At 64.3% G+C, this 46591-nt stretch carries 35 protein-coding genes and 3 pseudogenes; 21 read left to right on the forward strand and 17 right to left on the reverse strand.

The features are described from left to right. Positions 1 to 221 precede the first annotated feature (221 nt). Together AC629_RS04855 and AC629_RS04860 are read right to left on the reverse strand one after the other, a co-directional pair. Positions 222 to 1571, reverse strand: coding sequence for a malonyl-CoA decarboxylase (locus AC629_RS04855; protein ID WP_084803646.1), 1350 nt, complete (start codon positions 1569 to 1571; stop codon positions 222 to 224). Between the two features lie 119 nt (positions 1572 to 1690). Continuing rightward, positions 1691 to 2488, reverse strand: a complete 798-nt coding sequence (locus AC629_RS04860) for an AraC family transcriptional regulator (protein WP_084803647.1) — start codon at positions 2486 to 2488, stop codon at positions 1691 to 1693. Positions 2489 to 2547: 59 nt separating this feature from the next. Between AC629_RS04860 and AC629_RS04865 the strand changes: the two genes are divergently transcribed. Together AC629_RS04865 and AC629_RS04870 are read left to right on the forward strand one after the other, a co-directional pair. Next, on the forward strand, positions 2548 to 3720 hold the full coding sequence (locus tag AC629_RS04865) for an MFS transporter (RefSeq protein ID WP_084803648.1): 1173 nt from the start codon (positions 2548 to 2550) through the stop codon (positions 3718 to 3720). A gap of 566 nt (positions 3721 to 4286) precedes the next feature. Then, positions 4287 to 6552: pseudogene (locus AC629_RS04870) on the forward strand (cation:proton antiporter domain-containing protein). On the opposite strand, the gene AC629_RS04875 reads toward AC629_RS04870, so the two are convergent. Further along, complete coding sequence (locus tag AC629_RS04875) at positions 6549 to 9707, reverse strand: efflux RND transporter permease subunit (protein ID WP_084803649.1); 3159 nt, start codon at positions 9705 to 9707, stop codon at positions 6549 to 6551. The pseudogene AC629_RS04870 and the gene AC629_RS04875 sit on opposite strands and share 4 nt — an antisense overlap. A 13-nt stretch (positions 9708 to 9720) precedes the next feature. Then, positions 9721 to 10914: an efflux RND transporter periplasmic adaptor subunit gene (locus AC629_RS04880; protein WP_084803674.1), complete on the reverse strand. Its 1194-nt coding sequence runs from the start codon at positions 10912 to 10914 to the stop codon at positions 9721 to 9723. Positions 10915 to 11149: 235 nt separating this feature from the next. Between AC629_RS04880 and AC629_RS04885 the strand changes: the two genes are divergently transcribed. Continuing rightward, positions 11150 to 11941, forward strand: coding sequence for an ABC transporter substrate-binding protein (locus AC629_RS04885; RefSeq protein ID WP_084803650.1), 792 nt, complete (start codon positions 11150 to 11152; stop codon positions 11939 to 11941). Between the two features lie 210 nt (positions 11942 to 12151). Here the strand turns inward: AC629_RS04885 and AC629_RS48310 are convergent, their stop codons facing one another. The 4 genes from AC629_RS48310 to AC629_RS04905 form a co-directional block, all read right to left on the reverse strand. After that, entirely contained in the window at positions 12152 to 12352 is a 201-nt protein-coding gene (locus AC629_RS48310; RefSeq protein ID WP_245331719.1) for a hypothetical protein, read from the reverse strand. 49 nt (positions 12353 to 12401) lie between these two features. Continuing rightward, complete coding sequence (locus AC629_RS04895; protein ID WP_084803651.1) at positions 12402 to 13508, reverse strand: alpha/beta fold hydrolase; 1107 nt, start codon at positions 13506 to 13508, stop codon at positions 12402 to 12404. 43 nt (positions 13509 to 13551) lie between these two features. Next, positions 13552 to 14625, reverse strand: a complete 1074-nt coding sequence (locus AC629_RS04900; RefSeq protein WP_084803652.1) for an alpha/beta hydrolase — start codon at positions 14623 to 14625, stop codon at positions 13552 to 13554. A gap of 494 nt (positions 14626 to 15119) precedes the next feature. Next, positions 15120 to 16190 carry a hypothetical protein gene (locus tag AC629_RS04905; RefSeq protein WP_084803653.1) on the reverse strand — a complete coding sequence of 357 codons (1071 nt, stop codon included), beginning with the start codon at positions 16188 to 16190 and terminating at the stop codon, positions 15120 to 15122. 377 nt (positions 16191 to 16567) lie between these two features. On the opposite strand from AC629_RS04905, the gene AC629_RS04910 reads away from it, so the two are divergent. Beyond that, positions 16568 to 18130: a TadE/TadG family type IV pilus assembly protein gene (locus AC629_RS04910; RefSeq protein WP_084803654.1), complete on the forward strand. Its 1563-nt coding sequence runs from the start codon at positions 16568 to 16570 to the stop codon at positions 18128 to 18130. Between the two features lie 51 nt (positions 18131 to 18181). Here AC629_RS04910 and AC629_RS04915 read toward each other — a convergent pair whose 3' ends face one another. From AC629_RS04915 to AC629_RS04925, 3 genes are all read right to left on the reverse strand, one after another. Then, positions 18182 to 18631, reverse strand: coding sequence for a cupin domain-containing protein (locus AC629_RS04915; RefSeq protein WP_074120383.1), 450 nt, complete (start codon positions 18629 to 18631; stop codon positions 18182 to 18184). A 78-nt stretch (positions 18632 to 18709) separates the two neighbouring features. After that, positions 18710 to 20563 (reverse strand): ATP-binding protein, encoded by a 1854-nt coding sequence (locus AC629_RS04920; protein WP_084803655.1) that lies wholly within the window; start codon positions 20561 to 20563, stop codon positions 18710 to 18712. Positions 20564 to 20703: 140 nt separating this feature from the next. Further along, positions 20704 to 21336, reverse strand: a complete 633-nt coding sequence (locus AC629_RS04925) for a cupin domain-containing protein (protein WP_084803656.1) — start codon at positions 21334 to 21336, stop codon at positions 20704 to 20706. Positions 21337 to 21553: 217 nt separating this feature from the next. Between AC629_RS04925 and AC629_RS04930 the strand changes: the two genes are divergently transcribed. Genes AC629_RS04930 through AC629_RS04955 form a run of 6 tightly spaced genes read left to right on the forward strand, consistent with a single transcriptional unit; the run spans position 21554 to position 29286 of the window. Beyond that, complete coding sequence (locus tag AC629_RS04930; RefSeq protein WP_084803657.1) at positions 21554 to 23242, forward strand: peptide ABC transporter substrate-binding protein; 1689 nt, start codon at positions 21554 to 21556, stop codon at positions 23240 to 23242. Positions 23243 to 23269: 27 nt separating this feature from the next. After that, the gene (locus AC629_RS04935; RefSeq protein ID WP_084803658.1) at positions 23270 to 24220 is read left to right on the forward strand and encodes an ABC transporter permease; all 951 of its coding nucleotides are present in this window, start codon (positions 23270 to 23272) and stop codon (positions 24218 to 24220) included. A gap of 3 nt (positions 24221 to 24223) precedes the next feature. After that, on the forward strand, positions 24224 to 25099 hold the full coding sequence (locus AC629_RS04940) for an ABC transporter permease (protein WP_084803659.1): 876 nt from the start codon (positions 24224 to 24226) through the stop codon (positions 25097 to 25099). Between the two features lie 40 nt (positions 25100 to 25139). Beyond that, entirely contained in the window at positions 25140 to 26468 is a 1329-nt protein-coding gene (locus AC629_RS04945) for an NAD(P)/FAD-dependent oxidoreductase (RefSeq protein WP_084803660.1), read from the forward strand. 13 nt (positions 26469 to 26481) lie between these two features. After that, positions 26482 to 27408, forward strand: a complete 927-nt coding sequence (locus tag AC629_RS04950; RefSeq protein WP_084803675.1) for a 2-hydroxyacid dehydrogenase — start codon at positions 26482 to 26484, stop codon at positions 27406 to 27408. A 9-nt stretch (positions 27409 to 27417) separates the two neighbouring features. Beyond that, positions 27418 to 29286 (forward strand): ABC transporter ATP-binding protein, encoded by a 1869-nt coding sequence (locus tag AC629_RS04955; RefSeq protein ID WP_143198915.1) that lies wholly within the window; start codon positions 27418 to 27420, stop codon positions 29284 to 29286. A gap of 21 nt (positions 29287 to 29307) precedes the next feature. Here AC629_RS04955 and AC629_RS04960 read toward each other — a convergent pair. Further along, positions 29308 to 30532 (reverse strand): annotated as a pseudogene (locus tag AC629_RS04960) (polyhydroxyalkanoate depolymerase). Between the two features lie 169 nt (positions 30533 to 30701). On the opposite strand from AC629_RS04960, the gene AC629_RS04965 reads away from it, so the two are divergent. Further along, complete coding sequence (locus AC629_RS04965; protein WP_084803661.1) at positions 30702 to 31358, forward strand: glutathione S-transferase family protein; 657 nt, start codon at positions 30702 to 30704, stop codon at positions 31356 to 31358. A 291-nt stretch (positions 31359 to 31649) separates the two neighbouring features. On the opposite strand, the gene AC629_RS04970 is transcribed toward AC629_RS04965, so the two are convergent. Next, positions 31650 to 31874, reverse strand: a complete 225-nt coding sequence (locus AC629_RS04970; RefSeq protein ID WP_084803662.1) for a hypothetical protein — start codon at positions 31872 to 31874, stop codon at positions 31650 to 31652. A gap of 185 nt (positions 31875 to 32059) precedes the next feature. Here AC629_RS04970 and AC629_RS04975 point away from each other — a divergent pair, with 185 nt between their 5' ends. Continuing rightward, positions 32060 to 32428 (forward strand): hypothetical protein, encoded by a 369-nt coding sequence (locus AC629_RS04975; protein ID WP_084803677.1) that lies wholly within the window; start codon positions 32060 to 32062, stop codon positions 32426 to 32428. A gap of 29 nt (positions 32429 to 32457) precedes the next feature. On the opposite strand, the gene AC629_RS04980 is transcribed toward AC629_RS04975, so the two are convergent. Then, a complete protein-coding gene (locus tag AC629_RS04980; protein ID WP_084803663.1) occupies positions 32458 to 33561 on the reverse strand; it encodes a mandelate racemase/muconate lactonizing enzyme family protein in 1104 nt (367 codons plus the stop codon). Positions 33562 to 33743: 182 nt separating this feature from the next. Between AC629_RS04980 and AC629_RS04985 the strand changes: the two genes are divergently transcribed. From AC629_RS04985 to AC629_RS05005, 5 genes and pseudogenes are all read left to right on the forward strand, one after another. Then, positions 33744 to 34589, forward strand: coding sequence for an AraC family transcriptional regulator (locus AC629_RS04985; RefSeq protein WP_084803664.1), 846 nt, complete (start codon positions 33744 to 33746; stop codon positions 34587 to 34589). Positions 34590 to 34859: 270 nt separating this feature from the next. After that, on the forward strand, positions 34860 to 35786 hold the full coding sequence (locus AC629_RS04990) for an SMP-30/gluconolactonase/LRE family protein (protein WP_084803665.1): 927 nt from the start codon (positions 34860 to 34862) through the stop codon (positions 35784 to 35786). A 165-nt stretch (positions 35787 to 35951) separates the two neighbouring features. After that, complete coding sequence (locus AC629_RS04995) at positions 35952 to 36545, forward strand: GNAT family N-acetyltransferase (protein ID WP_084803666.1); 594 nt, start codon at positions 35952 to 35954, stop codon at positions 36543 to 36545. 19 nt (positions 36546 to 36564) lie between these two features. Further along, a complete protein-coding gene (locus AC629_RS05000) occupies positions 36565 to 38211 on the forward strand; it encodes a GMC family oxidoreductase (protein WP_084803667.1) in 1647 nt (548 codons plus the stop codon). 159 nt (positions 38212 to 38370) lie between these two features. Further along, positions 38371 to 38912 (forward strand): annotated as a pseudogene (locus tag AC629_RS05005) (REP-associated tyrosine transposase). 932 nt (positions 38913 to 39844) lie between these two features. Here the strand turns inward: AC629_RS05005 and AC629_RS05010 are convergent. Further along, entirely contained in the window at positions 39845 to 40687 is an 843-nt protein-coding gene (locus AC629_RS05010; protein ID WP_084803668.1) for an AAA family ATPase, read from the reverse strand. A 96-nt stretch (positions 40688 to 40783) separates the two neighbouring features. Then, positions 40784 to 41029 (reverse strand): GlsB/YeaQ/YmgE family stress response membrane protein, encoded by a 246-nt coding sequence (locus AC629_RS05015; RefSeq protein WP_084803669.1) that lies wholly within the window; start codon positions 41027 to 41029, stop codon positions 40784 to 40786. A 124-nt stretch (positions 41030 to 41153) separates the two neighbouring features. Here AC629_RS05015 and AC629_RS05020 point away from each other — a divergent pair, with 124 nt between their 5' ends. From AC629_RS05020 to sseA, 3 genes are all read left to right on the forward strand, one after another. Further along, positions 41154 to 42329 carry a vWA domain-containing protein gene (locus AC629_RS05020; RefSeq protein WP_084803670.1) on the forward strand — a complete coding sequence of 392 codons (1176 nt, stop codon included), beginning with the start codon at positions 41154 to 41156 and terminating at the stop codon, positions 42327 to 42329. Positions 42330 to 42459: 130 nt separating this feature from the next. After that, positions 42460 to 42873 (forward strand): rhodanese-like domain-containing protein, encoded by a 414-nt coding sequence (locus AC629_RS05025; RefSeq protein ID WP_084803671.1) that lies wholly within the window; start codon positions 42460 to 42462, stop codon positions 42871 to 42873. Between the two features lie 145 nt (positions 42874 to 43018). Then, on the forward strand, positions 43019 to 43879 hold the full coding sequence (gene sseA / locus AC629_RS05030; RefSeq protein ID WP_084803672.1) for a 3-mercaptopyruvate sulfurtransferase: 861 nt from the start codon (positions 43019 to 43021) through the stop codon (positions 43877 to 43879). 178 nt (positions 43880 to 44057) lie between these two features. Here the strand turns inward: sseA and AC629_RS05035 are convergent, their stop codons facing one another. Next, positions 44058 to 44852 carry a hypothetical protein gene (locus tag AC629_RS05035; RefSeq protein ID WP_210418996.1) on the reverse strand — a complete coding sequence of 265 codons (795 nt, stop codon included), beginning with the start codon at positions 44850 to 44852 and terminating at the stop codon, positions 44058 to 44060. 363 nt (positions 44853 to 45215) lie between these two features. Between AC629_RS05035 and AC629_RS05040 the strand changes: the two genes are divergently transcribed. After that, the gene (locus tag AC629_RS05040; RefSeq protein ID WP_084803673.1) at positions 45216 to 46430 is read left to right on the forward strand and encodes a L,D-transpeptidase family protein; all 1215 of its coding nucleotides are present in this window, start codon (positions 45216 to 45218) and stop codon (positions 46428 to 46430) included. Positions 46431 to 46591 lie beyond the last annotated feature (161 nt).

The following is a 46591-nucleotide window of genomic DNA, read 5'->3' on the forward strand; positions in this document are numbered from 1 at the left end:
CATCCCAATGCGGATAATCTGGCTCACGGACGGCTCCTGTGAATGAGTTTCTGACAACCTCATTCTGGCACATTGATGCCGTAGGGGGCCGTCCACCCCATCAACCCCAGGGAGGAGTTATGGAGCGAGCTGGTAACTCCGAGTCTTCGCCAAAGCCGATCCTGTGGCTATGGGTCCCGGATCTGCGCTGCGCTTGTCCGGGACGACAGTTGAGTGCGCGGCTACGACAACCGCATATCCAGCAGCCGCCGCTCGCCCTTCAGCAGCTTCTTCACCGCGCTTGACGCCACGACCTCGCCGTCATTGGCGTAGGCCTCGTGGTTCTTCTCGATGTCGTCGAGGCGGTAGAGGTAGTTGACCATGACGCCGGCGGACTCGCGCAGGCCCTTCGGCGAGAGGTCGCCGAGCCAGTTGATGCGTTCGAGCCTCGCGCCGTTGCCGAGATGGAAGCGGGCGACGGAATCGATCAGCCGGCCCTTCGGCGTGCGGGCCTTCAAGAAATAGTACGCCGCGAGCGGCTCGATCACGCTGCGCAGCTGCGCGGTCGCCTCCGCATTCTCGAACCATTTCGGCTCGTCGAGGCGCTTCAGCACCTCGCGATCCTCGTCCGACAGCGGCAGCTCCCTGTCCTGCCTCACCCACTGCGTGAACCCCGGCACCGGCGACAGCGTCACGAAATTGTCCAGCCTGGGCAGTTCGCGGCGCAGCTCTTCCACCACCTGCTTGATCAGGAAGCTGCCGAAGGAGATGCCGCCAAGGCCGCGCTGGGTGTTGGAGATCGAATAGAACACGGCGGTGCGCGCCTTCTCTATCGGAAGGTACTGGCGATCGACGGCAAGCAGCGGCGCGATCGCGCCGGGGATCGTCTCGGTCAGCGCCACCTCGACGAAAATCAGGGGCTCGTCCACCATCGCGGGATGGAAGAAGGCGTAGCAGCGGCGGTCGACCGGATCGATGCGGCGGCGCAGATCGTCCCAGTCGCTGATCTCATGCACGGCTTCGTAACGGATGATCTTTTCGAGGATGTTGGCCGGGGTCGACCAGTCAATCCTGCGCAGCACGAGAAACCCCCTGTTGAACCACGAAGAGAGAAGATGCGACACGTCGCGGTCGAGCGCGGCGAGATCGGTGTGTCCGTTCATCATGCTGAGCAGATCGGCGCGCATGCTGACGAGGTCGCCGGTGCCGCCGGGCGCGCGGTTGAGACGGCGGATCAGTTCCTGCCGCCGCGGCTCCGAAGCGAAGTGCAGAGAGCTGGCATCCTCGTCACTGGGTTTGGCGCGCCATTTTTCAATGGCCTCCGCCAGGCGTTCCCGATCCGGGCCGAAATCGCGGAGCAGGCCTTCGAAAAAGGCGCGACGTCCTGCCGCATCCAATTTCCGGTAGATGTCGAGCACCTCGCGCGCCATCGCGGTGCCGGAGGCTTCGCCCCGGCCCGACAGCAGCGCGCCGCAGAGCGCGATCAATCCGTCGGCGTCCTGTTTGGTGTCCAGGCCGTCGCCGCGGCGAAGCAGCGTGCGGCCGCGCTCGGAGATGGTGGCGAGCAGGTCGGAGAAGAAGGCGTTGGCCATCTGGGCTTTTCGATTCCGGTTTGTGCGCTGCGGCAGCTTACACGGGATTTAGGCGGAAGCCGATCACAATCAAGCGCAAGAGTTTGGCATCTTTAGTTGGGCGCCCTTTTTAGGTGGGATTACGCCTTCCCCGCAAACTCCGTCGGCGTCCGCCCCGTCACTTGACGGAACGCCGCGGAGAACGCCGGCACGCTGGCATAGCCGAGCTGGGTGGCGAGCTGTTTCACCGACACATTCGCATCCGTGGACAGCCGCTGGATCGCTGCCGCGATGCGGGCGCGCTGGCACCAGCTCTTGAAGCTCAGTTGCGTCTCGGTCGAGAACAACCGCGACAGCGTGCGCGCCGAGGTTCCGACCTCGCGCGCCAGCGTATCGATGTCGTGCTGGCCGGTGGGATCGTCGAGCACGATCATGGCGGCGCGCCGGCAGCGCGGCTCACGCGGCAGCGGCACGAAGGTCGCGGAATCCTCGGCCTGGTGCAATTCCAGCATCACCAGGCGAACCAGCAGCTCGGTGCGCTCCTCGGTATTGCGGATGTCGAACAGTGCGAGGATCGACTGGTGCAGCAGCGGCGGCACCCGCACCACGAATTCCTTGGTCAGGCCCTCGTCGCGCTGCTCGCGTTTCAGCCACGGCAGGTCGAAATAGAGCGTGCGCATCTCGATGTCGGCGAGCACATCGATGGCGTGCTCGAGCCCGGCGGGCACCCAGACGGCGCGGTCCGGAGGCACCAGCCAGCGCCCCTTGGGCGTCGTCACCTGCATGGTGCCGCGGGCCGCATAGACGAGCTGCGCCTCGCGGTGCATGTGCGGATCGAGCCGCAGGCCCTTGGGGTAGTCGCGCGCGACCAGGTGCACGCCTGCGGTCGAGCGGTGGTTGCCCCGGACCTCCCGGATTGGCGTTTCGACGACAGTCATTGGCGGCATCCCGTCATGGCCAGGACATATAACTCATTTCGGAGCAGAAGAGGATTCGTATGAACAGCCCCGGTCGGGTGATCAGTTTCGTCAACGCAGGCCACTTCGTCGATCATTATTCGATGCTGATCTTCGCCGCCGCCGTGATCATCATGGGGCCGGCGCTCGGCATGGCGTATTCGGAGCTCCTGCCCTATGCGACGCCGGGCTTCGTCGCCTTCGGCGCCGGCTCGCTGCTCACGGGCTGGCTCGGAGACCGCTGGAGCCGCCGCCACATGATGCTGATCTTCTTTATCGGCATCGGCCTGTCCATGATCTCGGTCGGCTTCGTGCAGACCCCGGCGCAGCTCGGCGCCGCGCTGCTCGCGATCGGCATCTTCGCCTCGATCTATCACCCGGTCGGCACCGCGATGATCGTGTCCTATGCCGACAGGCTCGGCCGCGAGATGGGGCTGAACGGCGTCTGGGGCAATCTCGGCGTCGCCTCGTCCGCGCTGGTCACCGGCGTGATCGGCCAGTATCTCGGCTGGCGCTTCGCCTTCATCATTCCCGGCATCGTCACCATCCTGATCGGCATCGCGTTTGCGATGACCGTCGTGCACGAGGATCGCAAGGGCTCGAAGCAGGCGGCGGCGCAGGCGCGCGTTGCAAAGCAGGACATGTGGCGCGTGATCCTGTCGCTCCTGATCGTCGTGATCGCGATCTCGACGACGTTCAACGCCGTCACCGTGGCGCTGCCAAAACTGTTCGCTGAGCGGCTCGCCGATCTCACCAAGAGCCCGGCGCTGCTCGGTGTCATCGCGGCCTGCGTCTATGTGTTCGGCGCGATGACCCAGTACACCATCGGCCGGCTGCTCGACCGCTACTCCCTGAAGACGGTGGCGCTGCCGCTGTCCTTCATGCTGGCGCCATTCCTGTATCTCGCCGCGAGCCTGTCCAATCTGCCGCTGATCGTGGTCTCGATCGGCATCGTCATGGGGGCGTTCGGGCAGGTCACGGTGAACGACGCCATGGTCGGCAAATACACCACCGAAGAGTGGCGCTCGCGCGCCTATGCGGTGCGCTATTTCGTCGGCTTCACCGCGGCGGGCGCGTCGGTCGGTCTGGTCGCCTGGCTCTACGAGCAGGGTGGCTTCGTCACCATGCTCCACGCCTTTGCCGGTCTCTGCCTGCTCGCGATCGCAGCCGCGATCATCCTGCCGCGCGAGATCAGAACGCCGCAGCCGGCCTGAGGGGGAATCGCTGGCTGTCTCTTGTCGGCTCGTCATTGCTTTGCCCCCGTCGTCATTCCGGGGCGCGCCGATAGGCGCGAGCCCGGAATCCATCGGGCGGCAGAGATTGCGGAAAAATGGATTCCGGGCTCGTCGCTACGCGACGCCCCGGAATGACGGAAGAGATACGCGCGCCTGCGCCCAACCCCGTCATTGCGAGGAGCGTAGCGACGAAGCAATCCAGACTCTTCCCGCGGAAAGACTCTGGATTGCTTCGCGGAGCCTGTCATCGGGCCGCGCTGTGCGCGGACCCGTTGGCTCGCAATGACGGAGAATGGGGCGCGCGTCGCGCATGCAACCCATGATGCCATTGTGCCGGTGTTTCGCCCGACGAGTCAAACGTCGGTGCGGCCGAAACCTCAACGCCGCCAGCGCCGTTCTACTGTGCATGGGGTTGTTTTCGACTTTTTTGTTTTCGCCACCTTAGCCCCGCCGCGGAGGTCGGGAACTCCCTCCGCCGCCCGCGGGTTCTACCCTCTGTGGCCTCGGCACTTCGCCGGGGCAGATGAAGGGGGAAAGACACCTGCATGCAGTGGAGCCTGCTCCGACCGGTCGGTCTTGTCCCCGCGGCGCTTGTCCTCACCACCATTGCGGCCGGCGCCGAGGGCGGCAAACCGGCAGCGCCATCCGAGTTCCTTCTGCTGGCGCAGATCGTGCTGCTGATCGCCTTCGGCCGCGGCCTCGGCGAGATCATGCAGCGCTTCGGCCAGCCCTCGGTGATGGGTGAATTGCTCGCCGGCATCCTGCTCGGCCCGTCGCTGTTCGGCTGGATCTGGCCCGAAGCGCAGCAGGCGATCTTCCCCCCGGACGCCCGAGCAGAAGGCGATGATCGACGGCATCGCCCAGCTCGGCATCCTTCTGCTGTTGCTGCTTACCGGCATGGAGACCGATCTCAAGCTGGTCAGGAAGGTCGGCAAGCCGGCGATCGCGATCTCGATCGCCGGTATCGTCGTTCCGTTCGCCTGCGGTTTCACTCTCGGCGAGTTCCTTCCCGATGCGCTCCTGCCCAATCCGCAACAGCGCCTGGTGGCCTCGCTGTTCATGGGGACGGCGCTGTCAATCTCCTCAGTGAAGATCGTCGCGGTGGTCGTGCGCGAGATGAATTTCATGCGCCGCAATGTCGGGCAGATCATCGTCGCCTCGGCTATCATCGACGACACCATCGGCTGGATGATCATCGCGGTGATCTTCAGCCTCGCCTCGCAAGGCACGGTGGATATCGCCTCGGTGGCGAAAGCCGTGCTGGGCACGCTCGCCTTCCTCGCCATCAGCTTCACCATCGGCCGCCGGCTGGTGTTCCTGCTCATCCGCTGGGCCAACGATTATCTCGTCAGCACCGCGCCTGTGATCACGGTGATCCTGCTGCTGATGGGCACGATGGCGCTGCTCACGCATCTGATCGGCGTGCACACCGTGCTGGGTGCCTTCGTCGCCGGCATTCTGGTCGGGCAGTCCCCGATCCTGACAAGACAGATCGACGAACGCCTGCGCGGGCTGATCTCGAGCTTCTTTATGCCGGTGTTCTTCGGTCTCGCGGGGTTGAGCGCCGATCTGTCGGTGCTTCGTGATCCCAATCTCCTGATGCTCACCGGCCTGCTCGTCGTGATCGCCTGCGTCGGCAAGTTCGGCGGCGCCTTTGTCGGCGGCACAGTGGGCGGCTTGAGTTATCGGGAGTCGCTGGCGCTCGCGAGCGGGATGAACGCCCGCGGCTCGACCGAGGTCGTCATTGCGACCATCGGTCTGTCCATCGGCGTGCTCAGCCAGAACCTGTTCACGATGATCGTGACCATGGCGATCGTGACCACGATGGCGATGCCGCCGACGCTGCGCGCGGCCCTCGCAAAGCTGCCGATGAACAGGGAGGAGGAGGAACGTCTGGAGCGGGAAGAATTCGAGAGGCGCGGCTTTGTCGCCAATCTCGAACGCCCGCTGCTGGCGGTCGACGAGAGCGTCAACGCTACCTTTGCTTCGCACATTGCGGGCCTGATCGCCGGCATGCGCGGCCTGCCGATCACGGTGCTGCACATCGGCAAGCGCGCCAAGGAGCAGGAGAAGGGACGTGACGAGGAGGGGAGCCACGAGACCGTGGTGAAGAAGGCAGCCGAAACGGTGACCGCCAACGGCGACGACGCTGGCGGCGTCGACGTGGTCACCCGGGCGAGGCGAGCGGAGCTCGGCGAAGCGATCGCTGATGAGGCGCGCAAGGGCTTCGATCTCCTCGTCGTCGGCGTCGACAAGGTCGCCGCGACCAGGGATCGTTTCGACCGGAAGATCGAAGACATCGCCGCAAAATTCGAAGGACCGCTTGCGATCGTGGCGGCCAAGGGAAAACATCTGAAGCAGCCGGTGCCCGACGCCCTCAACATTCTCGTCCCGGTCTCGGGCAGCGGCGTCTCCAAGCGCGGCGCCGAGGTCGCGGTCGCGCTGACGCAGGCCGGATCAGGCTCGCTCCGTGTGATCTATGTGGCGACGACGCGCGACAAGGGCGCGCGGCGCGGCGCCTCCCGCGGGCTGAGCCAGGAGGCAGGCATTCTCAAGGATGCCAGCGATCTCGCCGCCCGCTATGAAGTCGACATCACCACGACGCTGCGCGTGAACCGGGCGCCGGAGGCGGCGATCCTGCGCGAGATCGACACCACCGATGTCGATCTAGTGGTCATGGGCGTCGACCGCATCCAGGCCGATCACCTCTCCTTCGGTGGCGTCGCAGATGCCGTGCTGCGGCAGTCGAAGGTCTCGGTGCTCCTGGTGTCGAGCGGAGAAGCGCGGCAGGCATCCGCGCAGAAGGCTTAAGGTTTCATCTCCGCGGCCGGCTTCGCCGCCGGCGCCGTCTTCTTCGATGCGCGCCAGTTCTCGAAGCGCTGCACCACCACGAAGAAGGCAGGCACGAACAGCACGGCGAGGCAGGTCGAGGCCAGCATGCCCGAGAACACGGTGATGCCGATCGACTTGCGCGCGCTGGCGCCGGCGCCGGTCGCGATCACCAGCGGGACCACGCCGAGGATGAAGGCGAACGACGTCATCAGGATCGGGCGGAAGCGGGCGCGCGCGGCCTCGATCGCGGATTCCATGATCGGCTTGCCGTCGCGAACGTGCAGCTCGAGCCCGACCTCGACGATCAGGATGGCGTTCTTGGCCGACAGCGCGATCAGCAGGATCAGGCCGATCTGAACATAGAGATTGTTGTCGATCTTGAGCCCGTTGAGGACCAGCATTGGTCCGATCAGCGACAGCGGCACGGCGAGGATCACCGAGATCGGCGCGTACCAGCTCTCATACTGTCCGGCGAGCACCAGATAGACCAGTAGCATCGCAAGGCCGAACACCCAGTAGATCTGGTTGGTGACGGCCTTCTCCTGATAGGACATCGCGGTCCATTCAAAGCCGGTGCCCGGCGGCAGCGTCTTGTCCGCGACCTCCTCCATCAGTCTCAGCGACTGGCCGGACGAATAGCCCTGCGCGGGCAGGCCGACGATTGTCGAGGATGGATAGAGGTTGTAGAGGCTGATCAGCGACGGGCCGGTGGCCGGCGTGATCGTGGCGACGGTGCCGATCGGGATCATGTCGCCGTTCTGGTTGCGCACCATCATGTTGGCGATGTCGCGCTCGGTGACGCGGAATGACGGATCGGCCTGGGTATAGACCTGGAACACGCGTCCGAACTTGTTGAACTGGTTGACGTAGGACGAGCCGAGATAGGTCGACAGCGCCGCGAACACCTGGTCCGTCGTCACGTGCAGGGTCTGGGTCTTGATACGGTCGATCTCGACGTTGAATTGCGGCACCGATGAGCGGAACGACGACTGGACGCGCTGCAGCGCGCTCTGGCTCACTGCATTGGAGACCATCGCGCCCGTGATTGCCTGCAGCTTGGCGAAATCGCTGTTGCCGTCGCGCAGCTCGACCTGCATCGAGAAGCCGGCCGCGTTGCCGATGCCCTGGATCGGCGGCGGTGGCAGCACCACGGTGCGCGCTTCCATGATAGTTGCGACCCTGTCGTTGAGCCCATACACCAGCGAGCGCAGGTCTTCGCCTTTGCCGCGCGAGCCCCAGTCATTCAGGATGATGTAGGCAACGCCGGCATTGGCCAGGCTGGCGTTGTTGTCGAGCGCGGAGATGCCGGCAATGGTGATGACCTGCTGGACACCCGGCGTGGCCTTGATGAGATCGGCGGCCTTGTCGAGTACATTCTGGGTCCGCTCGAGCGAGGCACCGTCGGGCAACTGCACGGCGGCGATCAGGTAGCCCTGGTCCTCGATCGGCAGGAAGCCGGTCGGCACCCGCGACAGGCCGTAGCCGCCGATCCCGATCAACACCAGTGCGATTGCGACCGAGACGGTGGCGTTCCGGACCAGCAAGCCGATGAGCCGGATGTAGCCGCGCTCGACGCGGTCATAGACGGCGTTGAAGCCGCGGTAGAAGAAATTGCGTTGCTCCGGCGGCACCGCCGGTCGCAGCCAGAGCGCGCACTGCGTGGGCTTCAGCGTGGCGGCGTTGATCGCGGACAGCAACGCGGTCGCCGCGATCACCAGCGCGAATTGCGAATAGATCCGTCCCGTGAGGCCGGCGAGGAACGAGGCCGGCAGGAACACCGAGATCAGCACCAGGGTGATGCCGACGATCGGCGCGAACAGCTGGTCCATCGCCTTGATCGCGGCGTCGTGGCCGTTCATGCCCTGCTCGATGTTGTGGGCGGCGCCCTCGACCACGACGATTGCGTCGTCGACGACGATGCCAATCGCGAGCACGATCGCGAACAAGGTCGACATGTTGATGGTGAAGCCGAGCGCCGCCATCGCGGCGAACGCGCCGATGATGGTCACCGGCACGGTGGTCGCCGGCACCAGCATCGCGCGCCAGTCCTGCAGGAACACCAGGATCACGACCAGCACGAGCAGGCCGGCCTCGATCAAGGTCATGTAGACCTCGTGCACCGAGGCCTGCACGAACTTGGTGGTGTCGAACGGCGTGTCGTACCTGATGCCTCGCGGGAAGGCCCTCGCAAGCTCCGCCATTTTCTTCTCGACGGCCTGCTCGACCTGCAGCGCGTTCGCGCCCGGCGACTGGAACACGCCGATGCCGGTGGCGGGCTGGTTGTTGAGCGAAAAGATCTGGCTGTAGGTCTGGGCGCCGAGTTCGACCCAGCCGACGTCGCGCACGCGCGTGACGTCGCCGCTCGTGCCGGTCTTGACGATGATGTTCTCGAACTGTGTGGTGTCGTCGAGCCGGCCGTTGACGTTGAGCGTGTACTGGAACGCCTGTCCCGGCGGTGTCGGTGGCGCGCCGACCTGGCCGGCCGAGACCTGCTGGCTCTGCTGCTGGATGGCCTGGATGACGTCCTGCGGGACGAGGTCGCGGACCTGTAGCTTGTTGGGATCGAGCCACACCCGCATCGAATACTGGCCGGCGCCGAACACGGTGACGTTGCCGACGCCGGGCAGGCGGGAGAGCTCATCGCGGATGTTGATGGTGGCGTAGTTGCTCAAGTAGAGACTGTCGTACGACGAGTCCGGCGAGGTCAGCGTCACGAACAGCAGAATCGATGTCGACCGCTTCTGCACGGTAACGCCCTGGTTCTGCACGGACGCGGGCAGTTGTGATAGCGCGCTGGAGACGCGGTTCTGCACCAGTACCTGCGCGAAGTTGAGATCGGTCCCGATCTTGAAGGTCACCGTCAGCGTATAGGTGCCGTCGGAGCCGCTGTAGGACTGCATGTAGAGCATGTCCTCGACGCCATTGACCTGCTGCTCGATCTGCAGCGCCACGGTGTCGATCAAGGTCTTGGCGCTGGCGCCGGGATAGCGCGTGGTGACCTGCACTGTCGGCGGCACCACGTCCGGATATTGCGCGATCGCGAGGTTGAACAGCGCGACGCCGCCGATCAGGATCATCAGGAGCGCGATGACGTTCGAAAGGACCGGCCGCTCGATGAAGAATTTTGAGATCATGACCGGCGGCCTCCTACTTGGCAGACGCCTGCGACTGGTCGATCTTCGTCACTTGCGGGTCGATCTTCTGGCCCGGAATCACCCGCAGCAGCCCCGCGATGACGACCCGGTCGTCTGGCTCCAGGCCGCTTTCGATCACGCGCAGGCCGTTGTCCGCAGGACCGATCTGGACCTTGCGCTGCTCGACCGTGTTGTCCTTGCCGACGACGAGCAGATAGCGGCCACCCTGGTCGCTGCCGAGCGCGGTGTCGGGAACGAGGAGGGCGTTTTTCTCCTGGGTGAAGGGTACGCGGACGCGGACGAAATAGCCGGGCAGCAGCACGCGCTTGTCATTGGGCACGACGCCGCGCACCGCGAGCGTACCGGTCGACTGATTGATGGTGGGCGCGACATAGTCGAGCCTGCCCTCATGCGGATAGCCGGGCTCGGTCTGGAGACCTATCTGAATCGGAAATTGCTTGAGGTCAGCGGTGGTCAGGCCGCGACGGACGGCTTCGGCGCGGATGCGCAGGACGTCCTGCTCATTGACCGTGAAGTTCACATAGATCGGGTCCATCGCGACGATGGTCGCGAGCTGGGTCGGGGAGGCGACGCCGACGAGCTCGCCGATCGAGACGAGGTGGGCGCTGACGACGCCGTCGAACGGCGCGCTCACCCTGGTGTAGCCGTAGTTGACTTCGGCGAGCCTGGTGTTGGCCTGGGCCTGCAGGAGATTGGCCTGGGCGTTGTCGCGGTTCGATGTCGAGGTATCGAGGGTAGACTGCGCGACTGCCTGGCGCTGGACGAGATCGGTCTGCCGCCTGAAGTCAGCTTCCGCCTGCCGGAGCGAGGCCTGGGCGCCGGCTTCGGCCGCCTGCGCCTGTTCAAGCTTCAGCTTGTAGGTCTCCGGCTCGATCGTGAAGAGTTGGGTGCCTTGCTTGACGAACGTGCCGTCCTGGTAGTCGATCGATTGCAGGAAGCCCTGCACGCGCGCGACGAGATCGACGCTCTTGATCGGCGCAGTGTTGCCGGTGGCTTCGACATAGCGCGTCACCGCCCGCTGCACCGGCGTCGCCACGTCCACCTTCGGCGGTGGCGGAGCCACGAACGTGTTCTTGTCTTCGCAGCCGGCGAGCGCGGCCACGGCCGCCGCGACGGCCAGCGCCCGCCCGATATGTCTCCACGCTCGATTGCGCTGTGCGGGAGATGCGGGATTCGCTGAGGTCATTCGGTGGCCCCCGATCATTGTCTGCCGGTGCGGCAGGCTACCAACAATTGCCTGGCCGTGAAACATCATAGCCATGGCGGTCACCGGCCTTGCACTGCAAACGGCGCCATGGTCTTTGACAGGTTTGTCATGACAAATCGCTTTTCACCGAGCGCGCGATCGACCAGAATTGTGTCAAAGGCCCTGCGGCGGAAGCGAAGCGATCGGAGAGAAGAAAAGGTGAGGAGAACATGACATGCTAAGGTTCCTCCAGTCGGCTCTTGCCGGCCTCGTTCTCGCAGCGGCGGTCGCTGTGCCTGCACTAGCGGATGGCCTGACGGAGGAAATTGCGCCGACCGGCAAGCTGCGGGTCGCGATCGTGATCAGCCCGGCGGGCGGCGCGTTCTGGTCGACCAAGACGGAAGCTGGCTATGCGGGCGTGCCGGTCGACCTCGGCAAGGAGATGGCCGCTCAGCTCGGTGTTCCCGTCGAATATGTCGTGCACCAGAATTCCGGGCAGATCACCGACGCGGCGTCGAAAGGCACCTGGGACGTCACGTGGCTGCCCAGGGATCCCGAGCGCGAGACCAAGATGATGTTCGGTCCGGTCTACGAGGTCGCGGACGCCACCTACATCGTCAAGGCGGGTTCGAACGTGACCAATTTTGCAACACTCGACCAGCCCGGCATCAAAGTGGCGGCCGTCAACGCCACGACCACCATGCGTGGCGCCATCGCGCATCTGAAGAACGCGAAAGTCACGGGCTATCAGACTTATGACGAGATCTTCGGCCTTCTGAAGAGCGGCGAGATCGATGCCTTCGCGCTGTCGCGCGACCAGCTCAACAAGATGGCGCAGAAGATTCCGGGCACAAAGGTGCTGGACGAGACGTTCAAGAAGACCGTCACAGCGGTCGCCGTCCCGCTCGGCCACGGCCATGCGCTGGCGTTCGTCACCAGGTTCATGACGGAAGCGACGACGAACGGCACGCTGCGCAAGGCCTATGACAACAACGGCCTGAAGGACACGCCGATCCGCACTGAATAGGGGCAGGGCCTGCGCCGGCCTGAAGGGTCGCGAGCACTTTGGGCGGAGAGGATCTCAAGTCGATGACGGAGAGCTTGTCGTCAGGCACCGTCTTGGTGGCATCGGCCGGATCGAGCTTCATGGCGCCCGTCACCAGAGCAAGAGCGCCATCCGGCGTGATCGCCACGCTTGGCGGTGGGCCGACCACGCTGGCAGGCGCAGGCGCCTCGCCTACAACTTCAAAGCGCCGTCGGTGAAGTCGATGACGCTGACCGTATCGGGCAGCGGCTGCTTGCGCACAACGGCATTGCCGTTCTCCAGCACCATCTTGCCGTCATTGGCGGTGACCACGATCTCGGCACGACTCGTGGAGGCCGCAAGACCCGCCAATGACGCCGCAACCAGAGCTGATGCGACTTGACGTACTTTCATGTTGGCCTCCTGGTTTTGGCGGACCTCTTACGGGCCTCATCTGATCAGACTAGTTTGCCGGCTTCGCGCGGCCGCCCAGATCCTGCAAGAAGCCGCGAACTTCGCGGTTCAGGAAATCCACATCGGCAGGATTGAAACCGCCGCCCGAGGCATGGCCGGTGATGGTCCCCGGACTGATCGTTTCCATCTTTACGTTGGGAATGTTCTTGCCCATCTCGGTCGGCTCGAATTCCGGGTTGAGCAGGTCCTTGGTGCCGGTCAGGATCAGCGTCTTCGCCTTGATCGAGGCGAGCGCCTTTGCGGTATCGCCATTGAACCCTGGAGACGTGCCGACGTCATGACGCTCATAGGCCCATGTCTGGTAGATCCAGTCGTTGGCGTCGAACACCTTTATTGCCGCGTCTTCCTGCTCCTTCATCCAGGGCAGCACGTCCATGCCGTTCTTGAACTGCGCCTGATACATGTCCGGCGTGCGGGCCGCGAGCAGGTTGAGGATGTCGCGCCAGAGGCGGACGCCCTTTTCGGGGGGAGCATTATAGTTTCCGCCGTTCCACGCGGCATCGTTCATGATTGCCTTCCGCGAGGCCTCGACGACGGCCACGCTCCAGGCGGGCGTCTTGGCAAGCGGGACCATCGCCACCAGCGCGTCCATGTAGTCTGGGTGGCTGACGCCCCATTGAAGAGCCTGCATGCCGCCCATCGACGGGCCAATCACGGCGACCAGATGCTCGATGCCGAGCTTCTCCTTCGCCAGGCGATATTGCGATTCGACCATGTCGCGGATCGCGAATTTGGGGAATTGCATGCGTGGCTGCGCCTTGGAATTGCTTGGCGATGTCGTCAAGCCGTTCCCGATCGCATCAGTGCAGATGATGAAATACTTGTCGGGGTCGAGCGCCTTTCCGGGGCCGATCATGAAATCGATCCGGTGATGGTTTCCGGAGATCGCCGTCACCATCAGGATGGCGTTGGATTTCTCGGCGTTGAGCGTCCCGTGGGTCACAAAGGAGACCGAGAAATCCTTGATCACCTCGCCGCTCTCTAGTTTGAGGTCTCCCTCGCTGTAGAGCTGGTGGGGCGGTTGTTGCGGTGTGTGCGCCGCGGCCGGCGCAGACAACAGAAGGCTCAGGACGACAACGCGGACAATGTCTTTCATGACCGTTCCAATCGCGACTTGTTTATTGACGCTGATGCAATTGCTACTTGGCGAGATGCTTGTCGAAGAAAAGCGCGATCTCTTCGAAAGCATCTTTGGCCTCCGGAGAGGTATCATCCCGGTAATATTGGGCATGCGACTGCGCTTCGAACACCTGAAGTTGGGCTTCGACATGTGCAGCGCGGAGCTTGCGATGGATTCGCACGGTGTTGCTGAGCAACAGGTCCCGCGTTCCGCTGGTGAGGATGGTCGGCGGGAAGCCATTCATGTCGCCATAGATGGGCGACAGCAGCGGGTCCTTCAGATCGTGGCCCTTGGCGTAAACGACCGTGCCCGCATCGCAGAAGCCGTCCGGTGAAACCAGCACGTTGTCGAGCCTGGCGTTGGTCACAAAGGTATCGCCGACCTTGGTGACATCCGACATCGGCGTCCCCGGTGCGATCGCGCCGGGCATCGGCAATCCGTCCTGCTTGGCTTTCAACATCATTTCGAGCGTCAGCGCGCCGCCGGCCGAGCTCCCAAAGACCGCGACCTTCTTCGGGTCGGTCGTCTTGATCAAAGATTTGTAGACTGTCATTCCGTCGTCCAGCGCGGCCGGGAAATAAGCCTCGGGCGGCATGCGATAGTCGACCGAGATGACCTTGAAGCCGCCGAAGCCCGCCATGAACAGCGCTTCGGGCAGTGCGGCTTCGCCCGGGTTGAGGACGTAGCATCCGCCGTGCATGTGAAGCAGGACGCGGCCCTGGTTCTGCGGCGGAATGGTCTCGGGGGTCACGACAAAAGCCCTGACGCCGTCGATCGTGGTCTTCTCGACCTTGACGTGAAGCCGCTCCAACATGCCGGGCACGTTCTTGAGGGTGGCCGCGGCGGTCGCCTGAACGATCGGAACCCACTCCTCGCCGGTCTTTGGCAACACATCCCATCCATTGCGCAGAGGCATGCCGATGATCTTGGCGAGCTGCGGGCTCACGGTATTAGGCACGGGAACGGATTTCGCAGGAACCTGAAGCTGGCCGTCCTGCGTGGTCTGAGCCGTCGCCGAGGTCACCGCCGCCACGACCGCAAGCAGGCTAAGCCATGCGAGGCGACGCAAGCCGCCGAAAACAGAGCCGATCATGTAACCTCCACTTCGATGGTTGTTTCTTGATTGGTCGAACGTTGAGTCTTGGGTCGGGAGATCGGAATTCTCGGTTCGCGCTGCAGTGCAAAGCGGCTTGCGCGAAGGGTGCCGGCACGAATTTTCAAGATTTGGAGCCCGGAGACGAACTGACCGCCTCTCGGGTGATTGTGCTGTGCGCCCGCTATCTTCCTCCCCAAAAAGCTTATGCTTTCCTTTGCGTAGCTAAAGGCAATCAGGCGCTTCCTGCAACAATTCCGAGCTGACGTTATTTTATGAGAGCAGGGGGAATAAACGCGGATATTGCGGTTCGCGTCGTTTGCCGCGCCCTGGATGCGCGAACGGGCTAGACCTTAATCGCGGCTCGCTCCCTGTGCCACGCCGAAAGCACGTGCGTATTTTCCTTGCGGGTGAGACCGACGACCGACCCGTTGGCGGCGTTGAGATCTGGGATCGAGAGCCTACGACGTCTGCTCGCAGTTGCACTCTGTGTCTCAGCGCGGCTTGAGTTCCGCGTACTTCGCCATCGCGCGCTCGAACTTCCTGTTGAACAGCCACATCGCACCGAGGATTTCGCGGAAGCTCGCCGAGGTGCGCGCCCGGTCGGCCTGTCCGAAGGCGAAGATGCTGTTGTTGCGCAGGTGCTTCATGATTGTGGGGCTGGATACCCTGTAGTTCAGGAGATCGCCCGACATGAGCGCGGATCGGGTCGGGGTGGGGACGATCTGGATCAGCTCGAACAGCTTCATCTGGTCGATGGGGTCTGGCAGTGTCTTCACGATCGCGGGGATCTCCCGGAAGAGATCGGCATGCGCGTTCATCAGGCCGTCGCGCACGTTGGTCCAGTGGTTGAAGCGGTGATCGGTGCCACGGGCGCGAGCCTCTTCCTTGTCGTCGCGTGCGCTCAATTCGGGATCGGCCGCCGCGATCTCTGACTTGATGGCCTCCCATTTCCTGCGGCCGTTCCGGTCCTCGGAGGGGCCGGTCTGGAAGCTGCCCATATAGGTGTTCGAGCGCCCATTGCGGACATTCTGCTTGCCGTTGGTCTCGGCAAAGAACAGCCCGAGGCTGATCCGGCCCGCAGCCTTGGCGTCAACCGGTGCAAGCCCCTCGGCGCGCGCGATCGCAACCGCGAGATCGACGACGTCCTTGAACGGCGTCGCCGAGTTTTGCGCGTTGGCGGGCGGCGCCTCCATGATCTCGAACAGCCGAGCGTATTCGTCGACCAGCGGCTCGATGTCGGCGTCGAAATAGGCCGGCGGTATCTCGAACTTATTGGGCCTGCCGATCCGCGACGGCAGGGCGTCGGTGAGATCCTTGTAGCTGCTGATGACTGCGACGCGCGCCAGATAAAGCGCCTGGCCCGGCAGGTTCGGCAGCGGCTGCTTCGCCTCGATCTGGCCGCGCCGCTCGGCAAGGATCGCCTTGAAGTCGGCGAGCGCGCGGTCATAGGCGGCAAGCGCATCCGATTGTTTTGCCGTGAGCGCGACCTGTCCCAAGGCGGGCGCAGTGAGGAACAGAGCAAGCGCCGCTATGGCAGCGGCAGCGTGACGTCTTGATCGCATCGCAGGCTCCCGGGCCGGTCGATTCGGCAATTGTGCAGATCGTAAGCATCAATGAGGCGGTCTGGCGAGGCACAACCTGATCGGCTTGTGCAGTGCCGGTAGAGGGGACGGCGGCTTCGGATCTCCGTAAACGCCCCCGATGATCCCGTTGAAGCTTACAGCAAACTGACAAAACGCCCTTTCGATTCTCATGACGCCTTTACGATTCGGTAGCGCCGCATCTGCATAATGCACCGTCTGACCAGGCGCGGCGCAGGTCTTCCGGCGCGAAGCTCGTCGGCTCCGCCACCGCGTCGGTCCTAGCTTCAGTTTCCTCTTTAGCGTCCTGGAATTCCTCTCAGTCATTTCCAAACAAACAGTTGAGCGGGGGCTTGGCAATGCCAGACTTTGGAACGGCACGTCGTCTCGGACAGCTCCTGTCGCGATTGAAGCGCGACACCAATGCAAATGTCGCGGTGACATTTGCGATTGCGCTCGTGCCAATCATCGCGTCCATAGGATGTGCCATCGACTACAGCATGGCGGCCCGCATCAAGGCCAAGCTGCAAGGCGCCGCGGATTCGGCGAGCGTCGCCTCGATCTCGGTCAACTCGGCCGGCTATAATGCCGCGATGGCGATGACGTCGAACGGATCCGTTTCGGCTGGCGTTACCGAGGCGACCAACGTCTTCAACGGAAACGCCTCGACGTACTCGGGCAGCTATAACAGCCTGGGTGTGACGAGCACCGTCACCAAGACCGGCAACAAGCTCACGTCGAACGTGCAGTTCAGCGCCATTGTGCCCGTCACCTTCATGCGGGTTCTCGGCTATCAGACCCTGACCGTGACCGGGGGCTCGTCCTCGACCACGACTCTGCCGCTGTATCTCGATTTCTACCTGACACTGGATGTCTCGGGATCAATGGGCCTGCCATCGACCACGGCAGAGGCGCAGCGCATGCAGTCGATCAATCCGGACAACTATCGGCAATATCCGACCGGCTGCACGCTGGCCTGCCATTTCTCGCCGCAGAACAGCGCGTGCACCGATTCCGGAACGCAAGGCTATCCCACGAACAATTACTGCTTGGGGTACGCGATCTCGCGCGTCAGCCAGAGCGGGTATAAGGGGCTCTTGACGAAGAAGACGACCAACCCCATGGGTGTGCAGTTGCCGTCTTCGATCGTCTCCGGGCTGCCGAATTCGCTGTACTCAAATCTTGCGACGGTTGCGAACTGTCCGACCGACGGAACCGATTCGTGCATTCAATTGCGTCTGGATGCCGTCGGCTATGCCGTGAACCAGCTGTTCGTCACCGCGAACAAGACCGAGAAGGTGCCGAGCCAGTTTCGCATCGGTCTCTACCCCTTCATTCGGTATCTCTATTCGTACTTCCCGCTGACCAGCAGCATCAGCGGCTCGACGACCAATCCCTCGACCATCAACTACGCCGCTGCCAATCTGGCGACCCTGCTCGATACCAACATGAACTCGAGCCTGGGTTCGGGCGGCACCCATATCGACACGGCGTTGTCGAGCCTGAACACCCTGATTACGAGCGTGGGCGACGGTAGCGCATGGAACAGCACGCTGCCCTACGTCTTCCTGGTAACCGACGGTGCGCAGGATCCGCAGGTCAAGGGCGTGCCCAACGGCTCCTGGTCCGGCAGCAACCATGCCACCACGATTGACCCGGCCACGTCGTGCACGCCGCTGAAGAAGCGCGGCATCATCATCTCCGTGCTGTACATTCCCTACCAGCCGATCAACCCGGTCAATGCGTCCTTCGCCAATGACGAGGACGATTACGCCAACTGGAACATCCCGAATATTCCGACGAGCCTGCAAAACTGCGCCTCGCCGGGATTTTTCTACACGGCAAATACGCCGGCCGACATTACGGCGGCGTTGAACGCGATGTTTAATCACGCGGTGGCGGAGGCCCACATCACCAATTGATGGCCCGACGTCGGCGCCGCGCCACCTCGGTGACGGGGAAGAGGAGGCCGCCTAGTCGTTGGCTTCGGGCGGCAGGAAGTCGACCTCGTGCAGGGCCGAGATGCGCACGACCTCGGCCGGGTCGGTCAGATTGTGGAGCTGGTTGAACAGCGCCTCCAGCTTCTGCATCGGCGAGACCCAGAAAAGTGCGCGGCAGGGCTTGTCGGACTTGTTGAAATAGCCGTGCGGGATGCCGCGAGGCATGCGTACGAGGTCGCCGGCATGGGCCTTGACCCATTTGCCGTCGAGCTTGAGGTCGAGCGTGCCTTCCTGCACCAGGATGAATTCGTCCTGGGTCGGATGAATGTGCACCGGCACGAACTGGCCGGGCTCGCTGTTGGTCTCGAACGCGAAGGTGGAGTCGGTGACAGCCTTGGGGAAATAGACCTGGCCCAGGATGTTCCAGCTCTTGCCGCCATAGCCCGTGCCGTTCGCGGTAATACCTTTCTCGAGTGCAGTCATGCTCGCCTCCCATGGGAATTCCGGCTGTACCGGAGTTTTGCCCAGGCGCCGTGCGGAGTCCATCCGGCCGGACGGGCGCTAGCGCCCGTTGCCGTCAGATTCCTGCTTGCGCAGGAAACGCTCGACGTCATCCTGCACGGAGTAGGGCGTCGGAATCGGATCGCCGGCGGCATCGACCGCCGTATCGAGAGAGCGGCGCAGCATGCGCGCGAGCTCCGCCTTGCGGTAGGGCTTTGTCAGAAGCGGCGCGCCCATGGTGGCGCGTCCCTGCGCGTGCGGCGAGTCATAGGCATAGCCCGACGTGAACAGGACCCGCAAGGAAGGCCGCGCCGCCACCATCTGGTCGGCGAGCTCCCGCCCATTGATGCCGCCGGCCATTACGATGTCGGTGAAGAGCAGGTCGAACGGCGTGCCTTTGGCCGAAACGGCAAGCGCTTCGGTCGCATTGGCGGCCGCGATGACCTTGTAACCGAGGCTCTCGAGCTGGACCGTGACGTATTGGCGGACGTCGCGGTCGTCCTCGACGCAAAGGATGGTTTCGGTGCCGCCAACGACCTTGCGCTCGTCATAGCCGGCCGGACGAAGCGTGCTGGTCTCGGCCTTCGGCAGATAGATCGTGAACGTCGTGCCGCGGCCTTCGGCGGAATCGACCTTGATGCCACCGCCGGACTGCTTGGCGAAGCCGAACACCATGCTGAGGCCAAGCCCCGTGCCCTTGCCGACCTCCTTGGTCGAGAAGAAGGGGTCGAAGATCCGCTCGAGCATGGCTTGCGGGATGCCCGTGCCGGTGTCTGCGATCTCGATCTCCACATAGTCGCCGGCGTAACCGGCGCCGACCGCGACGGCCTCGCGCACGCCGAACACCACGTTGCGCGTCGTCAGCGTCAGTTTGCCGCCATCCAGCATCGCGTCGCGGGCGTTGATCGCGAGGTTGAGCAGTGCCGAGCTCAATTGACCGCGGTCGACGAAGGCGAGCCAGATGTTGCCGTCGAGCCTGGTCACGATCTCGATCTTCTTGTCGAAGGTCGCCAGCAGCAGTCTTGCGAGTTCTTTAATGAGCTCGTTGACGTCAATCTCAGTCGGCTGGAGCGCCTGCTTGCGGGCAAAGGACAACAGGCTCGACGTCAGCGCGGCGCCGCGATCGGCAGCCTCGCTGATCAGCTTTGTGATAGTCGCAAGCGGCGGATTGTCCTTCACGGCGTCGGCGAGGATCTCGATTGTGCCCGTGATCACCGTGAGCATGTTGTTGAATTCGTGCGCGATGCCGCCGGTGAGCTGGCCGACCGCCTCCATCTTCTGGGATTGGATCAGCTGCTCCTCGGCAGCGCGCTTCTGGGTGACGTCCCTGACGAAATTGTTGATGATGATGCGCCCTCCGAGGTGCAGGGCCGTGCTCGACGCCTCGATCAGGATCTCCTCGCCGCTCCGGTGCAGCAGGCTCGCTTCGAAGCGGATGCCGATCGGCGTATTCGACAATTCCGGCAGCAGTCGCATCATGCGTTGCCTGAAGCCGTCGCGGAGCGGCTCGGCGACGAGGAGGTTGACGACGTCGGTCCCGAGCGCCTCCTGCCGCGTCCAACCGGTCAGGGCCTCGGCCTGGAAGCTCCACTCCAGGACGACACCATTCGCATCGGTCTGAATGAAGGCATCGAGCGCGGTCTTGATGACGGCGTGCGTCATCTGTGCGCTGACCTGCGCCTGCTCAGCCAGTTGCGCAGCGGTGCGTTTTTCCTGCGACGTCTCGATCTTGTGCGTGCACAGCCGCGCGAGCAGTACCGCAAAGGCGACGCTTGCGAGCAGGGCAACGATCTGGGGCGTGCCGAACCCACGCGAATCAGCGGTTCCGGTCGCGGCATAGGAGGCCAGAAGAGCAACGGTGGTCACGATGACCTGCGCGGCCATCGCGAGTGTCAAAAGCCACCTGAGTTTCATGGTCTCACACCAAAGACGTCACTCGCGGACCCTTGCTCCCGACCTGTAAATCGAGTCCGGCTTCACGTGGCTACAGACTCCGTGCGCCGGCGTCGAGGGGCAATTCCCGGCGGTATCGGGGCGCAGGCGTTCCTCGCGCCTCAGCCTGCGGGAGAATCGGTCTGGCGCAGCGTCGTCACCCAGATCACGCGCGCCGCCTGCTGGGTCGGGTTGTCGAACATGTGCGGCACGATGCTCGGAAAGCAGAAGCTGTCGCCGGCCTTGAGCAGGTGAGCCTGGTTGTCGAGCCACAGCCGCAGGCTGCCGGACAGGATGTAGCCGGCCTTCTCGCCGGTGTGCTGCAGGAAGTCGGTGCCGGACGAGGCGCCGGGATTGAGCGTGAGCTCGTAGAGTTCGAGCTGGCCCTTTTCCTCCGGGGTGAGGGCTTCCTTGACGACGCCGCTGGCGGTCAGCCGCAGCAGGCGCCGGCTGTTCTTGCGCACGATGTAGCGCTGCAGGTCGGCGGGATCGCTGGTTTCGAAGAAGTAGGAGATCGGTACGTCCAGCGCGATGCTGAGCAGGCGCAGGGTACGTATCGACGGCATGGCGCGCGCGCGTTCGAGCTGGCTGATCATACCGGTGGACAGGCCGGTCTTGTTGGCAACGTCCTGAATCGAGAGGCCCGCACGCTGGCGCAGCAGTCGCACGGTTTCGCCGAGGCGCTGGTCGACCGCGTCGTCGGCCTCGATCGTCGGGGCGTCCTTCGGACCGTTCGTGTCGCCGCGACCATCCATGTCGCTCTCCCATGCATCGTCTTACCGCCGCACCGTATTGGTCCGGGGCTTCAGTTGGAGTGAAAAGGTCGCGCATACTAGCAATGCGATTGACAGCTGTATTTAGTCATGATGAAATTTTGATCGAAAAATTTAGAAGCACTAAAGCCCACTCCTGTCCCTTGCCGGGGTCTCGGGGCGCGGGAGACGGCTGCGTGTGGGGAACGGAGAGTGGGTCATGGCGGATGACACCGGCAAGTTCGGCGTTGGGGGACTGAATCTCGGCATTCCGAATCGCCGACAATTCTTCCAGCTCGGCGCGGGCGCCGCGGCGGGATGGGGTCTTTCAGGCTCCGCCTTTGCCCAGACTGAACGGCCGAGCAATCCGCCGGCCAAGCCGCGTGGGCAGGTGATCGCGGCATTGTCGCAGGAGCCGACTGTCTTCCATCCCCTGATGCCGGGCATCGAGGTCGATCAGGGCATCTGGTGGCAGGTCTTCTCGCCGCTCTGGTTCATCGAACCCGACGGCAAGTTCGTCCCCGATCTCGCGCGTGAAGTGCCGACCATCGAGAATGGCGGCCTGTCGGCCGACGGCTTGACCTGGAAGATCAAGCTGCGCAGCAACGTGAAGTGGCATGACGGAACGCCGTTCACGGCTGAGGACGTGAAGTTCTCGCTCGAACTGATCAACAACCCCGATTTCCGCGTCCGCAACCGCGTCGGCCACAACCTCGTCAAGGACATCAAGGTCGTCGCGCCCGACGAGATCCACTGGCGGATGGAGTCTCCCTATTCGCCGTACATGTCGATCCTGTCGCTCACCTTCATCGTGCCAAAGCACATCCTGGAGAAGGTGTCGGATCCGAATTCCTCACCGTTCCACAACGCGCCGGTCGGCACAGGGCCGTTCCGTTGGGCCGAGCGCGTGCCCGGCGACCACATTCAATTGAATGCCCATGCCGGCTACCACGGCAAAGGTCCCTACGTAGAGCGCGTGGTCTTCAAATACATTCCGGACCTCACGGTCCTCTTCACGCAGTTCCGCACCGGACAGGTCGACTACACCGGCCTGCAAGGCATCCTGCCGAACTTCGTGCAGGAGGCGAAGACGCTGAAGGGCCGCAAGATCTTCGTCTCGGCGACGTCCTCGGTGGAGCACATCGCGCCCAATCTGGAATTCGGCCCTCTCGCCGACCGTGCGGTGCGTGAGGCGCTCTATCTCGCCATCAACAAGCAGGCGATCATCGATGCGCTGAACTACGGCCTGCCGACGCAGACCGAAAGCTTCGTGCCGCAGCAGGCCTGGTCGTTCCAGCAGGGGCTGCCGCAACACAAATACGATCCGGCCAAGGCGAATGCGCTGCTCGACGCGGCCGGATGGACGCGCGGCTCCGGCGGCATCCGTGAGAAGAGCGGCATCAAGCTCGAATTCACCAACTCGACGACGTCAGGAAATGCGGTGCGCGAGCAGACCCAGCAACTCCTGATCCAGGACTGGCGCGCGATCGGCGCGGCGATGCGCGTGAACAACATGCCGGCTGCGGTGATCTGGGGCGACTTCTGGCAGCAGTCGAAGTTCAACTCGGTGCTGGTGTCCGTGAACTTCATGCTGGGCAGCGACCCTGATGTGACGCCGCGCTTCGGCTCCGGTGCCATTCCCGCCAAGGGCGGCCGCGGCTACAACACTTATCAGTACAAGAGCGCCGAGGCCGATCGTCTCCTCGCCGAAGGCGCGAAGCAGTTCGACCTGGCCCTGCGCAAGACGACCTATGGCGATCTGCAAAAGCTAATCCGCAACGACCTCGCGATCTTGCCGCTGTACCAGGGCTTCATCGCCGAAGGTGTGAAGGAAGGGCTGCAGGGCTTCCGTCCCAACATCAACACCTCCATCAACTGCTGGAACATCCGCGAATGGTACTGGGCTTGACGCGTCCGGTTCGCGGGGCAGCCTGAGATGGCCCGTTACGTCGTCAACCGCCTGGCGCAGGCGATCATGCTGCTGGTGATCGTCTCCGCGATCGGCTTTGCCATCCTGCATCTGGCGCCAGGCGGTCCGCTCTCGCAATTCGCGGCGTCCGCGCAGATGACGCAGGAGGATCTCGATCGCGTCACCAAACAGCTCGGGCTCGATCGTCCTCTGCCGATCCAGTATCTCGACTGGTTCGGTCGCATGCTCAGGGGAGATTGGGGCAAGTCCTATCGCGACGGCGATGCGGTGCTGTCCGTGATCTCGTCGCATCTTGGTGCGACTCTGGAGCTGATGGCAACCGCGACCATCATTGCGGTCCTGCTCGGCTGCTGGATCGGCGTGCTCGGCGCGCTGCGCCGCTATTCGCTGTTCGATACGCTGGCGACGGTCGGCGCCATGATTGCGCTGTCGATCCCGACCTTCTGGTTCGGCCTCGTCACCATCTACGTCTTCTCGGTGAAGCTCGGCTGGTTGCCGGCGGGCAACCGCGAGACCGTTGGCGATGGCTCGCTGCTTGACCTGTTGCATCACCTGATTGCGCCGGCGATGGTGCTGGCGCTGGTCGAGACCGCAATGTGGGGCCGCTTCATGCGCTCGTCCATGCTCGAGGTGATCAATCAGGACTACATCCGCACTGCGCGCGCCAAGGGCATGCCGGAATGGCGCATCCTCACGGTGCACGCCTTGCGCAACGCGCTGCTGCCGATGATCACCGTCGCCGGCCTTCAGTTTCCGACGCTGCTCGGCGGCGCGCTTGTTGCCGAGACCGTGTTCACCTGGCCCGGCATGGGCCGGCTGTTCCTCGATTCCATCGGCTATCGCGACTATCCCGTGGTGATGGGCATCCTGATGTTCTCGGCGACCATGGTGCTGATCGGCTCGCTGCTCGCCGACATCCTCTACGCGGTCGTCGATCCGCGCATCAGGGTAGGCTAGGCGATGGCAACTGCAGTCTTGTCCACCGCTGCACCCGCGCCCGGCCAGGCCGCCTGGCGGCGCTTCTGCCGGCACCGGCTGGCTCTGGCAGGTGCCGTGATCATTCTGGTCCTCGTCCTCGGCTCGGCGTTCGGCCCTTACCTCCTGCCGTTCGACGACACCTATATCGACATCATGAAGCGGTTCGGGCCGCCGCTCTCGGGTGCGCATATCCTCGGCACCGACGAGCTCGGCCGCGATGTGCTGGCGCGGCTGATGATGGGCGGGCGCGTGTCGCTCTCGATCGGCATCGTCACGATGGTGATCGCGATGGCGGTCGGAATCGTCGTCGGCGCCTTCGCCGGGTTCTATGGCGGCGTGGTCGGCGCCGTCCTGATGCGGCTCGTCGATGCTGTGCTGTGCTTTCCAACGATCTTTCTGCTGCTCGCGCTGGCGGCGCTGACCGAGCCCGGCCTCGTCACCACCACCGTGCTGATCGCGGCAACCGCGTGGATGGGAGTTGCCCGCGTTGTCGAAGCACAGGTGCGTTCACTCAGGGAGCGCGAATTCGCGGTTGCAGCGCTCGCCTTCGGCTCATCGAACCTGCGGATCATGTTCCGCGAGCTCGTGCCGAACGCGATCGCGCCGATCGTGGTGGCGGCGACGCTGAACGTCGCCAAGGCGATCCTGCTGGAATCCTATGTCAGCTATCTCGGCTATGGCATCCAGCCGCCGGCCGCGAGCTGGGGCAACATGCTCAACAACGCACAGATCTATCTCACCAGCGCGCCGTGGCTCGCGATCGCGCCGGGTGTCGCCATCACGCTGGCGGTGACGAGCTTCAACTTCCTCGGCGATGGTCTGCGCGATGCGCTCGATCCGCGAATGAACATCCCATGACGCGCAAGATCTCGATCGAACTGAATAGCAGGAGTGCATCATGTCCCCGCCGCTCAACCGTATAACCAGCGACGAACGCCTGCCGGCGCAGGTGGACGTCGTCGTCATCGGCGGCGGCGTCATCGGCGTCTCAGCGGCTTATCATCTGGCGAAGAAGGGCCACTCCGTCGCCCTGGTCGAGAAGGGACATGTCGGCGGCGAGCAGTCGAGCCGCAATTGGGGCTGGTGCCGCCAGCAGGGCCGCGCGCGCGAGGAAATTCCGCTGGCCCGCGAGGCGCTGCGGCTGTGGGAGGACATGCAGAACGATGCCGGTGTCGATGCCGGCTTCCGCCGCACCGGCGTGCTGTTCCTGACCAAGAGCAAGGACGAGCTCGCGAGCTGGGAGCGCTGGGCCGCGGTTGCGCGCGAGATGCAGGTCCATTCGACCGTATTGACGCCGGCCGAGGTCGCCGAGCGCATGCCCGGCAATACCGACAAATGGGTCGGCGGCCTGCACACGCCGAGCGACGGGCGCGCCGAGCCGTCGATGGCCGTGCCCGCGCTCGCCACTGCCGCGCGAAAACACGGCGTCACTATCCATCAGGGCTGCGCCGCGCGCGGACTGGAGACCCAGGGCGGGCGTGTCAGCGCTGTCGTCACCGAGAAGGGAACGATTCGCACGCAATCCGTGCTGCTGTCAGGTGGTGCGTGGTCGTCGCTGTTCTGCCGGCGCCACGGCATCGAGCTGCCGATCGGTCTCGTCAACGCCACCGCATGCCGGACAACGCCGGGACCTGAGATCACCTCGGGCGCGCTCGGCACCGATCTCTACTGCATCCGCCGCCGCCTCGACGGCGGTTTTACGCTGGCGCTGCGCAACCGCGGTACCGTCGAGCTGTCACCGGATCTGTTCCGCTACGCGCGCACCTTCTGGCCAACCTACCTGCATCGCCGCAACGGTCTGAAGATGTCGTTCGGCAAGTCGTTCTTCGACCAGATCATGCGCGGCACCAGCTGGAGTTTTGACAAGCCGTCGCCGTTCGAGGCCGAGCGCGTGCGCGATCCGGCGCCGGACATGTCGCTGGTCAATGCGGCGCTGGCTTCGCTGATCAAGGCGAACCCGGAATTGAAGGACATCGAGATCGCGGAAGCCTGGGGCGGCACGATCGACTGCACGCCGGACACGATCCCCGTGGTCTCGCCGGTCGATGCGCTGCCGGGCTTCTTCCTTGCCACCGGCTTCTCCGGCCACGGCTTCGGCATCGGTCCCGCCGCGGGCAAGCTCGCCGCCGACATCGTGACCGGCGCGACGCCGCTGGTCGATCCCGCCGCCTACAGCCACAAGCGCGTGATCGATGGCCGGCGGCTCGCGCCGGTCAGCCCGTTCTGAGAGCTGTCGCGGCATGACGGTTCTCTACAAGGCCAACATGGTTCGCGGCGCCGAGTGGGCGCGCTTCTTCGCGGAGCGCGCGCCGGATGTGCCGTTCCGCCTCTGGCCTGACATCGGCGATCCCGCCGAAATTCGCTATCTGGTGGCGTGGGTGCCGCCTGATAACATCGCGACGACGTTTCCCAATCTCGAGCTCGTCATCTCGGTTGGCGCCGGCGTCGACCAGTTCGACGCCACCAAGCTTCCGGCGCACATTCCGCTTCTTCGCATGCTCGAGCCTGGCATTGCCGAGACCATGGTCGAATACGTCAACCTGGCTGTGCTCGCGTTGCATCGTGATCTCCTGCATTTCATCAGCCAGCAGAAGGAACAGATCTGGCGCGAGATCCGGATCATGCCGGCGAAGCGGCGGCGTGTCGGTGTGATGGGACTCGGCCAACTCGGCCAGGCGGTGCTCCAACGGCTCAAGGCATTCGGCTTTCCGCTCTCGGGGTGGAATCGTTCCTCGCGCGAGATCGAGGGCGTCACCTGTTACGCTGGCGCGGAAGCGCTGCCGGAGTTCCTCGCGCAGGCTGACATTCTCGTCTGCCTGCTGCCGCTGACCGACGAGACCCGCGGCATCCTGAATGCCGATCTGTTTGCGCGCCTGCCGCGCGGTGCGGGGCTCATCAATGTCGGCCGCGGCGGGCACCTGGTCGAAGCCGACTGTCTCGCAGCACTCGACAGCGGTGCGCTGTCCGGCGCTGTCCTCGATGTCGCCGAGCCGGAGCCGCTCCCGGCGGGCCATCCATTCTGGAGCCATCCTCGGATCCTTCTGACGCCGCACAATGCCAGCATGACGATGCCAGACACGGCTGTCGACTTCGTGCTCGACGTCATCGCGCGCCACCGCCGCGGCGAAGAGCTGCCGGGGCGTGTCGATCGCGCACGCGGCTACTAGGAAACTCGCATGAGCATTGGCGCAAACAGATCTGGCCAAGTCATCGCCGAGGCGCAGGCGCCAGTGCTGTCGGTTGCGGGCCTCACCACGTCCTTTCTGCGCGAACGGCAATGGATCCCGGTCGTCCGCAACGTCTCGTTCGACATTGCGCCCAAAGAAACAGTGGCGATCGTCGGCGAGTCCGGCTCGGGCAAGAGCGTCACCGCGCTCTCGATCATGCGCCTCATTCCGAAGGAGAATGGCCGCATCGAGGGGTGCGTCACGCTCGCGGGCCGTGATCTGCTGACGCTACCTGAAGCGAGCATGAAGGATATCCGTGGCGACGACGTCGCCATGATCTTCCAGGAGCCGATGACGAGCCTTAATCCTGTGCTCACCATCGGTTTCCAGATTGCCGAGGCGCTGATCCAGCATCGCGGCCTGTCGCGGGCGGCGGCGGAGGCCGAGACCATCCGTTTGCTCGATCGCGTCCGCATCCCCGCGGCGAAATCGCGCTTCCACGAGCATCCGCATCGCTTCTCCGGCGGCATGCGCCAGCGCGTGATGATCGCGATGGCGCTCGCCTGCAAGCCGAAGCTCCTGATCGCGGACGAGCCGACCACCGCGCTCGACGTCACGATCCAGGCGCAGATCCTGGAGCTTCTGAAAGAGCTCCAGCAGGAGGAGGGGATGTCGATCCTCTTCATCACCCATGACATGGGCGTGGTCGCCGAGACCGCGGACCGTACTGTGGTGATGTATGGCGGGCAGGCGGTGGAAACCGACGCGACCGCACGCATCTTCGCCGCGCCGTCGCATCCCTACACCCGTGCGCTGCTGGCCGCCGTGCCGCGCCTCGGTTCGATGGACGGCCGGCCGGGGCCGATGCGGTTTCCGATCGTCGACAAGGTGACGGGGACTTCGGACGAGCCGGCGGAGACGCCGGATACGGTCTCGACCGCCGAGCGTCCGTTGCTCGAAGTTGCCAACCTCACCACGCGCTTTCCGATCCGCTCAGGCTTGTTCGGAAAAGTCTCGGGCCGCGTGCATGCGGTCGAGAACATCTCGTTCACCTTGCGGGCAGGCGAGACGCTGGCGCTGGTCGGCGAATCCGGCTGCGGCAAGTCGACGACGGGCCGCTCGATCCTCAAACTGGCCGAGCCGGACGGTGGCACCGTGCTGATCGACGGTCAGGATGTCCTTGCCATGAACGGCCGCACGTTGCGCGATTTCCGCAAGCGGATGCAGATCGTGTTCCAGGATCCATTCGCGAGCCTCAACCCGCGCATGTCGGTTGGGACGGCGATCGCGGCGCCGCTGCTGGCCAACGGGCTCGCCTCGGCTTCGCAGGCACGAGAGAAGGTTGCCGACCTCCTCGTCCGCGTCGGCCTGACCGCCGACATGGCGGCGCGCTTCCCGCATGAATTTTCCGGCGGCCAGCGTCAGCGCATCTGCATCGCGCGTGCACTCGCGCTCGGGCCGAAGCTCATCGTCGCGGACGAGGCGGTCTCGGCGCTCGACGTCTCGGTCAAGGCGCAGGTCGTCAACCTGATGCTGGACCTTCAGGCCAGCATGGGCCTTGCCTATCTCTTCATTTCCCACGACATCGCGGTGGTCGAGCGCATGAGCCACCGCGTCGCGGTGATGTATCTCGGCGAGATCGTCGAGATCGGCCCGCGCGCGTCCGTGTTCGGCAATCCGCAGCATCCCTACACGAAGAAGTTGATGGCCGCCGTGCCGGTGCCCGATCCATCACGCCGCGGCACGCAGCGCGAGGCGGCTAACGACGAAATCAGGAGCCCGGTGCGCGCGCCCGACTACCAGCCGCCGGTCCGCCGATATCGCGAAGTGTCGCCCGGCCACGTCGTGCAGGTCTGGGGCGAGGAGTGGTCGGCCTGATGCGTGGAAGCGCGGCGCGCCTCACGAATTGACGTGCACGAAATCCCGCAGCAGCGGATAGATCTCGGTGTTCCAGCGTTTTCCCGAGAACACGCCGTAGTGGCCGACGCCGGCCTGCATGTGGTGGACACGACGATAGGCGCGCACGCCGGTGCAGAGGTCTTGCGCGGCGAGCGTCTGGCCGACCGAGCAGATGTCGTCCTTCTCGCCTTCGACCGTCATCAGCCCCATGCGGCCCACGGCCCCAGTGTTCACCGGCCGCCCCCCGATGCATCAGCTTGCCTTGCGGCAACAGGTGCTCCTGGAACACGTTTCGCACGGTCTCGATGTAGAATTCGGCCGGTAGGTCCATCACGGCAAAGTATTCGTCGTAGAAAGTCTTGATCGTCGCGGCTTTCTCCCTCTCGCCCTTGGCGATGTGGTTGGCGAGATCGAGATGCTGCTTGATGTGGCGTTCGAGGTTCATCGACACGAAGGCGGTGAGTTGCACGAAGCCGGGATAGACTTTGCGGAGCGCGCCGCGGCACTGCACCGGCACGTAGTTGATCAAATTCCGCTCGAACCACCCGATCGGCTTGCTCTTGGCGAACGCGTTGACCTTGGTCGGCTGGATGCGCGTGTCGATCGGGCCGGCCATCAGCGTCAGCGTCGCGGGCCGCGAGGGATGGTTGTCCTCGCACATGATTGCGGCGGCCGCGAGCGCAGAGACCGCCGGCTGACAGATCGCGACCATGTGCGGGCGCGGACCGAGCTGTCCGAGGAAGTCGATGAGATGCTCGGTGTAGTCGTCGAGCCCGAAGCGGCCCTCGCTGCGGGGAATATCGCGCGGATTGTGCCAGTCGGTGATGTAGACGTCGTGATCCTGGAGCAGCGTCTTCACGGTGCCGCGCAGCAGCGTCGCGAAATGGCCGGACATCGGCGCCACCAGCAGCATGCGCGGCTGCTCCGGCCCGTCGTTCTTCCTGAAGTGCAGCAGCGAGCCGAACGGCGTCGCGTAGGCGACTTCCTCGGTGACAGGGACCTCGCGATTGCCCACCATCGCGCTGTCGATGCCATAGGCCGGGCGGTCATAGGTGAGGGTTGAGCGAGAGATCAGCTCCAGCGCAGCCGAGAGCCGGCCGACGATCTGATCCGACATGTCCTGCGGCACCAGGTTGAGGAATTTGAGCGCGGACGACGCCCCCGCCCGCCACGGCGCCGTCAGGTCCATGTGGTTCTGGAAGGCCTGATAATACATCGACATCATACTGAAGTGCCCACCTGTCCCTTGTCGCTATGCAATATCGACGCCAAACGGGAGCCGAAGCGCCCGCAGACTTGGCACGTCGCTTGCTGCACATTTCGTACGAAGCACAGGTAACGAGCACGCCCGCGCGGGGCGCGGTGCCCGCTGTCAGGCGTGAGGGAAGGGTCTCATGGAGAAGGCGACACTGACCATCAGCAGCAAGAACTATTCTTCCTGGTCGCTGCGTGGCTGGCTGCTGACGAAATTCTCCGGGCTCGACTTCGAGGAGATCGTGACCGCGCCGGACGACGCAGCGGCGCGCGCGGAGATCCTGCTGCTGTCGTCGTCGATTTTGGTGCCGTGCCTGCGGCACGAAGGCGCTGTCGTTTGGGATACGTTGGCGATTGCCGAATATCTCAACGAGGTGATGCCGGACGCAGGCCTGTTGCCGGCCGACCGCATCCAGCGCGCCCATTGCCGCTCGATCTGCGGCGAGATCCATTCCGGCTTCACCACGCTGCGCGCTTCGCTGCCCGTCAACCTGAAGGGACACTTCCCCGGCTTCAAGATCTGGTCGCGCGCGCAGGCCGACATCGACCGCGTCTGGTTCATCTGGCGCGACTGCCTGGAGAAATCGGGCGGCCCGTTCCTGTTCGGCGAGAGGCGCACCATGGCGGACGCGATGTACACCCCCGTGGTGACGCGCTTCGTCACCTATGACGTCAAGCTCGAGCCGCTTCTGAAGGCTTATGCCGACACCATCATGGCCATGCCCGAGATGAACGAATGGATCGCGGCGGCGAGGGAGGAGCCGGCCGAGATCGAGGAGCTTGAGGTCGAATATTAGGCAGGCTCCGCACGGCTCTGCCTGTTTCGGAGGCGGGGTCCGTCCGCGTCGGTCGCGCGGGCATCTGCCGCCATATCATTGACGCGGTTAACTTTTGTCGCCAGTAACCGGCTCAAATTCAATCATCTGTTGAGCAGATATTGTGCGGGCGAACGTCCTCGTCGCGACATCTAGCCGTGAACAGGAGCGTACAGGGGTTCCCAGCTGATTCGGACGTGATTCGTTCGGGCCGCGTTCCGAAGGTTAATGCGGAGCGCGGCCCCGTTGCATTTTGAAACAGACGGTAGGCCTTCAGGCGGCGCCTGAGTGCTTCATGCGCGGCAGGCGCCAGCCGATGACGGTGGCTTCCACCGCTATACCGGCCTCGTGGTTCTGCCAGCGTCCTTCGACATAACGGCAGGCGAACGGCAGTTGATACGTTCCGCTGTGGTCCTCGCACAGCACTTCGAGCGGCAGGCCAGGCGGAGGTTCTCCCGCGCCATCGAATTCCGCCAATCGTCTTTCACGCGTTGCCATTCGAAAAATCTCCCCTAAGCAAAGCCGCGGAAAGAGCGCCCACTTCCCCCCGCGTGCAGATTATCGCTCCCGTCTCAGGGAACAGCTGCAAGCTCAACGCGAGAATGCGGTACCAGTGTGGTAGCCTTGGGATGCTGCGCGCAATCAGCGCACATTGCCGTGATCGATTTGGCGAGGGAACCTGGATGGCTTTTCGGAGTGTTGGCGCTTGTTTCGTGATGTGGCTGCTCGCAACGCTGGCGCACACGCCGGTCCGCGCGCAGGACGTGCCCGGCATCGAGATCTGCACCGTCGAGAAGACGATGGAACGGCGAACGAGCTGTCTGCAGAGCAATGTCGACTTCCTGCAGAAGACGATCACCAAGCTCACGCTTGATCACCAGCAGAAGCTGGATGCCGCCAATCGGCAGATCGACGCGCTGAAGACGACGGTTGCCGGCCTGCAGAAAACGTTCGGCGATCTGCAGGCCGCGCAGGCGAAGACGGCGGAGGACGCGAAGAATAAGGCCGACACGAAGGAGGCGCCGCCGGCGGCCAAGGACGCGTCGAAGTGAATTGTGCTGCCGTGTCCCGGACGCGGCGATCAGGTGACGCGATATCGCTCCATCACGCCGCGATCGGGTTCAAATCCGAGACCAGGACCGGTCGGCACCGCAACGTGGCCTGTGGCATCGACGTCGGCACGACCGCCCCAGAGGCAGGCCTCGCGCTTCAGGTAGAACATCTCGACGAGCCCGTCGTCGCGCAGCGCCAGGAGATGCAGTGTCGCCAGAAGGCCGGGGCCGAAATACGGCGAATGCGGGACGATCTTGATGCCGAGCTGATCGGCGAGCGCGGCGACTTTCAGAAACTCCGTGATGCCGCCGACCTTGATCACCGACGGCTGGGCGTGGCTCACCGCACCTGCCGTCATCATCTGGCGGAATTGATATTCCGTGCAGGCGTTCTCGCCGGCGGCGACGCCGAGTCCGCCCTTGCGGCGCACCTCGGCAAGCGTCGCAAAATCCTCCGGTGGCCAGACCGGCTCCTCCAGAAACATCGGTTGCGCGTCCCGGCATGCCCCAGCGAACGCGATCGCCTGCTCGCCTGACAGCGGGCAGTTCATGTCGACCATCAGCGGAATGCCGGGGCCGATCGCTTCGCGCGCGGCAAACACCGCCGGCGTCGTGGTCTCGTGCAGCTTGATGGCGCCATAGCCAAGCGTGAGCGCCTTCTTGCATTCGGCGGCGATGTTCTCGGGCGAGCCGATCCGCAGGAGACTCGCATAGGCGGGAATGGCCGTGCGCTTGACCGTTCCGAGCAGGCGATGCACCGGCACCCCCTCGATCTTGGCAGCCAAATCCCACAGCGCGATGTCGAGCCCGGAGATCGCGAACATGGTGATGCCGTAGCGGCCGAACAGATGCAGGTTGCGCTGGATCTGTTCCATGACCGCGGGAATGCCGGCGGCATCAGGCACCTTCAGCCCGCGGGCCTGCGGCGCGATCATCTCCTCGACGGCACTGCGCGTGGTGCGGGGGCAGACATAGGCGAAGGCATCGCCCCAGCCGGTCAGTCCGGAATCGGTCGTGACCTCGACGAGCACCATGTCGAGCGCCGAGATCGCGGAGGCGCCTTGGCGAAAGCTCGCAACACCGGCGTCGTAGGGGATGCGGATATGGTGCGCCCGCACATCTGTGATCTCCATGACGCGGTTCCTCCGTCTTTCTCGTGAGCGGTTTTAAGGACAGCCCGAGTGTAGCCACGAACGCAAGGGCGTTGCCAGCGGCTGTTCGGGGATTATCCTCATGCAAGGACAGCAAGGCCGATCAAGCGAAGAGCGCGGTGACCTCCATCATCGCCGCGCTTCGAACGAGGACCTGAACCACCATGAACCCAGCCCAGCGCGCGCTCTGGTATATCGAGAGCCATCTGGCCGAGCCGATGACGCTCGACGAGATCGCTGCGATATCAGGCGTGTCTCGGTTCCACATCGTGCGCGCGTTTGCCGCAGCCACCGGCCTTCCGGTGATGCGCTATCTGCGGGCACGGCGGCTGACGGAAGCTGCGCGGCGTCTTGCGGACGGCGCGCCCGACATTCTGTCACTGGCGCTGGAGGCGGATTACGGCTCGCACGAAGCATTCACCCGCGCGTTCCGCGACCAGTTCGGCGTGACACCCGAAGCGGTGCGGGCCGCGACATGCACCAGCCATCTCAGGCTACAGGAGCCGATCCTCATGGACTCCACGATGTTAGACAATCTCAAAGCCCCGCGTTTCGAAACCGCAAAGGCTTTCCTCGTCGCCGGCCCTGCCGAGCGCATCTCCTGCGACAACGGCGCCATCATCCCGAGCCTGTGGCACCGCTTCCACCAGGAGGTCGCCGACATTCCCGCGCGCGTCGGCCAGGGAAAATCTCAAGTCGCTTACGGCGTCTGCTGCAACGGCGATGACGCCGGCAATTTCGACTACATCGCCGGCGTCGAGGTCGCCGATTTTTCCGACCTGCCGCGCCGCTTCGGCCGCATCCGCATCCCCGAGCAGCGCTATGCGGTGTTCACCCACACCGAGCACGTCGCCTCGATCCGCCGCACCGTCAACACGATCTGGAATCAATGGCTGCCGGTCTCGGGCCTAAAGGCTGCGGACGCGCCGAACTTCGAGCGCTACGACGAAAAATTCGATCCTGCGACCGGCAATGGCGGTTTCGAGATTTGGATACCAGTGCGGGAGTAGCATGATCCGGACCCGAAGGGCCGCGCTAGCGCAAAGTGTGTAGCGGTTTTCCCTCGCGACCAACGCGGAACGCGTTTGCGCGGAGATCATGCTCCAACCACAATCCAAAGCGCGATGACATTCATCGCGCTTTGGAGTGCAACGCTGGCATACCATCCCGCTTGCTTGGCAAGCCCCGGTGACTTTGTCATAACCTCGGGCAAACCTTGCATGAGGGGCCGACGCCGGACATCCCGTGCAAGCCATAACAAGCAAGCCGGGAGGTACCCAATGTCTAACGTCCGCGTTCTCGCCACCGACCTCGAATTTCCTGAAGGGCCGGTCGTGATGCCGGACGGCTCGGTGGTGCTGGTGGAAATCCGCGGCCAGCGCCTGACCCGTGTTTATCCCGACGGCCGCAAGGAGATCGTCGCCAAGGTCCCGGGCGGCCCGAACGGCGCCGCGCTCGGCCCCGACGGCAAGATCTACATTTGCAACAATGGCGGCTTCTCCTGGATCCCGACCCGCAACATGATCATGCCGGGCCCGCAGCCGGAGGATTACCTGGGCGGATCGATCCAGCGCGTCGACCTGCAAACCGGCAAGGTCGAGACCGTCGTGACCAAATGCGGCGAGCACGATCTGCGCGGGCCGAATGACCTCGTGTTCGACAAGCAGGGCGGCCTGTGGTTCTCCGATCTCGGCAAGCGCCGCGCGCGCGAGATGGACGTCGGCGGGATCTACTACCTCAAGCCCGGCATGAAGGAGATCGTCGAGATCGTGCACGGCGTGCTGCCGGCGAACGGCATCGGTCTGTCGCCGGACGAGAACACCGTCTACATCGCGGAGACGCCGACCGGGCGGCTCTGGGCCTACGAGCTCTCGGCGCCCGGCACGCTCAAGCCGCGCGACGTGATCTATCGCGGCGAGCGCGGCAAGCCGATCTGCGGCCTCGGCGGCTACCAGATGTTCGATTCGCTCGCGGTCGAAGCGAACGGCAATGTCTGCGTCGCCACCCTCATCTCCGGCTGCATCTCGGTGATCGCGCCCGACGGTACCCTGGTCGAGCAGGTCCCGACCGGCGACCGCGTCACCACCAACATCGCCTTCGGCGGCCCCGAGCTGAAGACCGCCTACATCACGCTGTCAGGCAGGGGCGAGCTGGTCGCCATGGACTGGCCGCGCGGCGGATTGCCGTTGAACTTTTTGAACAAGTGAATGTAGAAGATATGCCGATACATTCCGCCGTCATTCCGGGATGCGTGCCCTAGCACGCAGGCCCGGAATCCATTGGACCGCAGAGTTTGTGGTTGAATGGATTCCGGGCTGGCCGCTTCGCGTCGCCCCGGAATGACACCGATCATTTTTCTGGAGTAGACGTCAATGCCCTGGCCTGATCCCATCACCCTGCGTGGACAGCACGCCCGTCTCGAGCCGCTGTCGCAACAGCATCGCGAGGGGCTGGTGGAGGCCGTGAAGGACGGCGAGCTCTACACGATCTGGTACACCACGATCCCGACGCCGGAGAACATTGCCAAGGAGATCGATCGCCGCCTCGGCCTTCAGGCCTCAGGCTCCATGCTGCCGTTCACCGTGTTCGATGCCGCGGGCAGGATCGTAGGCCAGACGACCTACATGAACATCGATGCCGCCAACCGCCGTGTCGAGATCGGCTCGACCTGGTACAGGAAGAGCGCGCAGCGCGGCCCGCTCAACACGCAGTGCAAGCTGCTGTTGCTCACCCACGCCTTCGAGACCCTGAACTGCATCGCGGTCGAGTTCCGCACGCATTTCTTCAACCACCAGAGCCGCCGCGCCATCGAGCGTCTCGGCGCCAAGCAGGATGGCATTCTGCGCAGCCATCAGGTCGCGCCGAACGGCACCTTGCGCGACACGGTGGTTTACAGCATCACCGCGGCCGAATGGCCGACGGTGCAGGCGCATTTGAACTACCAACTCAACGACAAGCCGCGCTGAGCGGCTTCTGGCGGACAACATGGATAGATTTGATTATGTGATCGTCGGCGCGGGCTCGGCGGGCTGCGTGCTCGCCAGCCGGCTGAGCGAGGATCCCAACACCAGCGTCTGCGTGCTCGAAGCCGGGCCGAGCGATTGGCATCCCTACATCCATCTGCCGGCGGGTTTCATCAAGACCTTCCACATGAAGAGCATCAACTGGGGCTACCAGCAAGAACCGGGGCCCTGGACCGGTGGGCGCAGCATCTACGCGCCGCGTGGCAAGACGCTCGGCGGCTCGTCCTCGATCAACGGCCACATCTACAACCGCGGCCAGCGCATGGATTTCGACACCTGGGCGCAGATGGGCAACCGCGGCTGGGGCTATGCCGACGTGCTGCCCTATTTCAAGCGGCTGGAGAAGCGGGTCGGCGAGGGCGAGGACACCTTCCGCGGCCGCGACGGCAAGCTCACCGTCACCACGATGGACTGGCGCGATCCGCTTTGCGAAGCCTTCATGGAAGGTGCGGTCTCGCTCGGCATTCCCCGCAACCCCGATTACAACGGCAGGACCCAGGAAGGCGTCTCCTACTGCCAGCGCACCATCGAAAAAGGCCTGCGTGTCTCCGGCTCGACCGCGTTCCTCAAGCCCGCGATGAAGCGGCCCAACTTGCACGTGCACACGCATGCGCATGCGACCGAGATCATCTTCGAGGGCAAGCGCGCCGTCGGCGTGCGCTACACCAAGGGCGGCCGCGGCGGCACGCCGGTCGAAGTGCGCGCCAACAAGGAGGTGATCCTCTCCGGCGGCACCTATAATTCGCCGCAGCTGCTTCAGCTCTCCGGTATCGGCTCGCCCGAGCTGCTGGGCGCCCACGGCATCCAGGTGCGTCACGCGCTGCCGGTCGGCGAGGGCCTGCAGGACCACTATGCACCGCGCACGGTCGCGCGCGTCAAGGACATCAAGACCATCAACGAGCTCCGCCGCGGCTTCTCGCTGTGGATCGAGGCGCTGAAATGGGCGACCGCGCGCCGCGGCCTGCTCTCGCTGTCGCCGACCATGGTCTATTGCTTCTGGCACTCCGGCGAGAGCCCCGACCGCTCCGACCTCCAGCTCACCTTCACACCGGCGAGCTACAAGGAAGGCGTTCAGGGCCAGCTCGAGGACGAGCCCGGCATGACGGTGGCCTCCTGGCAGCAGCGCCCCGAGAGCCGCGGTTACGTCCGCATCCGCTCGTCTGATCCGTTCGCGCCGCCGATCATCCAGACCAACTATCTCGATGCCGAGCTCGACCGCCGCGTCATCGTCGGTGGCATGAAGCTCGCGCGGCGCCTACTGAAGGCTGCGCCGCTGTCGCGCTATTACGCCTACGAGGATTTCCCCGGTCCCAACGTCAACACGGACGACGAATTCCTGCACGCCGCCACCGAGCGCGGCACCACCACCTTCCACCCCGGCTGCACCTGCCGCATGGGCCCGGCGGACTCGACTTGGGCGGTCGTCGACGACCAGCTCCGCGTCCACGGGTTGGAGGGTCTGCGCGTGATCGATGCGTCGGTCATGCCGCGCATGATCTCGGCGAACCTGAACGCATCGACCATGATGATCGCCGACCGCGCCTCCGATCTCATCCGCGGCAAGCAGCCGATGGAAGCCGCGCGCATTCCGGACGTGGCGGTGGCGTGAGGTAATTCGTAGGATGGGTAGAGCGAAGCGAAACCCATCATCGTGCAGCGTTCTCTAAAGGCGCGATGGGTTTCGCTGCGCTCTACCCATCCTACAGGTCTTGCGATATTGGTTGAGCGTTGGCGTCGCCAATTATCCAAAGTTGTGCCATCATGAGGCATGACTTCCTATCGGCGCAATTTCGTCCCCGGCGGAAGCTTCTTCTTCACCGTTAACCTCGCCGACCGCCGGCAATCTCTTCTGACGGCGAATATCGACCTATTGCGCGCTGCATTTCGTGAAACACGTCGACGGCATCCTTTCACGATCGATGCGATCGTGGTGCTGCCTGAGCATCTTCACACCGTCTGGACGATGCCTCGCGGCGATGCTGATTTCGCAACGCGCTGGAGGCAGATCAAATCTGCTTTCTCCCGTAACCTTGCGCCTGACGAGCCGGTCTCAGCGAGCCGCGTTGGTAAAGCAGAGCGTGGCATCTGGCAGCGCCGCTATTGGGAGCACACCATCCGCGACGAGGAGGACTATGCTCGGCACATCGACTATTTCCACATCAATCCCGTCAAGCACGGCCTGGTCAATCGAGTCTGCGATTGGGCGCCGTCATCATTCCATCGCCACGTTGAGCTCGGCATCTACCCGCAGACTGGGCCGGTGATTTGTCGCAATGCGACGACGGCGCCAAGTTCGGCGAACGCACTTGAGGGAATCCGTAGGATGGGTAGAGCGCAGCGAAACCCGTCGTCATAATCGCGGAAGAGAAGCTTGATGGGTTTCGCTGCGCTCTACCCATCCTACACGCTCCATCTGCTTCCGTGGTTGCCCGTCGGGCAAAACACCTCGCCGCACGTCAATCCCTCTCCACAAAAATAAACAGCCCGGCCCGTGGAAGAGGGGCGTCTTGCCTGTCGTTCGAAACGTGGGCCGGGTTGCGGTGGACGCGGCAGCGTCGGGCACGAGAGGCGTGGGCAGGGCGGATTGCTCTCCGTGAGCCTGAGGCTTCGTGCGGACGAGCGGCGCTGGCAGTTCGTCTCGCCAGCATTCTTCCGGCAACGTCGACAAAGCCGGAGGATAATGCGGCGAAGCGAGCCGTGCGTACGGCAAAACCGTGTGGTCCTGGCCGTCGTCGCTACGGTCAAGCTCTTGCGGAGGTGCAAGCGAGCCCAACCGGGCGAGCTGCGCCGTTAATTCGCGGAGCGAGGGAGGCCAGAGGGAATTCGGCTCCCGGGAGAGCACGGCATAAGCCGTCAGACCACTGCGCAGGGAAGGCCGTGTGTCTGGCTTCACCTGTATGCCGCTGTGCAGCCTTTTTGCGCTACCTGCGCACAGCGGACCGTGGGTGCCAGCCGGCACCCGGCCTTCCCTGCGCCCTGTTTCGTAGGGGGATATCAGCAAAGCTCGGGCGAAGTGAGCCGCGAGGATGCGGACGCGTGTCTGCAAATGGAAAACGTATGCCGGGTCGGATCCCACTCTCGTGCCCCGGACGCAGCGCAGCGCTCCTTCAGCGGTGCGCTGCAGAGCCGGGGCCCATGTTTCCGAGCAATCCGTGTCGCATGGGTCCCGGCTCTGCGCAGCAACGCGCCGGACGATGCTTGCATCGCCGGGGGCGTTGCAGCGCGTCCGGGACACGAGAAGCTTACACTTCCCGCCGGCTCAAGAACGCCAGACGCTCGAACAGGTGCACGTCCTGCTCGTTCTTGAGCAGCGCGCCGTGCAGCGGCGGGATCAGTTTGCGCGGGTCGCGCTCGCGGAGCTGCTCGGCGCTCATGTCCTCGTTGAGCAGCAGCTTGAGCCAGTCGAGCAGCTCGGAGGTCGAGGGCTTCTTCTTCAGGCCGGGCACTTCGCGCACCTCGAAGAAGATGCGCAGCGCTTCCTCAACCAGGCGCTTCTTGATGCCGGGGAAGTGGACGTCGACGATGCGGCTCATCGTGTCGGCGTCGGGGAACTTGATGTAGTGGAAGAAGCAGCGACGCAGGAAGGCGTCCGGCAGCTCCTTCTCGTTGTTGGAGGTGATCATCATGATCGGGCGCTGCTTCGCCTTGATCGTCTCGCCGGTCTCGTAGACATGGAATTCCATGCGATCGAGCTCGAGCAGCAGGTCGTTCGGGAATTCGATGTCGGCCTTGTCGATCTCGTCGATCAAGAGCACCGGGCGCTGCTCGGCGGTGAAGGCCTCCCACAGCTTGCCGCGCTTGATGTAGTTCTTGATGTCGGAGACCCTGCTATCGCCGAGCTGGCTGTCGCGCAGGCGCGACACCGCATCGTATTCGTAGAGGCCCTGCTGCGCCTTGGTGGTGGACTTGATGTGCCAGGTCAAAAGCGGCGCGTTCAGCGCCTTCGCCACTTCCTCCGCCAGCACTGTTTTGCCGGTGCCGGGCTCGCCCTTCACCAGGAGCGGGCGCTCCAGCACGATCGAGGCGTTGACGGCGACCTTGAGATCGTCGGTCGCAACATAGTCCTTGGTGCCGGTAAATTTCATTGCGCGTCCTTGGTTGGTTGTCGGCGCGAGGCGCGAGCCCCGGTCACGACAAGGGAACGGCCGCTCGTGGCGGCCGTTCCAGGTTCGGTCAGGCTGTCAGACCCGTCTTATCAGCGAAAGGATGACGAGCACAATCACCGCGCCGATCGTGGCGTCCACGATGGCGCCGACCGTGCCGGTGGCGAGCTCGATGTGGAGCTGAGGCAGGACCCAGCCTGCGACCAGTGCGCCGATGATGCCGACGACCATGTTGCCGATCAGCCCAAATCCCGCCCCGTGGACAATCTTGCCGGCCAGCCAGCCAGCGATCGCGCCGATGATGAGTGCTGCGAGAATACCCATGGCAAAAAGTCCCCCAAACAACCCCTTGAGACGACCAATTCTAGAGCAAAATGCCTCCCGGTCCAGCGCTCAGCGGAGGACTCCGCCCCTTGACGTCGGCCACCCGACGGGCAATCTGTCACCTATGTTCCTGCAATTCTTCACCTCTCTGCGCGATGCGCAGGTCCCCGTAACGCTGCGCGAATACCTCACGCTGATGGAGGCGCTCGACGCCGACCTCGCGGACTACACGGTTGAGAATTTCTATTACCTGTCGCGCGCATCCCTCGTGAAGGACGAGCGCAACCTCGACAAGTTCGACCGCGTCTTCGGCACCGTGTTCAAGGGGCTGGAAAGCCTGCTCGACGCCATGGAGAAGGCGGAGATCCCCGAGGAGTGGCTGAAGAAGCTCGCCGAAAAGTATCTCACCGAGGAAGAGAAGAAACAGATCGAGGCCATGGGCTGGGACAAGCTCATGGAGACCCTGAAGAAGCGCCTCGAGGAGCAGAAGGGCCGCCACCAGGGCGGCTCGAAGTGGATCGGCACCGCCGGCACCTCACCGTTCGGCGCCTACGGCTACAATCCCGAAGGCGTCCGCATCGGCCAGGAGAAGAACCGCAACAACCGCGCCGTGAAGGTGTGGGACAAGCGCGAGTTCAAGGATCTCGACGGCAATGTTGAGCTCGGCATCCGCAACATCAAGGTGGCGCTGCGCCGCCTGCGCAAGTTCGCGCGCACCGGCGCGCCGGACGAGCTCGATCTCGACACCACGATCCGCGAGACCGCCAATCACGGCTATCTCGATGTTCACATGCGTCCCGAGCGGCGCAACGCGGTGAAGCTCCTGGTGTTCTTCGACATCGGCGGCTCGATGGACGCGCATATCGAGCAGGTCGAGGAGCTGTTCTCGGCGGCGAAGAGCGAGTTCAAGCACATGGAGTATTTCTACTTCCACAACTGCCTCTATGAGGGCGTGTGGAAGCAGAACAAGCGCCGCTTCACCGACCGCACGCCGACCTGGGACGTGCTGCACAAATATCCGCACGACTACAAGGTCGTGTTCGTCGGCGACGCCTCGATGTCGCCCTACGAGATCATGGTGCCAGGCGGCTCGGTCGAGCATGTCAACGAGGAGCCCGGCTCGGTCTGGCTCGATCGCATCATCCGCACCTATCCGCATTCGGTGTGGCTGAACCCGGTGCAGCAGAAGCACTGGGACTATTCGGAATCGACCACCATCATCCGCCGCATCTTCGCCAACCGCATGTTCCCGATCACCATCGAGGGGCTCGAGAGCGCGATGAAGGAATTGACGCACTAGCAGCCCGTCATTCCGGGGCGTCCGAAGGACGAGCCCGGAAGCCATCGGGCGGCAGAGCTAATAGATGAATGGATTCCGGGTTCGCGCTGCGCGCGCCCCGGAATGACAATAGAAACGAGGGAGACGCACCATGGCCCAGACCATCACCCGCGGCATCAAGGCGCTGCTCGACGAGGCCAATGCCGAGGTCGAGACGCTTACCGCCAAGGACGCCATCGAAATCTCCAAGAACGGCGACGTCGTCATCGTCGACATCCGCGACCCCCGCGAGATCGAGCGCGACGGCCGCATTCCCGGTGCGTTCGCCTGCACGCGCGGAATGCTCGAATTCTGGATCGATCCGCAGAGCCCGTACGCCAAGCCGATCTTCCAGGAGGACAAGAAATTCGTCTTCCATTGCGCGGGCGGCCTGCGCTCCGCACTCGCCGCAAAGACCGCGAAGGACATGGGCCTCAAGCCCGTCGCCCACATCGCCGGCGGCTACGCGGCCTGGCGCGATGCCGGCGGCCCGGTGGAGCAGTGGAACCCGAAGAAGAAGGGGTGAGGGGCGCTGGCGCTGCTCTCTCCATTCGTCATTCCGGGGCGCGCGAAGCGCGAGCCCCGAATCCATTCATCCACCTACATTGCGGCGCGATAGATTCCGGGCTCGCGCTGCGCGCGCCCCGGAATGACGACAAGGAGTTGCTTGAATGACTACCACCGCCGCCGATCCCCTCGTCTCCACCGAATGGCTCGCCGCCCACATCAACGACGCCAACGTGAAGGTGCTCGACGCCAGCTTCAAGCTGCCGGGCGTGCTGCCGCTGCCGAAGGACGACTATCTCGCCGCGCATCTGCCCGGCGCGGTGTTCTTCGACGTCGATGCGGTGTCGGACCATTCCAACCCGCTGCCGCACATGTTTCCGAGCGCCGAACAGTTCGGCGGCGATGTCGGCAATCTCGGCATCTCCAATGCCGACACTGTCGTGATCTACGATGCGGGCGGCTGGGTCGCGGCACCGCGCGCGTGGTGGATGTTCCTGTCCTACGGCCATAGCAATGTGCGCATCCTCAATGGCGGCCTGAAGAAATGGCGCGCCGAGGGACGACCGGTCGAGGGCGGCGAGGTGAAGCCGAAGCCTGCGACATTCAAGGCGAGCTACGATTCAAAACGCGTGCGCAGCATGCAGCAGCTGATCGCAAACGTCGAAAGCCGGGCCGAGCAGGTGATCGACGCGCGCGCCGCCGAGCGTTTCGAAGGCCGTGCGCCCGAGCCGCGGCCGGGCATCCGCTCCGGTCACATCCCCGGTGCCCGCAACGTGCCCTACAATCTGCTGTTCGATGCGGTGACCGGCACGATGAAGCCGCTCGACGATCTGCGCGCCGCGTTCACCGGCGCTGGCGTCAAGTTAGATGTGCCGATCGTGACGAGCTGCGGCTCGGGCGTCTCCGCCGGCGTGCTGACGCTCGCGCTCTATCGCCTCGGCATCACCGACACCGCGCTCTACGACGGCTCATGGTCGGAGTGGGGTCAGGAAAAAGGCCCGCCGATCGCGACCGGGCCGGCGTAACCAACGGCCGTAGCGAATGGTGCACTCCCTCGCCCCGCTTGCGGGGAGAGGGTTGGGGTGAGGGGGAGTCTCCGCAAGGGTGGTGGCAGTTGGACTCGCGGAGAGTCCCCCTCACCCGGAATCCGCGCTGCGCGCGAATTCCGACCTCTCCCCGCAAGCGGGGCGAGGTGAAGCGCAATCAGCGGGCGCGCGCGGCCGTTGTCGCAAACGTCTGCGGCTGCCCGAACGGATCGAAGCTCTGCTGCAACGGCTGAGGCGGCGGACGCCGGACGATGCGGCGGTGCTTCTTCGCGCGAGGCTTGGCCGCCTTGCTTTCGGGCTTGCTGCTCTCGGCCTTGTTGCTGTCAGCCTTCGTCTTCGCTGGCGGATCCTTCGAGGCCGTGGTCGCGGGATCGTTCAGCGCGGCCACCTTGTCCGAGGCCATATCGAGCGCCGAGGATGCCAGGGCCACGCTGGGATCAGCCGGCGCCGGCTCGCTGGCGGTCGAGGCCGCGGCAGACTTGGCCTCGGGGATCGATGCCGTGGTGTCGGCGGGGGTGAGCGTGTCGGTGGTGGAGGCTGGCCCTGCGGCGTCCGCCGTCGTCTCGCTCTTGGCCGGTTTCTCGGCCGGTTCGGCGGCCGGAGGTGCAACGACCTCAGGCTTGGCGTCGGCCTCGGCCGTTGCCGCGGCCACCTGCTCGGGCCCGCTCACCGGCAATCCGATGGTCGGAATCAGGTCGCGCACCGATGGCTCAGGCTGGGAGGCTACAGGCTCGGACGCCATCTCCGGCTCGGCGCGGAGGGCCGCGAGCACCGGCTGGGCCGGTTCGGGAGCCTGCGCAAACACCTGCTCCTGCGGGCCGTTCCGCCAGGAGGGGTTGCTGACATACTGCTGATGGGTCGCCCGCAGCAGCGCGGCGGCCCCTAAGCCTAACACCAGGATGGAGGTTGACAGCAGGATCGCGACAAGCAGGAAGCGAAAGCCGGGAAGCATCGAGGGATTGCGAATTTCCGCCCCGGCGGCGTGGTGGCCAGGGCCCAAGAGCCATCTGAACGCGGTGACGGTACTGATCGCCGCCTTCGCCACGCGGGATGCTCAAAGCGGTGACGAATCGGGCTGATTCGACCTTATCGCAACGCTTCGGCGCCGTTCCCCTAAATTCGCGGCCGAAGACACCGGCGATCTGGGCCCTGATGCGATTTCCGAGCCCTGATGCAACGGAGCAACTATGTGCGTTTGCATCACAATTCGCCGAATCCGGCGCAAATGAACCGGTTATGTCTTGAATGTGCCGCTATCTTCGGTCATTTGGCCGTTAACGGTCCGCTCGGGCCCGGGGACTATACAAGAGCGATGATGATCAAACATTTTCTGACGATATGCGCTGCCGCAACAGTCGCTGCGGCGGGAACCTCGCTCGCACATGCGCAAAGCTATCCGGTCCAGCAGGCGCCGGGCTATGGCGCCCCGGCCGAATACCGCCCGGGCGACCGCATGCCGAATTTCGACTCGCTGGAAGATGACGACGACGCGATGCCGCATAGCTCCGCGGCGTTGCCGCCGCCCGGCCCTAGCGGCCCGGTGATGTCGCCGGACGATCCACGCTACGGCCGCCCGGCCGGCGCGCCGGTCTATTCGGCCGCCCCGCCGCAGGGACCGGTGATGTCGCCGGATGATCCCCGTTATGGCCGTCCGGCTGGTCCGCCAGTCTATTCCGCCGCGCCGCCGCAGGGCCCCGTGATGTCGCCGGACGATCCGCGCTACGGCCGCCCCGCCGGCCCGCCGCCGGTGATCTATGCCGACCGTCCGGCGCAGGCCCCCGCCAATGACGGCCTGCGTCCGCCGGAGGCGGTCGGTGGTCCCGCCGCGACCGGAACGGTCCAGGCTGGCCAGGCTCCCGTCGGCGCCGACGGCCGGCCGATGACGATCGCTTCGCTGCCGCCCGAGGAGCAGCCCGATGCTGCGCCGGCGCAGCTGCCGCCGAACCTGCGTCGCCAGGAGGTCGCGTTCCAGACCAAGGAGCCGGCCGGCACGCTCGTGGTCGATACCCCGAACACCTACCTCTATTACGTTCTCGGCAACGGCCGTGCGATCCGCTACGGCGTCCGTGTCGGTCGCGACGGCTTTACCTGGACCGGCGTGCAGAAGATCACCCGCAAGGCCGAGTGGCCGGATTGGCATCCGCCGACCGAGATGATCGAGCGTCAGCCCTATCTGCCGCGCTTCATGGCCGGCGGTCCCGGTAATCCGCTCGGCGCCCGCGCGATGTATCTCGGCTCGACCGTCTACCGCATCCACGGCACCAACCAGCCCTCGACGATCGGCAAGTTCGTGTCGTCGGGCTGCATCGGCATGCTGAACGAGGACGTCTCCGACCTGTTCGAGCGCGTCAAGGTCGGCACGCGCGTGGTGGTGATGCCCGGTGGTCCGCCGCCGGGAACGGCAACCGCGTCCGCTGCACCGACCACCGGTGCTGCAGCGCCGGCTCCGATGGCCGCGCAGGCCGGTCCGGTCCCGGGCACGCAGCCGACGGTGGTGCCGCCGCTGCCCGCGCCGGTCACCGTGCGCTAAGCGCTGCGAGACAATTCAGATTGAAGGGCGTGCCGTCGGCACGCCCTTTTCGTTGTGTGCCGAGTATGAGCGACAGCTTGGAGGTGGAAGTCCTCTATCCAGCCTGATGGCGGTGAAGGATTAGCGAAGCGCAAGGGCGTCATCGCGAGGTGGGGTCTGAA

It is taken from the genome of Bradyrhizobium sp. NAS80.1 (assembly GCF_001908205.1).
In the GTDB taxonomy this organism is placed as follows: Bacteria; Pseudomonadota; Alphaproteobacteria; order Rhizobiales; family Xanthobacteraceae; genus Bradyrhizobium.

Bases quoted from the DNA above. Each gene is read 5' to 3' on its own strand.
- AC629_RS05040 (WP_084803673.1), top strand. From the start codon at position 45,216: ATGATCAAACATTTTCTGACGATATGCGCTGCCGCAACAGTCGCTGCG.
- AC629_RS04950 (WP_084803675.1), top strand. From the start codon at position 26,482: ATGACGGTTCTCTACAAGGCCAACATGGTTCGCGGCGCCGAGTGGGCG.
- AC629_RS04895 (WP_084803651.1), bottom strand. From the start codon at position 13,508: ATGAAAGACATTGTCCGCGTTGTCGTCCTGAGCCTTCTGTTGTCTGCG.
- AC629_RS04905 (WP_084803653.1), bottom strand. From the start codon at position 16,190: ATGCGATCAAGACGTCACGCTGCCGCTGCCATAGCGGCGCTTGCTCTG.
- AC629_RS04970 (WP_084803662.1), bottom strand. From the start codon at position 31,874: ATGGCAACGCGTGAAAGACGATTGGCGGAATTCGATGGCGCGGGAGAA.
- AC629_RS04940 (WP_084803659.1), top strand. From the start codon at position 24,224: ATGGCAACTGCAGTCTTGTCCACCGCTGCACCCGCGCCCGGCCAGGCC.
- AC629_RS04980 (WP_084803663.1), bottom strand. From the start codon at position 33,561: ATGGAGATCACAGATGTGCGGGCGCACCATATCCGCATCCCCTACGAC.
- AC629_RS04990 (WP_084803665.1), top strand. From the start codon at position 34,860: ATGTCTAACGTCCGCGTTCTCGCCACCGACCTCGAATTTCCTGAAGGG.
- sseA (WP_084803672.1), top strand. From the start codon at position 43,019: ATGACTACCACCGCCGCCGATCCCCTCGTCTCCACCGAATGGCTCGCC.
- AC629_RS04900 (WP_084803652.1), bottom strand. From the start codon at position 14,625: ATGATCGGCTCTGTTTTCGGCGGCTTGCGTCGCCTCGCATGGCTTAGC.
- AC629_RS04880 (WP_084803674.1), bottom strand. From the start codon at position 10,914: ATGACCTCAGCGAATCCCGCATCTCCCGCACAGCGCAATCGAGCGTGG.
- AC629_RS04885 (WP_084803650.1), top strand. From the start codon at position 11,150: ATGCTAAGGTTCCTCCAGTCGGCTCTTGCCGGCCTCGTTCTCGCAGCG.
- AC629_RS04985 (WP_084803664.1), top strand. From the start codon at position 33,744: ATGAACCCAGCCCAGCGCGCGCTCTGGTATATCGAGAGCCATCTGGCC.
- AC629_RS04975 (WP_084803677.1), top strand. From the start codon at position 32,060: ATGGCTTTTCGGAGTGTTGGCGCTTGTTTCGTGATGTGGCTGCTCGCA.
- AC629_RS04995 (WP_084803666.1), top strand. From the start codon at position 35,952: ATGCCCTGGCCTGATCCCATCACCCTGCGTGGACAGCACGCCCGTCTC.
- AC629_RS04920 (WP_084803655.1), bottom strand. From the start codon at position 20,563: ATGAAACTCAGGTGGCTTTTGACACTCGCGATGGCCGCGCAGGTCATC.
- AC629_RS04965 (WP_084803661.1), top strand. From the start codon at position 30,702: ATGGAGAAGGCGACACTGACCATCAGCAGCAAGAACTATTCTTCCTGG.
- AC629_RS04945 (WP_084803660.1), top strand. From the start codon at position 25,140: ATGTCCCCGCCGCTCAACCGTATAACCAGCGACGAACGCCTGCCGGCG.
- AC629_RS04860 (WP_084803647.1), bottom strand. From the start codon at position 2,488: ATGACTGTCGTCGAAACGCCAATCCGGGAGGTCCGGGGCAACCACCGC.
- AC629_RS05010 (WP_084803668.1), bottom strand. From the start codon at position 40,687: ATGAAATTTACCGGCACCAAGGACTATGTTGCGACCGACGATCTCAAG.
- AC629_RS05020 (WP_084803670.1), top strand. From the start codon at position 41,154: ATGTTCCTGCAATTCTTCACCTCTCTGCGCGATGCGCAGGTCCCCGTA.
- AC629_RS48310 (WP_245331719.1), bottom strand. From the start codon at position 12,352: ATGAAAGTACGTCAAGTCGCATCAGCTCTGGTTGCGGCGTCATTGGCG.
- AC629_RS04875 (WP_084803649.1), bottom strand. From the start codon at position 9,707: ATGATCTCAAAATTCTTCATCGAGCGGCCGGTCCTTTCGAACGTCATC.
- AC629_RS04910 (WP_084803654.1), top strand. From the start codon at position 16,568: ATGCCAGACTTTGGAACGGCACGTCGTCTCGGACAGCTCCTGTCGCGA.
- AC629_RS04930 (WP_084803657.1), top strand. From the start codon at position 21,554: ATGGCGGATGACACCGGCAAGTTCGGCGTTGGGGGACTGAATCTCGGC.
- AC629_RS05015 (WP_084803669.1), bottom strand. From the start codon at position 41,029: ATGGGTATTCTCGCAGCACTCATCATCGGCGCGATCGCTGGCTGGCTG.
- AC629_RS04865 (WP_084803648.1), top strand. From the start codon at position 2,548: ATGAACAGCCCCGGTCGGGTGATCAGTTTCGTCAACGCAGGCCACTTC.
- AC629_RS04915 (WP_074120383.1), bottom strand. From the start codon at position 18,631: ATGACTGCACTCGAGAAAGGTATTACCGCGAACGGCACGGGCTATGGC.
- AC629_RS05000 (WP_084803667.1), top strand. From the start codon at position 36,565: ATGGATAGATTTGATTATGTGATCGTCGGCGCGGGCTCGGCGGGCTGC.
- AC629_RS04855 (WP_084803646.1), bottom strand. From the start codon at position 1,571: ATGGCCAACGCCTTCTTCTCCGACCTGCTCGCCACCATCTCCGAGCGC.
- AC629_RS05025 (WP_084803671.1), top strand. From the start codon at position 42,460: ATGGCCCAGACCATCACCCGCGGCATCAAGGCGCTGCTCGACGAGGCC.
- AC629_RS04935 (WP_084803658.1), top strand. From the start codon at position 23,270: ATGGCCCGTTACGTCGTCAACCGCCTGGCGCAGGCGATCATGCTGCTG.
- AC629_RS04925 (WP_084803656.1), bottom strand. From the start codon at position 21,336: ATGGATGGTCGCGGCGACACGAACGGTCCGAAGGACGCCCCGACGATC.
- AC629_RS04955 (WP_143198915.1), top strand. From the start codon at position 27,418: ATGAGCATTGGCGCAAACAGATCTGGCCAAGTCATCGCCGAGGCGCAG.
- AC629_RS05035 (WP_210418996.1), bottom strand. From the start codon at position 44,852: ATGCTTCCCGGCTTTCGCTTCCTGCTTGTCGCGATCCTGCTGTCAACC.